Annotated in this window: 46 protein-coding genes, 6 tRNA genes and 1 other annotated feature (1 of these 53 only partly in view); of the genes, 4 read left to right on the top strand and 48 right to left on the bottom strand. The window is 38.1% G+C overall.

Annotation, left to right across the window (positions count from 1 at the left end):
- The 27 genes from GCWU000282_RS00300 to GCWU000282_RS00170 form a co-directional block, all read right to left on the bottom strand.
- Positions 1–890, bottom strand: partial view of a hypothetical protein gene (locus GCWU000282_RS00300; protein ID WP_023352967.1) — the 5' portion only. The gene continues 55 nt to the left of window position 1, outside the view; the window shows 890 of its 945 coding nt (coding positions 1–890); it begins with the start codon at positions 888–890; its stop codon lies off the left edge, out of view.
- Entirely contained in the window at positions 887–1,297 is a 411-nt protein-coding gene (locus GCWU000282_RS00295; protein WP_023352966.1) for a hypothetical protein, read from the bottom strand. The genes GCWU000282_RS00300 and GCWU000282_RS00295 overlap by 4 nt, the downstream gene beginning before the upstream one ends.
- A 14-nt stretch (positions 1,298–1,311) precedes the next feature.
- Positions 1,312–2,055 (bottom strand): ABC transporter ATP-binding protein, encoded by a 744-nt coding sequence (locus GCWU000282_RS00290; RefSeq protein ID WP_023352965.1) that lies wholly within the window; start codon positions 2,053–2,055, stop codon positions 1,312–1,314.
- A gap of 125 nt (positions 2,056–2,180) precedes the next feature.
- Entirely contained in the window at positions 2,181–3,044 is an 864-nt protein-coding gene (gene sdaAA / locus GCWU000282_RS00285; protein ID WP_023352964.1) for an L-serine ammonia-lyase, iron-sulfur-dependent, subunit alpha, read from the bottom strand.
- Positions 3,037–3,687: an L-serine ammonia-lyase, iron-sulfur-dependent subunit beta gene (sdaAB, locus tag GCWU000282_RS00280; protein WP_035038855.1), complete on the bottom strand. Its 651-nt coding sequence runs from the start codon at positions 3,685–3,687 to the stop codon at positions 3,037–3,039. The genes sdaAA and sdaAB overlap by 8 nt, the downstream gene beginning before the upstream one ends.
- A gap of 1 nt (position 3,688) precedes the next feature.
- Complete coding sequence (locus GCWU000282_RS00275) at positions 3,689–4,300, bottom strand: NUDIX hydrolase (protein ID WP_023352962.1); 612 nt, start codon at positions 4,298–4,300, stop codon at positions 3,689–3,691.
- Positions 4,301–4,344: 44 nt separating this feature from the next.
- Complete coding sequence (locus GCWU000282_RS00270) at positions 4,345–4,539, bottom strand: type II toxin-antitoxin system HicA family toxin (protein ID WP_023352961.1); 195 nt, start codon at positions 4,537–4,539, stop codon at positions 4,345–4,347.
- Complete coding sequence (locus tag GCWU000282_RS00265) at positions 4,539–4,757, bottom strand: DUF1902 domain-containing protein (RefSeq protein WP_023352960.1); 219 nt, start codon at positions 4,755–4,757, stop codon at positions 4,539–4,541. Before GCWU000282_RS00265 ends, GCWU000282_RS00270 begins: the two co-directional genes overlap by 1 nt.
- Positions 4,758–5,050: 293 nt before the next feature.
- Positions 5,051–5,800: a phosphotransferase family protein gene (locus tag GCWU000282_RS00260; RefSeq protein ID WP_035038850.1), complete on the bottom strand. Its 750-nt coding sequence runs from the start codon at positions 5,798–5,800 to the stop codon at positions 5,051–5,053.
- A gap of 19 nt (positions 5,801–5,819) precedes the next feature.
- A complete protein-coding gene (adhE, locus tag GCWU000282_RS00255; protein ID WP_023352958.1) occupies positions 5,820–8,441 on the bottom strand; it encodes a bifunctional acetaldehyde-CoA/alcohol dehydrogenase in 2,622 nt (873 codons plus the stop codon).
- Positions 8,442–8,767: 326 nt separating this feature from the next.
- A complete protein-coding gene (locus GCWU000282_RS00250; protein WP_023352957.1) occupies positions 8,768–9,520 on the bottom strand; it encodes an exodeoxyribonuclease III in 753 nt (250 codons plus the stop codon).
- A gap of 96 nt (positions 9,521–9,616) precedes the next feature.
- Positions 9,617–11,164: a ribonuclease Y gene (gene rny, locus GCWU000282_RS00245; RefSeq protein WP_084295328.1), complete on the bottom strand. Its 1,548-nt coding sequence runs from the start codon at positions 11,162–11,164 to the stop codon at positions 9,617–9,619.
- Between the two features lie 122 nt (positions 11,165–11,286).
- Positions 11,287–11,889 (bottom strand): regulatory protein RecX, encoded by a 603-nt coding sequence (locus GCWU000282_RS00240; protein WP_023352955.1) that lies wholly within the window; start codon positions 11,887–11,889, stop codon positions 11,287–11,289.
- 40 nt (positions 11,890–11,929) lie between these two features.
- Complete coding sequence (gene recA / locus GCWU000282_RS00235) at positions 11,930–13,039, bottom strand: recombinase RecA (RefSeq protein ID WP_023352954.1); 1,110 nt, start codon at positions 13,037–13,039, stop codon at positions 11,930–11,932.
- A gap of 90 nt (positions 13,040–13,129) precedes the next feature.
- Complete coding sequence (locus GCWU000282_RS00230) at positions 13,130–14,227, bottom strand: Rpn family recombination-promoting nuclease/putative transposase (RefSeq protein ID WP_023352953.1); 1,098 nt, start codon at positions 14,225–14,227, stop codon at positions 13,130–13,132.
- Between the two features lie 349 nt (positions 14,228–14,576).
- Complete coding sequence (locus GCWU000282_RS00225; RefSeq protein WP_023352952.1) at positions 14,577–19,634, bottom strand: DUF5057 domain-containing protein; 5,058 nt, start codon at positions 19,632–19,634, stop codon at positions 14,577–14,579.
- A 28-nt stretch (positions 19,635–19,662) separates the two neighbouring features.
- Positions 19,663–20,208 carry a PilW family protein gene (locus GCWU000282_RS00220; protein WP_023352951.1) on the bottom strand — a complete coding sequence of 182 codons (546 nt, stop codon included), beginning with the start codon at positions 20,206–20,208 and terminating at the stop codon, positions 19,663–19,665.
- A 16-nt stretch (positions 20,209–20,224) separates the two neighbouring features.
- On the bottom strand, positions 20,225–20,737 hold the full coding sequence (locus GCWU000282_RS00215) for a hypothetical protein (RefSeq protein WP_023352950.1): 513 nt from the start codon (positions 20,735–20,737) through the stop codon (positions 20,225–20,227).
- An 18-nt stretch (positions 20,738–20,755) separates the two neighbouring features.
- A complete protein-coding gene (locus GCWU000282_RS00210) occupies positions 20,756–22,996 on the bottom strand; it encodes a hypothetical protein (RefSeq protein WP_023352949.1) in 2,241 nt (746 codons plus the stop codon).
- Positions 22,993–24,198 (bottom strand): type IV pilus modification PilV family protein, encoded by a 1,206-nt coding sequence (locus GCWU000282_RS00205; RefSeq protein ID WP_023352948.1) that lies wholly within the window; start codon positions 24,196–24,198, stop codon positions 22,993–22,995. The genes GCWU000282_RS00210 and GCWU000282_RS00205 overlap by 4 nt, the downstream gene beginning before the upstream one ends.
- Before the next feature lie 115 nt (positions 24,199–24,313).
- Positions 24,314–25,084 (bottom strand): hypothetical protein, encoded by a 771-nt coding sequence (locus GCWU000282_RS00200; RefSeq protein ID WP_023352947.1) that lies wholly within the window; start codon positions 25,082–25,084, stop codon positions 24,314–24,316.
- Positions 25,084–26,817: a type IV pilus biogenesis protein PilM gene (locus tag GCWU000282_RS00195; protein WP_023352946.1), complete on the bottom strand. Its 1,734-nt coding sequence runs from the start codon at positions 26,815–26,817 to the stop codon at positions 25,084–25,086. The genes GCWU000282_RS00200 and GCWU000282_RS00195 overlap by 1 nt, the downstream gene beginning before the upstream one ends.
- Positions 26,818–26,844: 27 nt before the next feature.
- On the bottom strand, positions 26,845–27,609 hold the full coding sequence (locus GCWU000282_RS00190; RefSeq protein ID WP_035038846.1) for a prepilin peptidase: 765 nt from the start codon (positions 27,607–27,609) through the stop codon (positions 26,845–26,847).
- Between the two features lie 30 nt (positions 27,610–27,639).
- On the bottom strand, positions 27,640–28,083 hold the full coding sequence (locus tag GCWU000282_RS15640) for a type II secretion system protein (protein ID WP_023352944.1): 444 nt from the start codon (positions 28,081–28,083) through the stop codon (positions 27,640–27,642).
- Between the two features lie 226 nt (positions 28,084–28,309).
- Positions 28,310–29,524: a type II secretion system F family protein gene (locus GCWU000282_RS00180; protein ID WP_023352943.1), complete on the bottom strand. Its 1,215-nt coding sequence runs from the start codon at positions 29,522–29,524 to the stop codon at positions 28,310–28,312.
- A gap of 11 nt (positions 29,525–29,535) precedes the next feature.
- Positions 29,536–30,594 carry a type IV pilus twitching motility protein PilT gene (locus tag GCWU000282_RS00175; protein WP_023352942.1) on the bottom strand — a complete coding sequence of 353 codons (1,059 nt, stop codon included), beginning with the start codon at positions 30,592–30,594 and terminating at the stop codon, positions 29,536–29,538.
- Between the two features lie 190 nt (positions 30,595–30,784).
- Complete coding sequence (locus GCWU000282_RS00170; RefSeq protein WP_023352941.1) at positions 30,785–32,485, bottom strand: GspE/PulE family protein; 1,701 nt, start codon at positions 32,483–32,485, stop codon at positions 30,785–30,787.
- A gap of 661 nt (positions 32,486–33,146) precedes the next feature.
- Positions 33,147–33,392, top strand: a binding site (T-box leader).
- Between the two features lie 298 nt (positions 33,393–33,690).
- Here GCWU000282_RS00170 and tyrS point away from each other — a divergent pair.
- The gene (gene tyrS / locus GCWU000282_RS00165) at positions 33,691–34,914 is read left to right on the top strand and encodes a tyrosine--tRNA ligase (RefSeq protein WP_035038843.1); all 1,224 of its coding nucleotides are present in this window, start codon (positions 33,691–33,693) and stop codon (positions 34,912–34,914) included.
- Between the two features lie 181 nt (positions 34,915–35,095).
- Here tyrS and GCWU000282_RS00160 read toward each other — a convergent pair whose 3' ends face one another.
- Positions 35,096–35,971 carry a phosphoribosylaminoimidazolesuccinocarboxamide synthase gene (locus GCWU000282_RS00160; RefSeq protein WP_084295310.1) on the bottom strand — a complete coding sequence of 292 codons (876 nt, stop codon included), beginning with the start codon at positions 35,969–35,971 and terminating at the stop codon, positions 35,096–35,098.
- Between the two features lie 382 nt (positions 35,972–36,353).
- Here GCWU000282_RS00160 and GCWU000282_RS00155 point away from each other — a divergent pair, with 382 nt between their 5' ends.
- The 3 genes from GCWU000282_RS00155 to GCWU000282_RS00145 are packed head-to-tail and all read left to right on the top strand — an operon-like array spanning position 36,354 to position 37,578.
- Positions 36,354–36,923, top strand: a complete 570-nt coding sequence (locus GCWU000282_RS00155; RefSeq protein ID WP_023352937.1) for a restriction endonuclease — start codon at positions 36,354–36,356, stop codon at positions 36,921–36,923.
- Between the two features lie 59 nt (positions 36,924–36,982).
- Positions 36,983–37,249 (top strand): AbrB/MazE/SpoVT family DNA-binding domain-containing protein, encoded by a 267-nt coding sequence (locus GCWU000282_RS00150; RefSeq protein WP_035038840.1) that lies wholly within the window; start codon positions 36,983–36,985, stop codon positions 37,247–37,249.
- Positions 37,243–37,578, top strand: coding sequence for a type II toxin-antitoxin system PemK/MazF family toxin (locus tag GCWU000282_RS00145; protein WP_023352935.1), 336 nt, complete (start codon positions 37,243–37,245; stop codon positions 37,576–37,578). The genes GCWU000282_RS00150 and GCWU000282_RS00145 overlap by 7 nt, the downstream gene beginning before the upstream one ends.
- A gap of 63 nt (positions 37,579–37,641) precedes the next feature.
- Here the strand turns inward: GCWU000282_RS00145 and GCWU000282_RS00140 are convergent, their stop codons facing one another.
- The 20 genes from GCWU000282_RS00140 to GCWU000282_RS16765 all read right to left on the bottom strand — a co-directional run.
- Positions 37,642–38,784, bottom strand: coding sequence for a YkvI family membrane protein (locus GCWU000282_RS00140; RefSeq protein WP_023352934.1), 1,143 nt, complete (start codon positions 38,782–38,784; stop codon positions 37,642–37,644).
- A 208-nt stretch (positions 38,785–38,992) separates the two neighbouring features.
- Positions 38,993–40,312, bottom strand: coding sequence for a sarcosine reductase complex component B subunit beta (gene grdF, locus GCWU000282_RS00130; RefSeq protein ID WP_084295309.1), 1,320 nt, complete (start codon positions 40,310–40,312; stop codon positions 38,993–38,995).
- 23 nt (positions 40,313–40,335) lie between these two features.
- The gene (grdG, locus tag GCWU000282_RS00125; protein WP_023352931.1) at positions 40,336–41,625 is read right to left on the bottom strand and encodes a sarcosine reductase complex component B subunit alpha; all 1,290 of its coding nucleotides are present in this window, start codon (positions 41,623–41,625) and stop codon (positions 40,336–40,338) included.
- Between the two features lie 309 nt (positions 41,626–41,934).
- Positions 41,935–42,636: a TetR/AcrR family transcriptional regulator gene (locus GCWU000282_RS00120; RefSeq protein ID WP_023352930.1), complete on the bottom strand. Its 702-nt coding sequence runs from the start codon at positions 42,634–42,636 to the stop codon at positions 41,935–41,937.
- 15 nt (positions 42,637–42,651) lie between these two features.
- Positions 42,652–43,041 carry a GrdX family protein gene (locus tag GCWU000282_RS00115; RefSeq protein ID WP_035039227.1) on the bottom strand — a complete coding sequence of 130 codons (390 nt, stop codon included), beginning with the start codon at positions 43,039–43,041 and terminating at the stop codon, positions 42,652–42,654.
- Positions 43,042–43,075: 34 nt separating this feature from the next.
- The gene (locus tag GCWU000282_RS00110) at positions 43,076–44,749 is read right to left on the bottom strand and encodes a formate--tetrahydrofolate ligase (protein WP_023352928.1); all 1,674 of its coding nucleotides are present in this window, start codon (positions 44,747–44,749) and stop codon (positions 43,076–43,078) included.
- A 118-nt stretch (positions 44,750–44,867) separates the two neighbouring features.
- Positions 44,868–48,047, bottom strand: a complete 3,180-nt coding sequence (locus GCWU000282_RS00105; protein WP_035038837.1) for a DNA translocase FtsK — start codon at positions 48,045–48,047, stop codon at positions 44,868–44,870.
- A 232-nt stretch (positions 48,048–48,279) separates the two neighbouring features.
- Positions 48,280–49,626: a phosphoglucosamine mutase gene (glmM, locus tag GCWU000282_RS00100; protein WP_023352926.1), complete on the bottom strand. Its 1,347-nt coding sequence runs from the start codon at positions 49,624–49,626 to the stop codon at positions 48,280–48,282.
- A gap of 10 nt (positions 49,627–49,636) precedes the next feature.
- A complete protein-coding gene (locus GCWU000282_RS00095) occupies positions 49,637–50,500 on the bottom strand; it encodes a YitT family protein (protein WP_035039224.1) in 864 nt (287 codons plus the stop codon).
- A 227-nt stretch (positions 50,501–50,727) separates the two neighbouring features.
- Positions 50,728–50,809: transfer RNA gene (locus GCWU000282_RS00090), tRNA-Leu, on the bottom strand.
- A 1-nt stretch (position 50,810) separates the two neighbouring features.
- Positions 50,811–50,885, bottom strand: a tRNA-Gln gene (locus GCWU000282_RS00085).
- Positions 50,886–50,919: 34 nt separating this feature from the next.
- Positions 50,920–50,993, bottom strand: a tRNA-His gene (locus GCWU000282_RS00080).
- Positions 50,994–51,019: 26 nt separating this feature from the next.
- Positions 51,020–51,093, bottom strand: a tRNA-Arg gene (locus tag GCWU000282_RS00075).
- A 29-nt stretch (positions 51,094–51,122) separates the two neighbouring features.
- Positions 51,123–51,193 (bottom strand) — tRNA-Gly (locus tag GCWU000282_RS00070).
- A gap of 47 nt (positions 51,194–51,240) precedes the next feature.
- Positions 51,241–51,315: transfer RNA gene (locus tag GCWU000282_RS00065), tRNA-Pro, on the bottom strand.
- A 117-nt stretch (positions 51,316–51,432) separates the two neighbouring features.
- Positions 51,433–52,116 (bottom strand): ribonuclease H1 domain-containing protein, encoded by a 684-nt coding sequence (locus GCWU000282_RS00060; RefSeq protein WP_023352924.1) that lies wholly within the window; start codon positions 52,114–52,116, stop codon positions 51,433–51,435.
- Between the two features lie 75 nt (positions 52,117–52,191).
- Entirely contained in the window at positions 52,192–53,097 is a 906-nt protein-coding gene (locus GCWU000282_RS00055) for a TIGR01212 family radical SAM protein (protein ID WP_023352923.1), read from the bottom strand.
- Positions 53,087–55,252, bottom strand: a complete 2,166-nt coding sequence (locus GCWU000282_RS00050) for a DEAD/DEAH box helicase (protein WP_023352922.1) — start codon at positions 55,250–55,252, stop codon at positions 53,087–53,089. The genes GCWU000282_RS00055 and GCWU000282_RS00050 overlap by 11 nt, the downstream gene beginning before the upstream one ends.
- Positions 55,249–56,577, bottom strand: a complete 1,329-nt coding sequence (locus GCWU000282_RS00045) for an ATP-binding protein (RefSeq protein WP_023352921.1) — start codon at positions 56,575–56,577, stop codon at positions 55,249–55,251. The genes GCWU000282_RS00050 and GCWU000282_RS00045 overlap by 4 nt, the downstream gene beginning before the upstream one ends.
- Positions 56,577–57,671 (bottom strand): tellurite resistance TerB C-terminal domain-containing protein (locus GCWU000282_RS16765; protein ID WP_035038831.1); only part of this gene is annotated, 1,095 nt, incomplete at its 5' end. The genes GCWU000282_RS00045 and GCWU000282_RS16765, both read right to left, overlap by 1 nt.

The following is a 57,671-nucleotide window of genomic DNA, read 5'->3' as shown; positions in this document are numbered from 1 at the left end:
GTAACTGAAAGCTTAGGTACTGCTGTTACATAGTAAAAATAATCATCATCATCAAACTGTAAATGTTCAACAGAGCTGTAATCCAAAAGATATTTAAAAAATTGTACAGCAAAGGCCAAGGCTCCTGAGATTATGCTTCCCAAGAATATCCAAAGTACACTCACATTTACTTCAAATACCAGGCCGCCTACTATCATTACAATTAAATTAACGATAATTCCCGCTATTATTCCCAGAATATATGAATGAGAAACAGCCAGTCTTCTACATATATAAGTAGCTAAGAAAACAGCTATTGCAGACGCTATCATCAAAAGCATAAGTTTATTTTCAAGCAAAGATTTAATTACAAATACATAAATCTGGAGATTATCCTCTATTTGCATACTTCCCGCAGACATTTTTACTGCTTCTTTTATAATATTAAACAGAACCGAAACCACAATTCCCGGAATCATTGCGAAGATTGCTATCGGACTTCCGACAAGTCCTACCGCTATAGGTACAAGTGCCTCCATGTGGAAAAATGTAAGTACGGGTATGGCTATGATAAGCGAACTGTATCCCGGCGCAAGACGCATAAGAAGAAAGTAAAGTATGGCTATGATTACTATAAAAATAAGTGACAAAAACATCGATGCGGAATATATATGAAATATCATCAGAATTCCAGATAAAAATACTGTTACTCCCATTGGGAAAAATGCTGATATTGCTGACAATAACACCAAAACAGAAATTCCCGTAAGTTTCTCATTATAGCCTAAGTCTCCGTTTATCAATGCAAAAGTAACAAAGGCAGCAATAAATCTTAAAACCGGAATTATCGCCGCATTATATTTTTTAAAAACGCTCTTAATACTGTCTCTTATCAAAAGAAGCTGTATCATTTACTTTCCTCCTCCAGCTCGTTATCATAAATACTTTCAAGCTTCGATAATAATTTATTATATTTCAAAAACTTCTTTCTGCTTTTGCCATACCGATATGTCGAATATAAAAATGTAAACACCAGATATACCACCATAACAACCAGATATACCCCCAATGTCTTTATCCCGATATCTTTATAATTAAGAGTCGTAGCATTTTTTATAAGATATTCGAGATTATATAAAATAATCAAACCTAAAACCAGTGCATAACCTACTGTTACACTGGCTCCTGTTTTTAGTAAATCCCACCTTATACGATCAGCCCTGAAAAAACTGATATCTCTCAGTACAGCCTTTCCTTTTGGGGACTTTTCAAATATAGCCATTTTAGACATCAGACTTACTTTATCTTTAACTATCATGTATTACCTCGTTATTATTTTTCATCAAGTTTCTTCTGATAAAGTTCCGCTATTTCTTCAGAATTTCCATAAGCTACAAGATGTCCTTTTTCTAAAAGAATAGCTTTATTACAAAGTTCCAGTACCTGTTCTATTGAATGAGATACAAAAAGAACCGTAACATCATTTTCAATCATGGATTTGATTTTATTGGTACTTTTCTTTCTAAACTTTGCATCTCCTACCGAAAGCACCTCATCAAGAATAAGTATATCGGGTTCAACTATGGTTGCTATTGCAAAACCAAGCCTGGATTTCATACCTGATGAATAATTTTTTACCGGTACATTTATAAAATCACCAAGTTCGGAAAATTTAACTATTTCATCAAATTTCTCATTTATAAATGCCTTCGAATGACCAAGCATGGCACCGTAAAGATAAATATTTTCAACACCCGTATACTGCTTATTAAAGCCTGCACCAAGCTCCAGGAGAGGTGCAATGCTGCCGGATATTTTTACCCTTCCCTCAGTAGGCTTTAAAACTCCGGATATAACCTTCAGGAGTGTACTTTTACCTGCTCCGTTAAGCCCTACTATACCTACTCTGTCACCTTTTTTAATCTTAAAGGAAATATCCTTAAGTGCCCAAAATTCCTTGTAGTTAAGCTGTCTTTTTATAAGTTTTATGACATAATCCTTAAAATCATCTACTTTTTCGGAACTCATATTAAATTTCATTCCGACATTTTCTACTTCAATCGCAAATTTGCCCATTATCCATCCTTTTATCCAAAAAATCCGCTCTCATATGTTAAGCAAGAATCTCTCAGAGAAATTTACTGTTAAACAATCACATAATCTAAAAAATCATTTTACCACTATTTTTGTCATGTAGCAAGCTACTTCATCGCGTCTCTTATTTTTATTCCTTCCGGAGTAATTGCAAGCCCTCCTCTGGCCGTCTCTTTAAATCTTGGATTCAGGCTGTCACCCACATCTTTCATAGCATCTATTACCTGATCCGGCGGTATTCTGACTGTAATACCGGCAAGAGCCACATCTGCCGCGGAACAGGCATTTACAGCTCCGATTACGTTCCTTTTTACACAGGGAACCTCTACAAGACCTGCAACCGGATCGCATACAAGCCCAAGCAGATTTTGAATAGCAATACCTGAGGCTGTTATCATCTGAGCGGGGCTTCCTCCTTTAAGGTACACCAGTGCTGCCGCACCCATAGCCGCCGCCGTTCCCATTTCTGCCTGACAGCCGCCTTCTGCCCCCGAAATAGAAGCTCTCTTTGCAACCACCTCTCCTACACCCGCTGCCACAAAAAGCGCCCTAACCATTTCTTCGTCAGATATTTTATACTCATCATAAAAAGGTACAAGTACAGCAGGAAGCACTCCGCAGGATCCGGCTGTAGGAGCCGCCACTATCCTCTTCATACAGGCATTTGATTCAGAGGTTTCAATAGCCGCCTGAATTACCCTTCCCATATAATCTCCGCAAACAGTCGTTTCTTTTTTTCTGTATTCCTGCATCTTAAAGCCGTCTCCGCCTACAAGACCGCTTCTTGATTTAAGGTTTGGATCATAGTTTCTTGCACCGTTTAACATGGCCTGCCACATTACCCGCATCTTAGCTTTTTCTTCATCTTCGCTAATCCCTGTATCCGCAGCATCTTCTCTTATTATAAGATCCGGAAAAGCTATATTTTCTTTTTCACATACTGACACAATTTCTTCCAGTGAATCATACATAAGTTACTCTAAGTACTCCTTTCAAGCTTTCAACTTCTTTAATAAGTTCAGGTGACATCTTCTGATCCATTTCCACTATCATAACCGCAGTACCGCCTCTTTTATTCCGATATAGCTGCATATTGGCTATATTGAATCCGCTTCTTGAGAGTGTACCTGCAACAGCAGCCACATGCCCCGGCGCATCTATATTATTTACTATAAGGGTTGGAAGAACTCCCGAAAAATTAACTTCTATACCATCTATTTTGTTTACCTTAATTCTTCCTCCGCCTATGGATGCAGCCTGTACACAGACCTGCCTGCCTTTTTCTCCCGTAACTGTAATCAATGCGGTATTTGGGTGTGCATCCTTTAGCTCATTATTCTTAAATTCAAAATCAAGCCCCATCTCTTTTGCTAATTCAAAGCTGTCCGGGATTCTCATGTCATCAGGCTCAAAGCCCAAGAGTCCTGCCACCAGTGCCTTATCCGTACCATGTCCTCTACCGGTTGCCGCAAATGAGCCTGAAAGCACAATCTCTGCCTTAGCAGGTCTCTCTCCCAGAAGCTTTGCTGTAATAAGTCCTATCCTGCAGGCCCCGGCCGTATGTGAACTTGACGGACCTACCATTATCGGTCCAAGTATTTCAAAAACGCTCAACCTAATCCTCCTTCAAAAAGCCGAAAGGCTCTTCATCCTTTATAAAGTGCATAAGCATATAAGCTGTCATTATGGCTATCTTTTCTTCTCTTAATATCCTTCTGACCTCAGCTTTGTCAGCCAATATAATTTCAATTTCCTCACTGTCTTCCTGATGCTCGGTACTCGGTTCACCTGCGCAATAACCAAATACAGTGGAACAGGATTCATCGGTCATTCCGATTGTTGTGAAAAATGGTCTGTTATAACCCTCAGGTACCTTAATTGGGGTAAATTTCATTCCTGTTTCTTCAAATATCTCCCTTTCGGCAGCTACACTATACTCTTCGCCTTCTTCAACAAGCCCTGCAGGAAACTCATAGATATAGTCATTAATAGGATATCTGTACTGTCTTATAAGCACTACTTTATCCCTATTCTCACCTGCCAGCGCATAAATAATAACACCATCAGGAAGATTCTTTCCGCTGCTGATTTTCAGGTTATCTATGTCTTTTGCTCTTGAGGCAACAAAATACTTACCTTTCCTGCCTGATTTATGTACATTTTCAAGTTCATAAATATTTAAAAACTTATTGTCAGTCTGTTTTTTTATACTTGTTATCTGTCCCATTTTAATCTATTCTCCTGCATACTATGTTTCTTCTACAATATATTTTAAAAATGAAAGTTTATTCCACTTTGTTTCATTATAGCATTGGCTGTATATCTCGATTTTATTTTTCCATCTACTGTTACATTACAGTTGGCTATAGGGCTAAACCATATCTCATGGTCACCTTTTCCTTGTCTGACCAAATAACAGCCATGTTTTTTTAATATTTCTCTAACTTTCTTTTCATACTCTGCCATTATACCAGAACCTCTTCATATCTTTCAGATTTGAAATATATATTAGCTCTATGAATATTTTTTTGATTAAGTTCCAAGAGCTCAGGAATAGCAATTTTTACACGTTCAATTAATGCATCCAGTGAACCTGATTCTAACACCAATCCTTTTACATCTTCGCTTGTCGCAACCCATACACCGGCTTCTTTATCCCATATCAAATTTATAGTGTATTCCATTTTGATACTTCCTTTCTATAATAGTTACCAAAATTATTATATTAAACTCAAATTATTCACCACCATAGGTCACAGACCTCTTATTCTGCATAGTACAGTAGAATAAACATCTTTCGGTCTGTGACCTATGGATGGTTATTACCAAACATCTTCTAAAACACATAATTTCAAACCTTCGGCTTGATTATGTGTTTCTGAAGATGTTTCGTGAATAATTTGAGTTATATTATACCATTTTTTCTTTAAACATAAAAGAGGCAGTGCCAAAAGACACTGCCAAAATTATATAAGATTTACATATAATCTACTACATTTACCCAGCGGCTGAGAAGTCCGATTTCTTCCTTGTTACCCTTCACGGACTGTGAAGCCGCAACAATAGGAAGCCATTTCTGTACATACTGCTTAGCTGTATCGGTTCTTTCACAGAAAAGGTTTAGATACTTGTCAGCAAACTCTTCTTTTCCGCTTAAGTAGAAAAGTAAGTAAGTTCTTGCCACATCAGCGGAAGCGTTTCCCTGGGTAGCATGTGCCCAGTCAACTATATAAACATCATCATTAGGTGTAATAATTATATTACTTGGGTTGAAATCACCATGGCAAAGCTTATCATGACGCTTCATTGAATCAAGCCTTGAATGCAAATCATATCTGGTTGTAGCGTCAAAGCTGGAATCGGATATTTTCTTATAAAACTTATCATACTGTCTGTTAAGCATAGGAGCTTTTCTTGAATGTACATCAGCCTGAATAGCTATAAATCTGTCAAGAAGTTCATCCATCTTCTCAGGGTGATCGTTCATTATCTGCTCAAAAGTCTTACCTTCAATATAATCAAGTACAATTGCAGTCTTTCCATCAATTTCGGTTACTCCGTGTAACTTAGGTATATTAAGACCTGTTTCCATAACTCTTGCCTGATTAAGAGCCTCATTGAGGATATCAGCCATAGAATACTGTGAATCAAATAACTTAATTACCTTATTGCCATCTCTGTAAATTGTTTTTCCGGTACGCTTTACAATAACATTTTCAAGTTTCATAACAAACCTCCCCTTTACATTAAACTGCTTCGTTATTATTGCCATAGTAAGCGTTGAGATACATCTGCTTAATCTCGCTTATAAGCGGATATCTTGGATTGCAGCCTGTACACTGATCATCAAACGCTTTCTCTGTCATATCATCAAGAGTAGCAAGGAAATCTTCTTCCTTAATACCATAGTCCTTGATACTTCTCTTAATGCCAATCTTAACCTGAAGTTCTCTGATTCCCGCAATAAGTTTTTCTACGCTGTCTGCATCATTTTTACCCTTAAAACCGAGAACTTCCGCAACCTCTGCATACTTTCTCTGTGTCTTAGGATACTGATACTGAGGGAAGGTACCCATCTTTGTAGGAACCTCTGAAGAGTTAAAGCGGATAACCTGCTCCATCATAAGTGCGTTTGCTATACCATGTGGTATATGATGGAAAGCACCAAGTTTATGCGCCATAGAGTGCATTACTCCGAGGAAAGCATTTGCAAATGCCATACCTGCCATACAAGCTGCGTGACCAACCTTTTCTCTTGCCTCAGGATCATTTGGTCCATTATCATAAGCCCTTGGAAGATACTCGAAAAGCATCTGTAAGGACTGCTTAGCGATACCGTCTGTAAAATCTGTAGCCATAACTGATACAAGAGCCTCAAGGTTATGTGAAACAGCATCTATACCGGAAGATGATGTAAGTCCCTTAGGAGCATTCATCATCATATCAGCATCTATTATAGCCATATTAGGAAGAAGTGCATAGTCAGCAAGAGGATACTTGTTGCCTGTAACTTCATCCGTAATAACCGCAAAAGGTGTAACCTCAGAACCTGTACCTGCTGAAGTAGGAACTGCTATAAAGTAAGCCTTTTCACCCATCTTAGGGAAGGTGTATACTCTCTTTCTGATGTCCATAAAGCGCATTGCCATATCGTAGAAATCTACTTCAGGATGCTCATAAAGTACCCACATAATCTTAGCGGCATCCATTGCAGAACCACCACCGATAGCTATAATGCAGTCAGGACCAAAGCTTCTCATAAGGTCTGCACCCTTTTTAGCTGAATTAAGTGTAGGATCCGGAGCTACGTCAGAGAAGGTCTGATGTACAATACCTAACTGATCTAACTTATCTGTAACAGGCTTTGTATAGCCATTCTGGAAAAGGAAAGTATCTGTTACGATAAATACCTTTTTCTTGTCCATTACATCTCTTAACTCTTCAAGAGCAACAGGGAGACATCCCTTCTTGAAATAAACCTTTTCAGGGGCTCTAAACCAAAGCATATTTTCTCTCCTCTCAGCTACACTCTTGATATTTAACAACTGCTTGATTCCAACGTTTTCAGAAACAGAGTTGCCTCCCCAAGAACCACAACCAAGTGTAAGAGACGGAGTGAGCATAAAGTTATAAATATCACCTATACCGCCCTGTGAAGCAGGAGTATTTACAAGAACACGGCAGGTCTTCATACGCTCACCAAACTCAGCAATCTTCTCTCTCTCTGTAACAGTATTTACATAAAGAGAAGATGTATGACCGTAACCTCCGTCAGCTACAAGTCTTTCAGCCTTATTAAGTGCATCCGTAAAATCTTTTGACTTATACATAGCAAGTACAGGAGAAAGTTTCTCGTGAGCGAATTCCTCACTAAGCTCTACACTTGTAACCTCTCCGATAAGTATCTTGGTAGCAGGATCTACTTTAACACCTGCAAGCTCAGCTATGGTAGCAGCCTTCTGACCGACTATCTTAGCGTTAAGTGCACCGTTTATAATAATAGTTTTACGAACTTTTTCAATTTCATCCTTCTTAAGGAAGTAGCAACCTCTTCTCTTGAATTCTGCCTTAACCTCATCATAAATCTTGGTATCTACGATAACCGACTGTTCAGAAGCACAAATCATACCGTTATCAAAGGTCTTTGAATGAATGATTGAGTTAACTGCCATAAGAACATCAGCAGACTCATCTATAATAGCAGGGGTATTACCGGCACCTACACCAAGTGCAGGCTTTCCTGATGAATAAGCACTCTTAACCATAGCAGGACCACCTGTTGCAAGGATGCAGTCACATTCCTTCATAACCAAATTGGTCATCTCAAGACTAGGTACATCTATCCAGTCAATGATACCTTCAGGAGCACCGGCCTTAACCGCAGCCTCAAGCACTACTTTAGCAGCTTCTGCCGTACATTTTTTAGCTCTTGGATGCGGACTTATAATGATACCGTTTCTTGTCTTAAGAGCTATAAGTGTCTTAAATATAGCTGTTGAAGTAGGATTGGTGGTAGGAATTACCGCTGCAAGTATGCCAAGAGGCTCTGCAACTCTGGTTACACCAAATTCCTTATCCTCTTCTATAACACCACAGGTCTTAGAATTCTTATATTTATTGTAAATATACTCAGAAGCATAGTGATTTTTAATAACCTTATCTTCAACTATACCCATTCCTGTCTCTTCAACCGCCATATGTGCAAGAGGAAGTCTCTGCTGATTGGCTGCTGTTGCTGCCGCAAAAAAGATTTTATCTACCTGTTCCTGTGAATAAGTAGCAAACTCTTCCTGTGCTGCACGAAGCTTCTTAAGAGCCTTTTCAAGTGATTCAACACTATCAATGATGTTACGAGTCTTATTTTCCATCGAAAATCTCCCTTCAATATACCGGATTACCGGTGGTTTTTTAACCGGATAAGAAAGCTTGTTATTTTTTTAACTAGCTTGTTAAAATTTTATCATACTTTCTTAATTCTGTCAACTATGATTTCTCACAATTATCTGTATAACTTTTTGAGTCTTTAGTATATTTGTACAATCTCCCTCCTTTCTCTATTATTTTTTCCATTGATTATACTATATCATTAATCCCTAATACTTTCCAGCAAAAAATACAGTCATTTTCACTATTTTCTTATATAATAATCCACAAAACATTTATCATTCCAACAGATAATGCTGCTTACTGTTTGTTAATCAAAATCTAACTCGACAGGACAGTGATCACTTCCCAAGATTTCCGAGTGAATTTTTGCATCTTTCAGCCTATCCTTAAAGTCATCGGAAGTTATAAAGTAGTCAATACGCCAACCTGTATTCTTTTCTCTTGCCTTGAACCTATACGACCACCAGGAGTACACATTTTCGAGCTCAGGATAAAAGAATCTGAAAGTATCTATGTAGCCCGCATCTAACAGTTCTGTCATTTTTCCTCTTTCTTCATCTGTAAATCCTGCATTTCTGCGGTTTGTCTTAGGGTTTTTAAGATCAATTTCCTTGTGTGCCACATTTAAGTCGCCACAAAGTATAACCGGTTTACTCTCCTTTAATTTATTAAGGTAAGCTCTGAAATCATCTTCCCAGACCATTCTATAATCAAGACGTTCAAGTTCCTGTTTTGCATTGGGAGTGTAGCATACTACAAAAAAATGATCCTCATATTCAGCTGTAATCACTCTGCCTTCGTGATCATGTTCATCTATACCCATATCATAAGTTACATTAATAGGTTCCTTTTTTGTAAATAATGCCGTTCCCGAATAGCCTTTCTTCTCAGCATAGTTCCAATATTTATGATATCCCGGCAAATCAAGTTCAAGCTGCCCCTCAGACAACTTAATCTCCTGTAAACCGAAAGCATCTGCGTCCACCTTGTTAAAAAAATCCATAAAGCCTTTTGTAAGGCAGGCTCTGAGCCCATTTACATTCCATGAAATATATTTCATTATATTCTCCCTTCATTGTTTCACTGCTAAGTTCCATATACCCTTCCCGGTAAAAAAAAAGCCCCTGCAAAAACAGGGACTAAAATCAATTTTTAATTATTTAGCATAATCAACAGCTCTCGACTCGCGTATAATACTTACCTTTATCTGACCCGGGTACTCTAGCGAAGCTTCGATCTGCTTAGATACTTTGCGTGCCAATAATACCATCTCCGAATCTGCAACCTGGTCAGGAACTACAACAACTCGTACTTCCCTTCCGGCCTGAATAGCAAAAGATTTATCAACACCTTCAAACCCATTGGCTATGTCTTCAAGCTCCTTAAGTCTGTTGGTATAAGTCTCAAGAGTCTCCCTTCTTGCACCCGGGCGAGCCGCCGAAATAGCGTCTGCAGCCTGCACAATACAGGATATAAGTGTAGTAGGCTCAACATCACCATGGTGTGACTCAACAGCATTTATAACCGTAGCTGACTCCTTGTATTTTTTACATAATTCAACACCAATCTGGACATGAGAACCTTCCTGCTCTCTGTCTACTGACTTTCCAATATCATGTAATAAGCCCGCTCTTTTAGCAAGCTTTACATCACAACCGCATTCAGCCGCCAAAATACCTGAAAGCTGCGCAACTTCAACAGAATGTCTGAGTACGTTTTGTCCATAACTGGTTCTGAATTTCATTCTGCCGAGCAGCTTTATAAGTTCAGGATGAATTCCATGGATTCCGCATTCAAGAGCCGCAGCTTCACCTTCTTCTCTTATCTGCACTTCTACTTCCTTCTGAGCCTTTTCAACCATTTCTTCAATTCTGGCCGGATGTATTCTTCCGTCTACAATAAGCTTTTCAAGAGCAATTCTGGCAACCTCACGTCTTACAGGATCAAATCCGGAAAGAACAACCGCCTCAGGAGTATCATCAATTATAAGATCCACACCTGTGAGGGTTTCAAGCGTTCTGATATTTCTCCCTTCTCTGCCTATAATTCTGCCCTTCATTTCATCATTCGGAAGCTGAACAACAGAAATTGTAGCTTCAGCAATATGATCGGCAGCACAGCGCTGAATAGCTGTAACCACTATTTCTTTAGCTTTTTTATCAGCTTCTTCTTTAGCTCTGTTTTCAAGCTCCTTTACCATAACTGCCATTTCATGCTTTACGTCATCTTCAACTGTCTTTAAAATGTAATCTTTTGCCTGATCGGAGGTAAGTCCCGATATCCTTTCAAGTTCAGCAAGCTGCTTTGAATGAAGTTCCTCAACAGCCTTTTTGTCCTTATCAAGCTCTACTTCACGTTCATTAAGTTTACTTTCACGTTTTTCAAGTGCCTCACTTTTTCTATCTGTTGCTTCTTCTTTGGATAAAACTCGTTTTTCGTACTTCTGTAATTCTGCTCTTCTCTCCTTACTTTCTCTTTCAAACTCATTCTTAGCTTTCAGAGATTCCTCTTTGGCTTCGAGCAAGGCTTCACGTTTCTTAGTTTCAGCTTCTAAATTAGCTTTCTCTATAATATCCCTGGCTCTTTCTTCTGCAGTTCCAACCTTAGATTCATAATTTTTAACACGATTAGAAATTGCAATTTTCCAAACAGCAGGAGCAGTAACTACAGCAGTAATCGAGGCAGCAATAGCCGCTGCGATAATTTGTTCCACCGGAGCACCTCCTTATTAAATTTTCATTGTACAATAAATCTATGCTAAATTATCATCACATAATTCAACCGATACATACAACAGTTAAATTTTATACTGTTTAATTAAAAAAGTCAAGTATTTGAAAGGTAATCGCTAAGCCCCTCCCGTATTAATTCTGTGCTAAATCCCTTTCTGTAAAGATATGCATAAATTTTTTTAATTTTATCTTCATCCATATCTTCAGGATTCTTAATTTTCTTTTTCAACAGATTTCGGAGAGCTTCTTCCTCATTGCTTCCGTCAGTAAGTACATTCTCTATTATATTGTGATCTATTCCTTTTGAAAGCAATTCCGTCTTAATCTGACGTATGCTTTTTGTTTTACCCCTATAGTTAAGATAATTTTCTGCATATCTCTCGTCATTTATATAGTTAAACTTTTTAACATAGTTTACAGCATCCTCAATGACATCCGGTAAATAGTTTTTCAAAGACAGTTTTTTTCTCAAATCCGCTTCTGAACAGTCTGCTCTGCTTAATATATCTAAAGCTTTTTTCCTTGCTCTCGGAATAAGAGTTTCTTTAACAAGTCTTTCATATATTTCGTCAGAGAACTCTCTTCCTTCCTTTATGGAGTATTTTCTCAAATCACTTTGGTAAACATAAAACACCGATGTTTCAGTTTTTACCTTATATTTGTATTTATTAAGCTTTTCAATAAAATCTATAAACATTATAATTGTTCCCGTTTTATGATATTGCTACAGCTGTTATTTACTCCATAGAACCTTCTGTCCCGTCAAAATCTTTCTGCTCGTCATCTTCTTCCAAAACAGGTTCTTCAGAACTTACATCTGATGCTTTTTTTGCATGAGTCTCTCTAACTTTTGCCTCAATCTCCTTAAACACCTCAGGATTACTGTCAAGATAAATCTTAACATTTTCTCTTCCCTGACCAATCTTTTCTCCGTTATAGGAGAACCATGCGCCTGATTTTACCACTATATTATCATCTACCGCAATATCCAGTACATCACCTGTACGGCTTATTCCCTGCCCAAACATAATATCAAACTGTGCCTCTTTAAACGGAGGTGCTATTTTATTCTTAACAACCTTAATTTTGGTTCTGTTACCAACAACATCTCCACCCTGCTTGATTGCATCAGCCTTTCTTACATCCATTCTGATAGATGCATAGAACTTAAGAGCACGTCCTCCTGTAGTGGTTTCAGGATTGCCAAACATAACACCTATCTTCTCACGAAGCTGATTAATAAATACAACTATACAGTTAGTTTTGCTTATAACAGAGGTAAGCTTTCTAAGAGCCTGGCTCATAAGACGTGCCTGCAAGCCTACATGTGAATCTCCCATATCTCCGTCTATTTCTGCCTTAGGAACAAGAGCCGCTACAGAATCGACTATAACAATATCCACAGCTCCGCTTCTAACCATAGTCTCTGTAATCTCAAGAGCCTGTTCGCCACTGTCAGGCTGTGAAATATAAAGCTCATCTATATTAACTCCTATAGCCTTGGCATATACCGGATCAAGTGCATGTTCGGCATCTATAAACCCAGCAATACCTCCCGCTTTTTGAACCTCTGCCACCATATGGAGTGCTACTGTGGTTTTACCGCTGGATTCAGGACCATATACTTCTATAATTCTTCCCTTAGGTATACCACCAAGCCCAAGTGCAAGATCAAGACTTAAACAACCGGTAGGAACCACTTCTACGTTCATCTTATCCATACCTGAGCCCAGTTTCATAATAGAGCCTTTACCAAAGTCTTTCTCTATCTGCGCAATCGCAGCCTCTAACGCTTTTCTCTTGTCATTGTCTACATTCATAATCTTCTCTTTAGCTTCCTTTGCCATAATAACCTCGCATGTATTTTTTATTTTTTCAAACAAACGTTCTTGTTTTAAGATTATAAAACATTTGTTCGGTGATGTCAACTCTTTTTATCAGATTCCATATTCTTCACAAAGCCTGTTTCTAAGCTTCGCGTCTTCCAGCACTTCTTTGACTGTATCATTCTTTCCGTCTGATATCAATAAGCTTATAAGTTTCACTATACGGTTCTCACCTTCAGCTTTTCCTTCAACTAATCCTTCTGCTAATCCTCTGGCTTTTCCTTCGGCTAATCCTTTAGCCATTCCTTCAGTCATTCCTTTGGCTAATCCTTCGGTCATTCCTTTGGCTTTTCCTTCGGCTAATCCTTTAGCCATTCCTTCGGTCATTCCTTTGGCCATTCCTTCGGTCATTCCTTTGGCCATTCCTCTCGCCTCCGCTTTTTCTGCCATTCTTGCAAACATTGGTTCAAAAAATTTCTCCATAGTTTTACCTCCATCATTTTCTCTCGGAATGGGCAGTTCTTCGCCTGTCAGCCTCAAAACAAGTTCACTGACTTCCTCCGGATGATTTAATTCAATGCTTCCCGCATCATGATTACTGCCTTTAACCATATAATTAACTAATAGTTTAAAGTCCTTCTTAAACTTATTTATATCATCTTCCGTAAACTTTTTCAAATCTATAAGGTTAATCTTATAATCGCTCACAAACTCATCCAGTCCATCACCTATTTTAAGTCTTTTCTTCAGGGTTGTTTCATACTTCCATTCCTCTTCCCCATAATAAACTACAAAGGTTATTACAGGAAAAATATCTTTTTCATCCTCCTTGCCGATTTCAACTATTTCCGTATTTTTCTTATCCTTTAGATGTTTTCTCTTATCTTCATCTTTCTTTGCCAGTTGAGTCTTATAAGAAGCCCCATCATAGGAAAGCACTCTGAATACCATATCTTTATCCGGTACATCCTGATTTTCTATTCCAATCAGGGAAATAACCACATTCTTTTTCTTCCAAAGCTTGACTACATCCCTATCCTGATACCTGTGTCTGCTATCATCAGCCTTATAGTGACTCCAGCCTGATAAATCAAACAATTCAGATTCTTCTACTATCTGCCTGCCGTTAAATATGATGCCGTTTAGAAAATCTGCAAATACATCATTAAACATAAACAGTTTTTTCTCTAAAATATCCTTCTCCCCCATTTTACTCCTTTCTTAAGAAAACAACAACTACATATAGCATAAATAACGGATTTAATAATTTGAATTTAACTTTTTGAATTAACCAATCAGTCTTAGAAATACATAATAATATTAGAATTTTGTGTACTCATATCATACACAATTAATATTTACAGATGATATTATAATATATTTTTTATCATCTGTAATCGGCAGATTGTATAAAGTTTTTGAAATTTTATATACAAAATAGACAAAAAAATACTCCCTTTACTATATTACAAGTAAAGAGAGCATTCCAACCTCTTATGAGATTAACACAACTAATATTTATTGACAAATTAAGTTATAGAAAACTGATTTCTTTTACTTAATCGAGGTCAAACAAACCACGTTTTTGGATAGTATAGATTGAGCTTCCTTCAGGTGAGAAATCAAACCTTTCCACTCCGGACGAACCCTTATATTCTTTGGTAAATCTGGTTCTTACTACTACCTCTATTTCCAGCTTATTCTTGTCTCCGATTAATTCAGTTGCCGGAACTTCAAAGTAATACACCTCACCCTTTTCCAGGAACTTACGATTCTTATCATTCTTATCTTTTAAGGTTGCAGTCAGCTCCGTACCGTCCGCTTTAAAAGTCTTAAACGCTTTTTCCACAGAACCCACCTTATAATAGAACAGGATTCTTGTCTCATCTTCCTTTATATTTCTTACAAGATTATTATCGTCTCTGGCCACAAAGTACACTCTTACCTTATCTTCTATACTTCCTTTATTCTTTGCATCCGAAGATACATCATAAGAGATATAAGAAGTATTTTTTTCATCCGCATCCGGTTTTCCACTTTCCACAAATCTTACATCAGGAGGAAGCAGAGCTGCCTTATAGGCTGCAACGAGGGTGTTGATATAAAGCTTCATTTCTTCTTCATCTTTAATAGGCTTATGTCCTACACCTGAGTAGGTAATATTACCCTTGGTATAGATGTAATAATTATTTCTTACATCCTTAGGTGAGAGGTTATACCAATTTCCCCTGTTAGCTGCATTTTTTTCTTCAGCTTCACTAAGTCCAAGTGTATACCAAACAATCAGATCACTCTCTCCGTCTCCGTCCGCATCTTCATTCAAATCAAGCTGATATGGCTGAAAATGTGTTCTCTGAACTTTTGCCTTTGGGTTAATCTTAAAAGGATAGGTAGTTATCTGACCACGATTTACCTGATCAGCAGTAGCAGTCTCAAAAGTTCTATAAGCTTGATCTTTATATAAAAAATATTGATGTGTAACAGAACCATTTTTATCTTTTCGAACTCCATCTCCTATATTAATATCAGTCCAACTAATTGCTGAGCCAAAGGTATATCCCTGTACTTCACGCACAATTTTCGTTTTTCCGCTCTTTGGAACATAGGCAATATCCTTATGATGAGTCTTTGCATTTTTCTCGGCAATCTCAAACAACTCCTTAGAAGTTACATTATGGTCAGAATTCTTATTAACTGTAGGATATTTCGATTTCTCAAATGCTATTCCACTATTGTTTTTCTCAGATTCTACTCCGAGCCTTATAGCCCAATTGTTCAGTACACCGTATCTATCAAGACCTACCTGACCTCTGATCATACGGTTGAAGTCATAGCCCCAAGGAGAAGTTCCCCTGTAATTTCCATAAGAAGTACAGTCATGTGTGAAGAGTACCGGTTTACCTGCATTTATAAAGCCCTGTATGGCATCAAGACAGTTATACTCATTAGGTATGGCATAACAGTCTGCAAAACCTAAGACTACCATATTATACTCATTTTTCTCAAAGTAATCTTCAGGTCGCATGCCTTTATATTTACCTTTAAAATCATCATGATCATCTCTGAATTTTTTGTATTCTTTTGCAAATTCCTGAGCAGTAATTGCCTTTATTGTTATATCAAAATCTGATACCTGCTTTCTTAATTTGTTAAATGTTGGATCAGTCTGCATGTTAAAGTTATTCCCTGTATTCCATCTCCAATCACCAACTTTTTTCTTAGTTCCATAATAGCTTGGACCTTCTTTATCACCCATATATCCACCATAAGGTTTTACCCACCTCTTACCACCACTAGGATCAGGTATCTCATTCCAACTATAGTGAGTATTATACTTATATGGCTTATATGGCTTGGAACGTTTTGGGTCATCAGGTCTTTCAGGATCAAAACCAGCAGTCATTATCTGTAATACTTTGATTTTCTGCTTTTTTTCTTCATTCTTAATATAACCGAAGCCTGTTTCTGAGGCAAACCTATTTGTTGTACCACCCACAAGCTCTACTTTTACCTTCCAAGGAATAATACCTATATAGCCATTTGGAAGGGTATACCTTATCTTATAATTGGCGGTATTTGAAGCATTTACATCTCCTTTTTGTTTTACGCCATCTTTAAGCAAATCATATAATCTGGTATCTACAATCTCCTTTGTGGCAGAATATTTACCGTCTGCATTTTTATCAACGAAGAGACTAACCTTAAACTTCACTTTCTCACTCTCAAAGCCTTTGTTTAAGAGCTTAAAATCTATTTCCAAAGTTCTGTCATCTATACGTGTATAATCTGCCGGCTTGCCGTCCATGTCATTTTCATAAGCCCTTCTAGTAACCAATATAGAAGGTTTTGGAAGGTTAATATTATCTATGAGTCCGGTTCTATCCTCACCAATCAGATTATTACCGCCTGTCTCAAAAATAACATTTTTTTTGTCAGGATTAGCCTTTCTAAAGTCAAGAGCAAACTGAGTCAGTTCATACATTCTAGAACTGTTGTCAATTCTGTCCCCATTTACCTTCATACCGGCACCTGTACCGGTCACAAAGTCTTTCGCAAATACTATAGGATAACCAGCTTGTATATACTCTTTCAGTTTTTTCAGTTTTTCTTCGGTTATATCATTTCCTGCAAATCTATATGAAAGAGTTTTAGTGGTAATAACCTTAATATTTTTAATATATTCCTTTATTAGATTACTGTTTGCAGCGGCATCTTCTAGCTCTTTATTATAATTAATCTTTATTCCATCCGCCTTATCATCTGCATCCTTATAGGCCTCAACATTATTAAATATACTATTATTAATTTTATGGTAATCTGTATCCAATAGACCTGCTTTTGATTCAAACAAGTAAGGTTGTGGGGAACCTGTGCCTCCTCCAAGACTTGCCTGATAAGCCTTCTTTTCATCCGGTGTTTCAAACCCCTGCTTATCTTCATTTCCGGTTAATTTAACATTAGCTTCATTAACCCTTGCATAGGTCAAATCACCGATATTACTGTAAATAAGCCCGTTCATGTTAGTATCGTTATAAGCGGTTTGTCCGTTTTTCATGTTAAAATTACTGGTGTTAAGTCCCATATAAATTACATCGTAAGAAGATAAATCTTCATTTCTTCCAATGAACTCTGTGGTAGGTATGGTTTCAGTATTACTGTTTATGTCTTTGCCAAACCATGTTTTAAGTATATCTTTCATCCTGATCTTAGGATCTTTATCTACCACCTTGGCAGGTTCTATGTTAAGAACCTTTATTTCACTATCAGTAGTCTTCGTTCTCTTCATATTAATACTGATAATATACTCAATAACTCTTGCCTTTGATATTTCAAGTTCAAACTTCTCAGTATTTTCTGTAGTTCCTTCAACACCCTTAGCTATAATATTATTTTCTTCGACTATGCTCTCCGCAACTTCTTTAAATCCCTTACCGTCTGCAGCATTGGTAAAGGCTGAGTCACTGGTTTTCTTTCCTATAAAATCAGTTGCAAAGCTGTCAAAGATAAAAGGTGTGTTATCTGCCTTGTCTAAATTAACTACATATACACTTTTACCTACAAAGTGACCGTCATGGTCTTTATCCACACTATCTCTACCCAAAACAAGTGTAGTCATCAATGACTTCATATGTTTTGTACTGTTGTAAGTTGTATTGTTATACTCAATAACAACAGGAAAATTTCTTTTTGTAACTTCAGTCTTTATTTTAGTTAATACAGTATCGGAAATATCATTACTTCCGGTTTTATATGTCTTTAATCCGGTCGGCTTTACAAGTGAACTTGAAGCAGATACATAAAAAAGTCCAACCTGGGATAAGAAACTAGGATCTTTGTCAATTTTTGCATTAATACCGCCGGGAGTAAGGGTAATTACCTTAAACTTCATCCTGTCATTATTATAGTTCTTATCAGAAGCATCCAAATAAATTCCATTGCTAAAATTCTTTAAGAATACACCGTTCTCAAACCAGTTATTGTTCTTAAAACCACCGGTATAGAATACCTTGTTTAACTCCAAATCATAGTCAAGCTTACTTCCGGCAGCTTCGACAAGCTTCATATCACCATGGCCCTTACCCACAAAAACATAGGAATTAGCAGGATTCATTTTATAATGTCCAGTGCCGTCAGCAACTTTTTTATAAGGCTCTGTTTCATCCAGAACACCTTTATATTCAGCATCTTTGGTATCCACCAAATCTTTTACTTCTTCTACTACATAATAAGTATTATTTGTCTTATCTTCTTCCGAAAGTTTGGATTTATCAACCTCTTCAAAAGATAAAAGGGCATAGTCATAATCCTTATCTATGATATAATCCTCAACGTCCTTATTGCTGAACGCAAATTGATAGGATGTTTCAGTTTTGGAACCTTCCTTTTTCTTTCTGTAAATATATCTGTTAGCGGCAAGTATACGCACTTCTTCCTTATTACTGATTTTGTGCAATTCATTTGCCTTGTAAATCTTATCTTTGTTTAAGGCCGTCGCATCAGCTATCTTAAACTTTACTGCATATCTTCCGTTTATTCCGCTTAAAAAAGCATAACCGGCAACATTCTCCTCATAGTTACCGCCGTTCTCTTCAGTATAGCTTGCATTAAGCTTAAAGCTTCCGCCGGGCGAAGGCTCCATCTTATACCCGGAAGCCTTGTTCTTTTCAATCTTTAACGGAGTCGTTAATTCAAAAGAAGAATACTTGTCTTCATCAGCAGAACTTACCCCATCAAGAGAATACAGTTCCTTATATTCATTATAAGTAAGAGGTTTGGTCTTATCAGAAGCAGATATGGTACTGAGCTTGGTCTTAAGATCAGTCATATACTTAATTCTTTTCTCTTTAGTATCTAACTTGGCAATATCTTCTTTCCAATTCTCAGGTTCACTTCCCTCTATAAAGTATCCAAACTTCGCCATTTTCTCGTCAGGCACAAGCTCAACTACTGTAAACGGAGTATCATCTTTGGCACTCTTAATTATATTTCCGATACCGTTAAAAGACGCATTTGTAGCGTCTGCCATAGGGTTACCTAAAAATAATATAGAAGCAACCGCAACCGTTAAAGATGTTGCCGCTACAACTCCAATTAAAGCTTTAGTTTGTTTCTTCATAAAGCTCCTTTCTAAAATCAAACAGTCATTATGGGTATATCTTAGTCAAATCATTACCTGACTTAACTGAATTTCCGTTTCTAAGTGTAATTGTCTCTTTCTTCTCATAAGTATTAGATTTACTCTCAAAGACTATTTTAATACTTATCTTATTTGTACTTTCAGCCTTTGATACATCGGCCCAAAAATCAGCTACATTCTCAGCCATCAACACATCCGCCGATACTATATCAAAATCCCTTGTCCCGGGTCTTCTGTTGAACTTATTATAGTACAGCCTCTTATCCGCATCTTTAAATACTATTTCATATTTTTCATTTTCGTTAAACACTTCAAGCTTTTTTGCAGAATTATTAAAATTCACAGCCTTTTCCGCGGTTATCACCATATCTGATATCTGGTTCACTACTAACTGAGCTTCTTCCTGCAAATCCGTGTTGGTTATAACCGATGCATAGGAATTACTTCCGGCAAGAAGGAAGGAGACTATAGAACCACCGACTATCATAACTATAGCCAGTGAAACTATCAGCTCAATAAGAGAAAACCCCTTATTATTTGATTTTTTCTTCATACTTTTTCTTCCCCCTTTACTCTACACTTACTTTACCGGTTTCAGTGTATATTTTTATTTTTTTCTCAGCAGTACCTCTTCTAACTATTATACACTTTATACCTGCAGGAGTTGTATTCTTAACCGAGCCTGTACTCCTGTTAAAACTAAATTCCATACTTCCGCTTCCTAACAAAATCGGAGAACTCCCTGATAAATCAGTTGAATAAGATATCTCCAAATTATCATTTCCTACATCTTCCGTTACTCTACTCAGTTTATCCGGGTCAGAAGGGTTTTTAGCCTTGACTTTAGTAACAATATCAGCCTTTATGCCTTTTCCCGTATCCTCATATATGTTAATTGTAACCTCATCTTTTCCTAAGTTAGTCGCCCTTACCTTTTCCAACAGGGAAGATATATTATCCGCGCAAGCCTTTGTCCTTCTTCCGTCAAGCAGTCCCGATGAGGTCATCATAAATCCCGCAATTACTCCGAGTATAACAACAATTATTATAGCCTCAAGTAAAGAATATCCTTTATTATTCACTCTTTCCCTCGCCTTTAACTATTTCTTCTTCCAGTTACTGAAGGATATGAGCTTGCCTACATCAACACTTCCATCTGCAAACAAAAGATTTACATTTTCTGTGCTGCTTGCAGAGGCAAGAGCATCTCCCTTCTTAAAAATCTTATAAAGATAGTCATTTCCGCCGGAAGTAAGAGGCTCTCTGAGGAGCTGTCTGATTATACCGCTGCTGTCTGTGCTGATTTCTCCCGCTGACTCTACAGTAATCTTGCCGGCAGCTATTATACTTCCTGTAAAGCGGTTCTTAACTGTTACATTTCCCAAAGCTACTATAAGCCTTACATCACCCGAAGAACTGTCATAGGTATAATCTCCTCTGGTGATTACAGCCTTAAATCCTTTAACCGATACTTCCCTAAGGTTGTTTGCTGACAAATAATTATTCAGTTGCGAAACATCCATAATATTATTAAATACTTCATTTTCTACCTGACCGGCTTCAACTTCCGAAGAAAGACCTGTACGAAGAGCTTTAAACTCATTGGAGTATTCCGCCGACTTATCACCTGTTCCGCTCTTACCCTGTTTTACCGCTAATCCCGGGTTAACTATGCTGTAATTACCGGCAGTTCTTACATTACTTTCAGAAGCACTCTTTATTGACCTGGCATAAAACTTTGTATGCCTATCAAGCTCTTCTTCCTTAGTTTTATCTGCCTTGAAATAATCCTTAAAATACTCTGCAGCCTGCTCCTGCGGAAAGTTAATATAAAAATATACCAAACCTTCACTTGATATACCTGTAATAGGCTGTACAAAGGTCTTGGAATAATTTGATTCCAAATTACCCGCATTTACTCCGTAATCCTCCAAGCTCTTTCCCGTCTTCTTGGATTTAACCTTTGTATTTACAAGTGTATAAATCTTATTCCCGGAAGCATCTTTATCTTCTAATAATTTCTTGTATTCAACATAAGTAAGCGGATTGCGATTAAATTTGGATTCAGATTTGCTGTTGGTTCCTATCCACTCACCCGGCATAAGATAGGCTATCTGATTACCCTTTACTGCGATTGACTCGCCCATCTTGATATCAGTGTTACTTGCAGCCTCAGTGGAACCGTCAGCAGTTTTCGTTGCACGAAGCTTTGGATTACTTGTGCCTATATAAGAATAGCCAGCTAATATAATTTCCTTGGCACCGGTCATATCAAGTTCACTATCCTTACCGTTTACTACAATTGCAGAAGAATTGCCTGCCACATCCTTAGCGCTTCCATAGCCTCTGTAGATACCTGAAATTCTGGCTTTGGAACCATCACCTGTCAAGGTTAAATCATCAGCTACATAGGATACACCTTCAAGTTCTGTACTTCCTCCGTTTAACAGAATATTCTCTGTCCAAAGTCTCTCTCTGGAACCTACTTTAAGACTTGAATTATTTCCAACCAATATTTTGCCGTTGGAAATAAAAGTCTTATCATTAAGTTCTACATTTACATTAGGAGCCAAAAGAAAAGCTGTTTTATCGGCAGAAGCCTTATTTCCTGCATATACATTGCCTGTTACCTTAAGATTTCCGGTACTTACCTCTACACCTGAATCTCCTATTATAGCATATTCAAAGACATCAGGACCTGAAGAAGAAGCAACCGCATCAGGCTTTGGTATATTAACCGTTATATCTGTCAATATCTCAGATACCTGTTCCTCACTGCTTACATATCTGACTCTGATGCCCTGCAGTACCAGCTTATCTCCGTCATCTTTAATTAATCCGTTATCTCCGTTATAGCCGGCCTTCATTGCCGTTACAAGAGCATAAGGATAAGAAGGACTGTCGGTAAGGCTTTTATTAACCAGATTATCAATTTTACTTATATTATAATCATCTGATGCAGTTGCACTAACCTTTGTTTTAAAAGAATCTTTGAAATTCTTTCTAAACTCATTAATCCTGGCATCCTTCTTCTTTTCATCAGCATCAGTTCCGGCAAATACCTTTGTCGTTTTTACATTGTTATGCTTTGAAAAACTCTCAAGATCCTTGACTAAAGCATCCTTATAGGCCAACTCTGCCTTTTCCTGAACTCCTGCCTTTACCTGTTCAAGAACTCCTTCCGCAGAATAAAAGCTTTCCTTTATATCTTCATCAGTAGCTTTCATCTGCACATTACGCAAAGACACCCACAGCGCAATAGCCGCCATTATTCCAACGCCTACGAGCACTAAAACTACCATAAGTATGGTAGATCCTCTGTTATCACTTTTCTTAATCAATTTGATATACCTCCTGTCAGCGTTACAAGTGGTTCTGCACTCACAATATTATCCTCAGTAACATTAGCCTCGAATACTTTAACTTCAATATCATACAGTCTCTCTAAGCTGTTTACTTCATCAGCAGACTTACTTTCCACAAGGTCTTTTTTAATATCCATACTGCTTGCAGAGAGAAGTAATCCGTTACGATAGTATGTATATTTTACCTGTGAATCAGGGATATTCGTATATATCTTAACCGGACTCTTAAGTGTTATATCAAAATCTCCGTCTCTCAATTCAACCGATATCCTCTTACCCGGAGTTAAACCGGAGCCCTGCTTTACCAGATAAAGGTTAAATTTCTTATTCGAATTATTATGTATTACCACCTTTTCATCTCTTCCCGAACTGTTCCAAGGTGCGATGAAAAAATATATACTCCTAAGATCTTCCTTCGGAGAATCGCTAAACTCAGTCTTTAAATCACGTATAATCTTGAACTGTTCAGAAACACCGGCAGCGAAATATTTAAATTCAGTCTTAACAACCGTATTGATTCCGTTGTCTTCAACAGTAATTTCAATTTCCCTGTATATACTGCTCTCAGTTACCTTATTTCTTATCCCGTCCGGATATGCAGAATCACTTTTGATTTTACTTACTATATTTGCTACATCAACAGTAGCGTCCACTACAATATCTTTATTTACGTTTATCGGTACTATCTGATTGATTGCATCAGCCGATATCCCCGGTTTTGATACTGTAATCAGCGCATTTGCCTTAAAACCACCGGGATTTATATCTTTTAAAAAATAATAATATTTATTTTCACTTTTCGGATAAAAATCATACTTTCCCGTAGCAGGGTTCAATCTTATACTATCATTAGAAGCCACTACATACTTGCTTTCAGAAGCATTATATTCAAGTTCAGCAAAGCCCGAATTGCCGAATCTCAACTCCGAAGGGTTAGCCGGATTGGCGCCTTTGGCTATTTCCGCTAAATTATATCCCTTAATCTGCTCCATTATATTTTTGGCAGTTTCTATTGCCATAAGTTTATTCCTTGCTTTTGCATTCAACCTCGACGATGTTACAAAAGCGTGTAAAAGCGGAAGAACAATGACTGCCAGTATAGCAATTGCAACTATAATTTCTATAAGTGAAAAGCCTTTGTTAGGACTGTGTCCGGTCTGATTTTTCTTTTTTTGCATTGTTCACTTCCTCTCTTAATATTTAGATATACGAATCAGAGTCTGCGATTATTATAGTCAAATCACCTACTCTGATAACTCTGCTCTTAGCCTATACTATACATTATTCGGACTACTATTTCTTTCTTTTTTTCTTCTTCTTACCATCATTGGCGGAAGCATCTACAGTTCCGAATATGTTCTTTTTACCATGTTTAATTGTCTTTGTTATAATCTCTTCATAAGGTCTGTCACTTCCTAACAGAAAATATGAATCGTAGACTATATTTCCGTCAAGATTTCCGGTCTTTTCATCAAAACTCAACGATACTGTATTAATGCTCTTTTTATCTGATGACTTAGCTATTTTTTTCAAAAACTTCTTCATACTTTTGTAGCCACCCTTGTAGTCAATATTGGTAGACATATCATAGAGGGTGTACTTGGAAGCTATCCCCGCCGCTGTTGCCACAGCCGTATCGCCAGTAGCTTCCACAGAAGCCGTTTCACTGTTTTCCGACGGTGCAGCCTCAGGCACAGAATCAGCCGAAACCGCTGTTTGAACCTCTACCGGAGCGGTTACCGTAATAGAAGGAACCTCTATCTTTAATTCCTTTTCAAACTTTACTATAGCCATAATCTCATTTTCAGTACGCAGTAAAGACGGAAATTTCGCTATTGCCTTGGTAGTTTTGGATCTTAAATCCGCTGTTTCATTTTTGATTTCTGTTTCCCTGGCAGCCTTTTCCTGAAGGTCTGTAAGCTTTGGATTTAATGAGATGTTTTCAGCCTTTAACTTTTCTGTATCATCCATATATCCTCTTATAGGGAAAAAATACACAAGGCCAAATACAAGTATGCCCAGAAATACTAATAATATCTTTTTGTCTCTATCTGATATTGACATTACTTATTTTCCCCCTTTTTCTCAGTAGATTCTTTTTCATCCGACTTTGATTCCTTAGAAGTTTCCTCAGCCACAGCTTCATTATTTTGCTCAACATCAACATAAGCAAGGTCAACTGTGAAGTTTACTTCAGTTCTTTCATCCTTTTCCTTTGTTTCAGATATAGTTGAAATATTACTTATTGCCACATTATCAAATTCTCTGATGCGTTTTATCATATCTGCCGCAGAATCTTTGCTGCTGACCGTAACATTAAGTGAAATCACTTCATTGTTAGCATTCAGCGATAAAACCCTTATATCTGAAGGCATCTTTCTCTCAAGCTGTTCTATTAAAGCTTTCAGTCCGTTATTATTGGACGTTGTAAGCTTCATAGCAGCGGCAATCCAGTCATACTCCGCCTTTGCAGTCTCATTATCTGTTATAACATTCTCTATATAAGAAAGTTCATTTATCCTGTTATTAATCGACAAATTCTCTTCTTTAGCCTCATTATAAGCAAAGAATGCAATAGCAAACCAAGCTCCGGCTCCCACAATAAGCAATGCAGACAGTATAGCGGGTAAAGCTAATGAACCGCTGCTCATTCTAACTTCTTTGCCTTCTCTCTTAAGGGATAATTCATTTTTCTTCTTGCTAAGAGAAGGAAGCTCACCGCCCTTAAGTGTTACCCCGAGACAGGAATAATATGTTGCTATATGATATTCCGCATCACCCGGATTTTTATCAAGGCTTACTCCTCTGATTATAGGTAACTTTTCTGTGTTTATACCGAATTCCGCACCAAGGAACTCTGTAAATCCTTCTATATCGGCACCGAGACCTATAACACTTACTTTTCTGATCCTGTTCTCCTGGTTTCTGGACTGATAGTAATCTAAGATTCTCGCTATACTTCCCGAAACCATTTTCAGACTTTCCGTAACGTCTTCTTTAAGTCTGTCTTTCACATTTGAAGTACTGATTTCATGTTCTTCATAAACACCATCCCCGTTCTCATCTCTTGCTACGTCAAATAAAAGATTGTGTTTACGAAGTATCTCCAAGCCTTCTATGAAATTAAGATGACCGTACCAGCCATTTTCACAAACAGCGGTAACAGCTTCCGCTACACCGTAGCCAATATGTCTCTGAAGTTCAACCTTATTACCATCCATAATAGTTACTAAAGAAGAACGTCCGTCTATCTTTAATAAAGCCCTTACTCCGTTATTTCCGTCACCGAGTAACAGCTGTTTGGAAGCTGTACCTGTGTAGCCCATACCTTCCAAGGTAAGTCCGGAATCTTTAGCCAACTGTCCGTAAAAGTTTATTATATCATTAGGTATTGCAAGCACATTTAATCTAAGTTTCTTGCTGCCTTCTTCCGTGAATCTCTCTATAATCTCATGTACGAGTACATACTGGGACAGATCAACAGGAAAATATTCCGACGCGTTGGCAGTTATAAGGTCATCTATCCTATTTTCTTTAACAGCAGGTATGGTAACCTCTCTGGTAGCCATACGACTTGAATTAATAACAAAGATAACCTTCTTTGTAGCTATTTTCCTCTTCTTAAGTTCATCCTTCAATATATTTGCAAACTCTTTAGAGTCATTTTTTTCAAACATATTCTCCGGTGTTGAAAATGAAAACGAATCATGTATCCTCGTTTCCTTGCCTTTACCGGACACTTCAAGAACCCTTATAAGGCTTTGCCCAATTTCAATACTAAGTACTCTGTTCGCCATGTTTTTCTCCAAATTAATATTTATTTATCAATTAAAACTATTTAAATACCAGTTTATAAAATTATTTCCCCAAAGCATAGCTATAAACAGCCCTGCCGAAAGATAAGGTCCCATAGCAAGCACCCTGTCCGCTCCCGAAACCTTCATACGAATAATGTGTATAACCGAAGCCAGTATACAACCTATAAAAAATCCCAGCACAACAAGCTGCCAACCAAGCAGAAGTCCTGCCACAGCCATCAGCTTGATATCTCCTCCTCCTATAGCCCTGCCCTTAGTAAGGATATAAATAAGAAAGAGTACACTGCTTACCGCAAAAAAGCCTATAAGGTAGCCCCGTAAATGATTAAAATCCAAGACCACCCTTAGGCATCCAAGTACTAGAATAAAAATATTAATACTGATCGGAATTTCATAAGTTCTCCAATCAATAACTGTAAGCACTAAGAGTGCAGATGTAAATAAAGAAAATATTACAGATTCTACAGTGAATCCGTTTATAAAAAACACAAGTAAGTACAGAAAGCCATTAATCCCCTCAACTATAGGGTATTGAGGTGATATTCGGCTTTTACACTTCCTACATCTTCCTCTAAGGAAGATGTAGGAGAATAAAGGAACAAGCTCGAACCAGCTAAGCTTATGACCGCAAGTCATACAATGTGAAGGTGTGGTCACCACCGTCTCTCCTCTCGGTATACGATAGATGCAGACATTCAAGAAGCTACCTATGGTTATACCGAAGAGGAAGATAACAGTATACATAGCTATAGTTAGCAGTTCGTAACTCATAAAGTTCCTTTCAATAGTTAAATATAATAATTAGTTTTCAGCTTTGCCCTTATAATCAGCTCCAAGTTCAGGATATACCATATTTTTAGCTTCAGCACTCTGTGCATATACCTCTACGTGACCATTAGCAGGATCGTATGCAATAAAAAATCCTTTACTGGAATCTACTTTACTCTTTGGTGCTTCTGAACCAACAAGTTTCTGGTTTTTAGCTAAATTAAACGCTTTCACTCCATCCTTAAATTCCTCAGCACTACCAACAGTAACAGCAGCACCACTTAATACTCTATCTGCTATAAGTGTCTGAACTACTGTTGCAATTTCCTGACCGTTCTTAACGTCTGTTCCATATCTGGATCTGTTTACATATTTAATGAACTGTGGTGCAAGAAGTCCGATAAGGACTGCCATAATAGCAATAACTACGATAAGCTCTACAAGAGAAAAGCCCTTGTTGTTCATTTTCTTCTTCATCTTTCATTCTCCTTTTAATTTGAAATATTATTGGTTTATCTTAAAAACACTCCCTATAAAGTGTTTCTAATTCAATGTTTTTAAACTTCCACCTTTACATCTTCATAATAACACATATTTCCCGTAATGTCAAACATTATTTGAAGATTATTTTCTTTTTTTGCAAAGTTTTCGCAAATATTCATATTTTATAAATTATTCATAATTTATCTTCGCAAGTTCAATGCTATAAATTGTCCAGTGCACCGTACATAGATATCATAGGTCCCATAATTACCGAGATAAGCATTATAACTATACCGGCAAGCACCATCATAATAAAAGGCTCTAAGGCAGCCATCAATGTCTGGGTAGCCATCTCCACCTCTTCATCATAGTAGTCTGCAAGCCTGCTTAACATACCTTCCACATCTCCGGTCTCTTCACCTATCTTAGTCATATAGCCGACCATAGGAGGGAAGAGCTTGCTGTTTTGTATAGGCTCCGACATGGGCACACCCTTTACAACCTCGTCTTTAACTATCTTAAGACATTGCTTATATACGTAATTGTCCATGGTATTGGCTGTAATCTCAAGCGCCTCCACCATAGGAAGACCTGCATATACAAGGGTTGAAAGAGTTCTTGCAAAACTCGAAGCTGCATTTTTAATGTTTATTATGCCAAATACCGGCAACTTCCTTGCAATAGTACCAAAGAAAATCTGTCCCGATATTGTCTTCTTATATACTGCAATAAAAACAATAAAGGCTATTAAGACTGCTATAATAAGGTACCATTTAGCTATAATAAAATCACTTAGTTTTACCGCCAGTACAGTTTGTATAGGAAGTTCAGCTCCCAACTGATCAAACATAGACTTATAAGTAGGTATAATCTGTACCAGCATGACTATGATTACAATAATAGATACCACAATAACTATGGTAGGATAAACCGAAGCTTTCTTTAACATAGCATCAAGTTTTGCCTTTTTCTCAAATCTTTCGGCCATACGGGAGAAGGCTACCTCCAGCTTACCCGAAGCCTCTCCCGCAGCCACCATAGATATCATGATACTCGGGAAGACCTTGGTATGTCTTGACATCGCCTCCGAAAGAGTTTCACCCTTTTGGATATTCGCCCTTACATTTGTTATGGTCTTAGCCATAACTTTATTCTCGGTTGACACTGAAAGCATATCAAGTGCATCTATTACAGTTACACCCGCATTAATCATACTTACCAGCTGTCTGCAAAACACACTCAAGTCTCTGGTCTTTATTGAACTTCCGACACTCAGCTGTATATCTTTTGTTAAAACATTGGCTTCTTCAAGCTTGATTATGGTATAGTCATTATTCTTTACCATAATAGCCGCTTCTTTGATGTTTTCAGCCTGAACGCTTCCTTTTTTTTCCTTACCTTTACTGTCTATCGCAAGGTATGTATAATCTGCCAATTTTCTCCCTCCTAGAATCCTCCGACTCTTCCTTTCATTCTGTCTAAGTCAAAGGAATATCTTAGCGCGGTATCTCCGTCTATTTCTCTTTTAAGATATAATTCAAATATCGCATCATCCATAGTCTGCATTCCGTCTTTCTTTCCTGTCTGAAGTATGGATGGTATCTGATAGGCTTTTCCCTCTCTGATAAGGTTTCTTACAGCGTAGGTTGCTATCATAACCTCAAAAGCCGCAACTCTTCCCCTTCCGTCAGCCTTCGGAAGAAGCTGCTGAGCCAGTATCCCTTCCAAAACTCCCGAGAGCTGTACTCTTATCTGCTGTTGCTGATGCGGAGGAAATACGTCTATCATACGGTCTATAGAGTCTGCAGATGAATTGGTATGCAGGGTGGAGAATACCAAATGTCCTGTTTCCGCAGCTGTTATAGCTATGGCTATGGTCTCCAAATCTCTCATCTCTCCGACCAGAATAACATCCGGATCCTCTCTGAGTGCCGCCCTAAGTGCATTTGCATAAGAAGCGGTATCCGAACCGACTTCTCTCTGGCTGACTATGGACTTCTTATGAGGATGTAAATACTCTATAGGATCTTCCAAAGTTATTATGTTTTTGGCATCCCTTTCGGAAATTACTCCTATAAGGCTGGCAAGTGTAGTAGACTTACCGCTTCCGGTAGCTCCCGTAACAAGTACCAGTCCACGCTTTTTATTGGTAAGGTTTACCACGGAACGCGGTACTCCGAGTTTTTCAGGCGTAGGTGTCTCGAAACTGAGTATACGCAAAGCCACACCATACGTACCTCTTTGTCTGAACACATTGGCACGGATTCTGGACATACCCGGTAATGAAAAGGCAAAGTCCAATTCTCCCACTCTCTTAAGTTCTTCTATTTCTTCAGGTATCATAACAGCCGAAACCGCTTCCCAAATCTCTTCAGGAGTAAGTAATTCTTCCGACTGAGGAATTAATTCTCCATTAATTCTGAACATAAGCGGGCTTCCCGGAGCCAAATGAATATCCGAAGCCTTCTTTTCCTGTGAAACTAGTAAAATTTCTTCTATTGTCATTTATTCCCTCTCGTATTCGTGTAGTATTCGATAATTATATCATTAAACAGTTACAAGGCGGTTACATTTCATTATATTAATTATATCGTCATTTTTTTATATAATATTATAGATAAATTACAAATTTTCTCAAATATATTTTAGCAGGTCGAACATATTACAACTAATATTGATAATTCGGAATAAATATTTAGTTTTCAAAAGTTGTCTTAACCATCTCTGAATAGGATGTTATTCCCTCCAGCACAAGCAAAGTCGCACTTTGTCTTAATGTGTGCATTCCTTCACCCATCGCGGCCTCTTTTAGCTCACTTACGGTAGCATTTCTTGAAATCAACTCCTTAAGAAGCGGTGTGATTTTCATTATTTCATATATACCTATACGTCCTGAATATCCTGTTCTGTCGCAATGATCACAGCCAACCGGCTCAAATATTTCCAAATTCGCATCAGGTCTGATCTTCATCATTTTTTTCTCAAATTCAGTCAGTACATGAGGCCGTTTGCAATACGGGCAAAGCCTTCTTACAAGTCGCTGTGCAATGATTCCCACTAAAGAGTCTGCCAACAGATAGCCTTCAACTCCCATATTTACAAGACGGTTTATACTTCCCGCAGCAGAATTGGTATGAAGCGTACTAACCACAAGGTGACCTGTAATTGACGCCTGAACCGCTATAGACGCTGTTTCTCCGTCTCGAATCTCACCTATCATTATAATATCCGGATCCTGTCGCAGTATTGAACGCAGCGCATTGGCAAAGGTAAGATCCGCTTTTACGTTTACCTGTACCTGATTTATTCCGTCTATGTTTGCCTCTACAGGGTCTTCAACAGTTACTATATTTACATCTATTTTGTTCAGCTCCGAAAGTGCGGTATACAAGGTAGTAGATTTACCGCTTCCCGTAGGTCCGGTAACCAAAAGTATTCCGTTAGGGTTTCTGAGGATATCATCAAAGTCTTTTAACTCTGACGGAGAAAAGCCCAGCTCGCTCTTGTCTCTGGTAAGCGCTTTTTTCTTCGCAAGACGCATTACGCATTTTTCTCCGTAAACCGTAGGAAGCACAGATACTCGGATATCAAATTCCACCTTATCTACCAATATGGAAAATCTTCCGTCCTGCGGTTTTCTTTTCTCAGCTATGTCCATTCCGCTTATAATCTTGAGACGTGCCATAATCGCAGGAAGCAGATGAATTGAGTATGTAAATTTTTCATACAACGAACCGTCTATACGGAAACGTACACGTACCGAATCTTCTTTTGCTTCTATATGAATATCACTGGTTCTCTGTCTTGCGGCCTGTTCTACCATAGAGTTTACGAGCTGTACTACCGGAGAATTCTGCACATCCTGGGAAGTTGCATCGCCCTCCTGAAGCTTGGCAGCTATTCCTTCTCTTTCCTTTGCGTATTCCTGAGCAGCCTTCATAGTCTCTGTATTACCGTAATATCTGTCAAGAGCTAAAAAGATATCATTAGAGGTAGCAACCGCAGGAACTACCTGCAAATTGGTAACTATATTAAAATCATCTATGGCCGTCATATCCATAGGATCCGCCATAGCTACCAAAACCTGATTCATATTATTAGGATTGAAAGCGTACGGAATCATCACATGCCTTCTAAGCACATTTTCACCAATCAGACTCAGTACATTTTCAGGAATCGTAACCGATGTAAGATTCACATATTCAAAGCCGAGCTGGGAAGAAAGTGCCTCAGCTATGGATTGTTCCGTAGCATAGCCCAATTCGACTACCGCTTCTCCTATTTTCTTTTTTTCATCTTTTGCGGTGGCTAAGGCTTCTTCAAGCTGTTCTTGGGTAATAATCTGTTCTTCCAGTAATATGTCACCAATTCTCTTTTTTTCTCTGCGAAACGCCATAATGTCTCCTATTTTTATATAGTATTATTATTAACCCGTAAGGCGGATTCTCGTGATGAAGCCCCTTCTCCGTATACATTCTTTCATCCGATCTCTTAATAAAAACAGATGAAGAACCGTCCGGTTCGTTATCATATACCGCATATCCAAGACTAATTGATATATCAAAAGGGAGTTTCAATCCCAATGAAAAAAGCTGTGTGTTGTTTTTATTTATAAAGGTAAAATAGCCATAATAATCATTAAATTATATATATCTGTTAATAAGTTGAAAGAAACTTCCATGTCACGTTCATAATTTATCTTGATAACTTACGTAGACATAGCAGTCTATACGAAAATGTTTATAATCAAAACACTGTAAACCTCTCTTCATTATACTGATTAATATACGGCTAAACTTATACCTGCATTATTAAGTTAAAAAAAGAAGTATAATAAACAAAAATAATCCTCTTTAAACTGTATTTATATCACTAAATAGTTACAAAATAGTTACATTTTAACGGTTCTATTACGATTTTATAAAAATTTTATAATTATAATTATTTTTTACATTATTAATATCGGCAAAATCTTAATAATCTTTAGCTTATCTTAATAAATTATAAGCATAATTATTTTTTCTTGACAAAAACGTGAAGTTATGTTTTAATTTTCATTACAAACTATGATGAGAAGAAGTAGTTAAGATGTTCACTTACAGAGATTAGCCGGTCGGTGAGAGGCGAAAGAAAGAGTCTTAATGAATACATCTCGGAGTTTCACACTGAAAGCGTTAAGCAATTAGGCTGTGACGGCAGACTTCCGTTAAAGGGTCAGGGTATAGAAGTTTTGTACCCGGTTGAGGCAGATATAATCTGTGAATTAAGGTGGTAACACGAAGCTTAACGCTCTCGTCCTTTGAAGGACGGGGGCTTTTTTATTTAATAGGAAATTTCTTCGAAATTCCGTATTAACCCCCAATTATTCACCCCATAGCCCGCAGACCTCTTATCCTACATATTACTGTTTGATAAATATTTTCGGTCTGTGGCTATAGAGGATATTACTAAACATCCGTAAAATGTCATAATTGGTGTTTTGTGGCTTGATTAGAATATTTCACAAGGTGTTTCGCGAATAATTTGGGTTAAATAATAATCTCGCCGTGGGATCACACTATGGTACCGCTCATTTATTTGAAATATACAAGGAGGAAAAGTATGACTGTTTATGAGGAACTTAAAGCAAGGGGGCTGATTGCCCAGGTAACTAACGAAGAAGAAATCAGCAAGATGGTAAATGAGGGCAAGGCTGTATTTTATATAGGCTTTGATCCTACCGCCGACAGCCTTCATGTAGGACATTTTATGGCACTCTGCCTTATGAAAAGGCTTCAGATGGCCGGCAACAAACCGATAGCTCTTATGGGCGGCGGTACCGGTATGATAGGTGACCCTTCCGGAAGAACCGATATGCGTACTATGATGACAAAGGAAACTATAGAGCATAACTGTAAATGCTTCAAAAAGCAGATGGAAAGATTCATAGATTTTGGTGAAGGCAAGGCTATTATGGTAAATAATGCCGACTGGCTTCTTGACCTTAACTATATTGAATTTTTAAGAGATATAGGTCCGCATTTCTCCGTAAACAGGATGCTTGCCGCAGAGTGCTACAAACAGCGTATGGAGAAGGGGCTCAGCTTCTTAGAGTTTAACTATATGCTTATGCAGGGCTTTGACTTCTATATGTTATATCAGAAATACGGCTGTAATATGGAATTTGGCGGTGATGACCAGTGGAGTAATATGCTCGCAGGTACCGAGCTTATAAGAAGAAAGCTGGGAAAAGATGCTCATGCTATGACTATTACTCTTCTGCTCAATTCAGAGGGCAAGAAGATGGGCAAGACCGCAAACGGCGCTGTATGGCTTGATCCTGAAAAGACCACACCTTATGACTTCTACCAGTACTGGAGAAATGTGGATGACGGTGATGTAATCAAATGCCTCAAGCTTCTTACCTTCCTTCCTATAGAAGAAATACTTGCAATGGAAGCCTGGGAAGGTGCTAAGCTCAATGAAGCAAAGGAGATACTCGCTTTCGAGCTTACCAAGCTGGTACATGGCGAAGAGGAAGCAAATAAGGCTCAGTCTGCCGCCAAGGCTTTGTTTGCAGGCGGAGGAAGTCTTGAAAATATGCCTTCTTTCACTATAAGTATGGAAGATGCCAGAGACGGAGTCTTTGATATAATTACCCTGCTTCACAAGTCGAGGCTTGTGGCTACCCGCTCAGAGGGCAGACGTGCTGTTGAACAAGGAGGTGTAGTTGTAAATGATGAGAAGGTAACTGACTTTGCAGCTACTTTTAAGCCTGAAGAGTTACAAGGCGAAGGTCTTATTGTAAGAAAGGGTAAGAAAAAGTTTTGTAAGGTTACCCTCTAAATAAATGATTTTAGGTCTGCAACTATGTGATGTTATTAACAAACATCCGTAAAATATCGTAATTGTAGTCTTTGGCTTGATTGCGATATTTCACAACATGTTTCGAGAATAATTTGGCATATTTTATAAATGAAGGGACTGAGATAACGTCAGTCCCTTCATATTATATACGGTATCTTATTTATTTTCTGAAATCTTCTCCTGTGAGTAACTTAAACGCTTCCTTATATTTCTCTATGGTTTTTTCTATTACCTCATCAGGAAGCAGATAATCGCTGTCCGGGTTAGCCTTGAGCCAGTCTCTTACAAACTGCTTATCATAAGAAGGCTGTCCTGCTCCTACCTTAAAGCCTTCAAGCGGCCAGAATCTGGAGCTGTCAGGTGTAAGCATCTCATCTCCTATTACAATATTGTCATTTTCATCAAGACCGAACTCGAACTTGGTATCTGCTATTATAATTCCCTTAGAAAGAGCATAATCAGCACATTTTTTATACAGAGCTATGGTAGCTTCTTTAAGCTTTAGGGCATACTCTTCTCCCTTACCCGGAAATTCCTTTTCAAGCACTTCTATACTCTGCTCATAAGAAATATTTTCATCATGAAGCCCTATCTCCGCCTTTGTACTCGGAGTATATATAGGCTCAGGCAGTTTTTCGGATTCACTGAGTCCCTCCGGAAGCTTAATACCGCAAACTGTACCGTTTTCTTTGTAGCTTGCCCAGCCGCTTCCCGTAATGTAGCCACGGACAATACATTCAAGAGGAAGCATACGAAGCTTCTTCACCTTCATACTGTTTCCCGTAAACTCAGGCTTTCTAAAAAACTCAGGCATATCATTTACATCTACACTTAACATATGGTTAGGAAGAATATCCTTTGTAAAATCAAACCAGAATTTTGACATCTGAGTAAGAATGGCACCCTTATCTGATATCTTATTCTTTAATATGTGGTCAAATGCTGATATTCTGTCAGTAGCAACCATAATCAGGCTGTCACCTATATCATAAACTTCTCTTATCTTTCCTTCTTTAACAGGAGTGTATTCCTTCATAATCTTCCTTCCTTTCATAAGCAGGCATTTATAAATCGCTATGATTATACTATATCACTTATAAATAGAAATATCTATATGAACAATTATAATATTTAATCCTAATACTTTTTATCACTTCTAATAAAAGGTAAAAAGCTATATCTACGTATCCGTCACAGTGCTATTTCTCAGAGATTTTTTATTATTTACTGTTAATCTGTTCAATTTTAGTGTATTATATGATGTGGAATGATATACTATAAGTTAATCCAAATTATTCGCAAAACATCCAGCCGCGGTCAAGACCGAAAGCAGTTATCCTACTGTACTATGCGTAACAAGAGGCCTGTAACCCATGACGTGAATAATTGAATATTAATGATTATAAGAGGAACATAAAATGAATAACAACAAACCCACTATTAAATTTGAACTTGCTTTTTTTCTTTTTGCAGCCATCCTACTTGTTTTAATCGGAATCAGGTTTGGAGAGCTATCTCCTTTTAATATAGGAATCTGCGTTCTCCTTCTCATACTTGCTCCTATTTTAACTAAAATACTCGGAAAAAAATATGGGACAGAAGCAACTGCTCAGAATAAGCTGGAAAAGATAGAGGCTATTTCAGAAGAAGAGCTTACCTCAAAAATAATATCTCTATATACAAGTCGCGGCTTTGCCTTAGAACCTTACGAGTCGGAATTTCCCGGAAGTCATTATGTCTGTGTGAGGGAAGGTACCAGAAACGGAGAAGCCTTCACAGAGAGGGGTGCCATACTTGTAATATGCACTGATGAACTTATAGATATAGAAGCTTTTGATAATTTCAGGGTTGAAATGAAGCAAAGAGCCTGTACACAGGGTATGATAATAACAACCTCCAGATTCTCACCCGAGGTTATAGATGCCTCAAAGGAAGCTTTGATTACACTGTGGAACAGGGAAAATCTAAGGGATAATTTGAATCTATAGTTTTGACACTTGACACAAAGGATATACATGGTATATCCTTTTTATATGGAGGTGAATTTATGGAAAATGTTATGCAAGAATATACCACCCTCTCACAATGGGGTAACTCAAAAGCAACCAGAATACCGACAAGTATTTTAAAGTTATTAGACATTGATGTTAATCAGAAGTTTTCTGTTTCTGTCAAAGACAGGTCGATTGTTTTGACACCCGAAAGTCAAAAACCTGACAGTATTCAAGACTTGTTTGCAGGTTGGGAAGATGACGGAGTACGTCATCAGGAAGCTGACTGGGGAGAATCAAAAGGAGAAGAATTGCAATGGTAGTTTCACAAGGCGATATTTTCTATGTGGATTTTAATCCCAGTATCGGGCATGAACAAAAGCACAGGCGGCCTGCCATTGCTCTCAGTCATGATTTAGTGGCCAAGTTTGGTGGTTTAACTATAGTTGCTCCAATCTCAACAACAGAACGGAACTATCCAACCTATCATACTTTAACAAGCACAAAGATAGTAAAGGGTAAGATTATGCTTGATCAGACCATAGCCTTAGACTTAAAAGCACGTGGAGTAACGAAGATTGAAGAATCATTGAATAAAACAGAGCTCAAAGAGATTATAAATAAATACAAGCTCTTGTTTGATTTGATTTAACTAAAACAGCACAATAAAGAAAGCCCTGTCACGATAAATGACAAGGCTTTCTTTTGGTTTCAATTAGGCATTCTTTTTCTTAAGGAAGGTATCTTTGATATTCTTCCATACCATGAATATAATAAGTACTGCTCCTACATAACCATTTAATACGTAAATATAATTTACAAGAATCTTAAACGGAAGGAAAAGTCCTACTACCAAACCAACTACCGCAAGTACTACGGTAAGTATCTTAAACTGGCTTGTACCCTCTTTAGCAAATCTTGAAGCAGGATTGTAAAGAAGAGGTACTGCTGTTGTATAAATACCTGCAAATACCACTATCGCAAATATTGATGAAAATGGTTTCCAAATTTTCATAGCAAGAATGAGGTTTGGAATAGCTGCATTCCATACAAAAACGCTGCCATCTGCACTAGGTGTATTGATATTTGCAATCTGTGCAAAAGAAACAAGGATGATTGCTATACAAATCGCAAGAGTACCACCAATGATACCATAGTTTAAGTTTTTCTTTGTATTCTTTGAACCGAGAGCAGCTGTAAAGCTTGCGAACCAAAGAAGAACGAAACCTGCATATGAAAGACCTGAAGCAAGCCAGGTAGCACCTGCATTTTTAATGGTCTCACCTTCTTTTGCTCCTTCATAGGTACTGTTTGCAATAACATCCAGACCTGCCTGAATCTGACCGCCATCTCTGATAACAGTTATAATACCGATAGCTATACAAAGTACAACTATAATAGGACCAACTATACCGATAGCATCTACAAGTGAGTTAAGTCCACCTAAAACTGTAACGGTTGCAGTAACAACCAAAACTACTGCGCCAACCCAAAGAGGAAGATCATATTCCTGATTAAGAGTTGAAGCTGCACCGCCTACCATTACCCAGAATGACATATAACAGAATATTGTTGAATAGTAATCACAGAAAGTACCTACATATTTTCCGCAGTAATACTTATAAATATCATTCGACTTTTCAAACTTTTCTTCAGCACCGGCTTTTGCAAAGTTAAAATTGTAATAAAGGAAGGCTACAAAAAACACAAGCAAAGCCAAAAGTCCTTTAACACCATACGCTGTATAGTACTGAATAATCTCCTGTCCGGTTGCAAAACCTGAACCTATGGTAAATGCTATAATAGCACCGGCAAGAATTATAACTCTTTTCCAACTTACTGCATTATCCTGTCCCATATATATTACCCCACTATATTATTATTTACATATCTTCATTTTGATACATAGTACCATCAAACCCCATCCACTCCTCAAACTATCACAGCTGGGACTGAAACTGTCTGCAGGCCAAAATACGGATAATCGGATTTGATTAAAAATACTGCCCGGATCCTCACTATAAGCTTTATACATATAAAGATACGGGCAGTTATTGTTGCTTTAATTAGAAGTTATCAGTCTCAAATACAGTCTGCTCTGAAACAGGAGTCTGTAATGTTTTAAGAGCTCTTCTAACCATTTTTTCACGAATCTTCTTAGAATCAGCCTCTCCCTGTGTAGGATCTCCAAGAGGATAAGGAATACCAACACCAGGAATGATTCTGTTAGCACCTATTGTAAGTGAAATAGGAACTACAGTAGCCATATGTACTACAGGGATACCATATCTTTCGATAGCTTTAACCATCGTTGCACCGCAACGTGTACAGGTGCCTCACGTGCTGACAAGAATTACAGCATCTACATGGTCATCAACAAGAATCTTACCAATTTCAGTTCCCATCTTTGCAGCAGAACCTGTAGCTGTACCGGTACCGGTTGTGGTAAAGAAAGTATTGTAAAGCTCGCCGAATTCTCCGGCTGCTTCTAACTCTCTGAGTACATCAAGAGGTACTACAAGGTTAGGATTCTCCATAACGAACTGTCTGTCATATCCACCATGGATAGTTGTGAAATCCTTTGGTGAAAGTGTTTTCATTCCTTCGATTGAATATGCACCAAACTTAGTAGCGTTTGATGACTCGATATGATCAGGGTTACCCTGTGGGACAATACCACCTGAAGTAACAATAGCAATCTTAGCCTTCTTAATATCTGCAACAGGTGCAGCAGGATCTACTCTGTCAAACTTAGGCATAGGAAGATCTGTAGTAAACTCCTCGCCCTTCATCTTCTTAACAAGCATCTTTATAGCTCTTGCAGAACCTCTTTCATCTGCAAAGTAGTTAACTCGAATACCTCTCTCATGATAACCTTCTTCAGCAGGTCCTAAAATCTCTTCTCCTGTAGCAAGTTTCTTGATAAGAGTAGCAATATTACCTACAGACTTCTTCATAGTAGCAGCAGAGTTACCTGTCTTAACTGTGATAATGTCCTTACGGAACATATCAACACCGGGATTTTCTTCATAAGAAGCTGTAATAACCTTGCAGCCGAGTCTTTCTTCAACTGCCTTACAGATAGTACCGCAGGCAACACCGTAACGTCCTGCGTTAAATGATGGTCCTGCTACAAATACATCAGGATTGTATTTCTTAACCATTTCAACTATTGTATCAGTTGCTGTATCAAGATTTTCTCCGAAATAGTTATCACCGCAGATTACTGTTGCAACTATCTCATAGTCATCACCAAGTTCAGCTTTAAGAGCCACACCAGGTCCGATAACCTCTTCTCTTACTTCCGGCTGAAAGTCAGCTTTGTCTTCACCGCCGATGCCGGCAAAGAACTGGTTTATATAATGTACAATTTTATACTTTGCCATCTCATTTCCCTCCTTAAGTTTAATTAATAGCCTCTTGCTGCCAGTTTGTTAAAGCCGTTAGCAATAGTTGATGCAATGATAATCTGAATCTCGGCTTCGAATGAACCGTCAGGATTAACGCAACCTGCCCATCCACCGATCTGATTCTCGATATAATCCATTGTTCCGATTATCTTATCCATCTTAGGGAACTGTAATGTCATATTTCCCTGTCCGCAAGAAGCAAGTGCATTAGCCTCTTCGCAAACGTCCGCAAGAGACTGGCTCTTTCCGTCTTTTCCAGGGAATTCGTCTGTAATAAGAACTACGTCAACGCCCTTTCTCTGAACTTTCTTGCAGTTCATCATAAGGTCTGTATCAGGGTTACCGTAACCCTCTTCTGTTATAAGCACACCGTCAAGTCCCATCCACTCAGCGAGCTTGGCAACCATATCAGAATGTCTTTCCTTATCAGCAAGGAATACGTTCTCATTGGTTAAGATAACGCCCATGAAGTTGATGTCTTTTCCGTGATGCTTGAAGCAGTCTTCAATAACAGGATTGTGGAAATGATGATATGTTGTAACCTTATCACAAGGAGCAACACAGTTACCGGAAACGATAGCACCATCCATAATTTCCTGTGGATACATAAATGTAGGAACGAACTGTTTAGCATCCACTCCGTAGTAATATGTATCGTGAAGAAGTCCCTGTGACTGAAGCATATGCACGTAGCCAACCTTTGGAAGATCAGGATACATAGCAGCCTGCTCAAATATAGGTTTTGTTTCAAAAGTCTCAAGTGTATCAGGCTCTACTTCTCTTCCGGCCTCACCAAGATAGGTAGCAACCTTAAGACCTGCCATACGGCCTGCTTTTTCATATACGTGAGTCTCAAGACCTTCCTGTGGCTCGATAATAACACAGAGGTTAACTGTCTTTGAGAATGGGCAGTAATCAGCAGCAACGCCGCTCATATCGATTACACCTTCCTGGAAACCAACAATCTTACCTACGGTTACTACGCAGCAACCATCAAGAGCGTGAGTTCTTCCTTCACCAACAGTAGGACTAACCTTACCTACAACGCCAGGGAATATATTTCCGCCGCCGCTTACTTTAACTCTTGGCTCAATAACGTCCTTAACAGGTGTGATTCTTGTGCTCTCTCCCGGTCTTGCGATATCAAGTCTGCAGCCCTTAAGCTTGTCATCTTCAAGCACAAGCTTCTCTACTTCTTCTTTGTTGACATAGAGAACATGATCTTTCACATATGTCTTGTCCGCGAACTGGATATCATCAATCTTGATTTTTCCTAGTTCCAATTTCATAAGTAAATCCCTCCTTATTTTTTTGTAATCACGATAATAAATTTATTAAAAAAAATAAATACCATCATATATAAATCTTTATCGCGATAACTTTTTCTTAAAAAAATAATTTTTAAGAGCTAAAGCCATCAAATATGTAATCCTGATAACTTTTTTACACAACAATGATACACAATTTTAATATTTTTTTCAATATTTTTTTTGCAGATTTATATATTTTTGTCATTTTAAACTAAGTGCCCCTTCGGAAACTGCATAATTCCGAAGGGGTACTAATAGGTTTTTGTGCATATTTTACAATAAATAAACTTATTTATTGATTCTGTCTATAACTGACCTGTAGTTTTTATAGCCTTTCATATCCAATGCCAATGCCTTTACTGTCAACTCACAATCATTTACATAATCCCAGACATACTTGTTAATAGTATCTTCATCTGTTATTCCTTTATCTAAAATAGTTTTCAGATATCCCTTATACATCATACAAACTACCCTGTTTAGAATTACAGCATTTTCATAGGTTATAGCATTTTCTCTTATACATAATTTACACATCTCAAAATCTCGTTCATGGAACTCCGGCATCTTAAGCATCGCCTGAAATGAAGTCGAAGATTCATTGATTTCTTCCGGAAACAAATTATAATACTCTCCTATTGCTGCACTGAGAGTAGTCTCATAATTATTGAAAAACAATAAATTGTAAGCTACAGGCTTTCTAAATGCTTCCATACAGTAACAATACCATACTCCGACATACTTTTCCCATACATTCTGCCATATCTTTTCTGCTGCATTAAGTGATAAAATATAGTCTTTTAGTTCCCCAAGCTGTGCATAATAAATGAGTTCATCAAGATTTGAGAAATATCTGTACAGATTGGCGGATGAGCATCCCATTTCTGCTGCCAATTTCCTTATTGAAACTGAATAAATCCCATCCCTCTTTATAAGTTCATTTGCCTTAACTATGTAGTCTTTCCTGCTAAGTCCTTTAAAATAATCCATTTCTGTTTGCTCCTTTTAGCATATCCTCGGTATAACATTTTCTATAACCGAAAGATCTATAGTTTTAAAATCATTTGCAACTTTCTCCGGATAACTCTCAGGACTCTTTGCTATATTCTGCCACTGCCTAAAGGTTTCTACACATTTTTCTATGAGCATAATATCCTCTGTATTATCTTCGCCTTCTTTAGGATAGATGATAACAGAGCGGTATAAGGTCTGGTTCGGTTTCAGACTTGAAGCCTGAGGGTGTGTAAGCAGCTTATGCCCTGTATACACCATATCTCTGGTCTTTATCATTACCTCTTCATAATTTTTGCACATAATACATTTAATTGTGTCTCCGAATTTTGCCACAACCTTATCATTATTGGTAAGCAAGATTGCTTTTTCTATTTCCCACATCTTAAACAACTCCTTATATTTATACTTAAAATCTTTAGAACAGCCCAACTATATCTCCGTTATCATCTACATCTATAGAGAACGCTGCAGGAGTCTTAGGCAGACCCGGCATAGTCATTATACTTCCTGTAAGTGCAACCACAAAGCCTGCTCCGGCAGATACATAAGCCTCTCTTACCGTAACCCTGAATCCCTTAGGTCTTCCTAAAAGACTTGCATTGTCAGAAAGAGAATACTGAGTTTTTGCCATACATACAGGGAAACTGCCAAAACCCAGTTCTTCTATTTTCTTAATAGCCTTGTCTGCCGCAGGAGAAAAATCTGCTCCGTCCGCTCCGTAAATTCTGGTACAGATTGCTTCGATTTTTTCTTTAATAGAAAGCTCGTCACTATATATAGGCGCATAATTTGATTCTTTGGTTTCAATAGTATTAATTACCTTTTTGGCAAGTTCTTCTCCGCCAAGTCCCCCCTTTTCCCAAACTTCCGCAAGTTCAAAGTCACAGCCTCTTTCCTCGCAGAAAGACTTTACAAATCCAAGCTCCGCCTCTGTATCCGATACAAATTTATTAAGGGTAACCACAACCGGAACACCGTATTGCTTCAGATTTTCAATATGCTTTTCAAGATTTACTATACCTTTTTTAAGAGCTTCCATATTTTCATTTCCAAGCTCTTTTTTATCTGCTCCGCCATTGTACTTAAGAGCCCTGATTGTAGCCACAAGCACTACTGCTGCCGGCTTTAACCCGGCCATACGGCATTTAATATCAAAAAACTTCTCTGCTCCGAGATCGGCCCCAAAACCTGCCTCAGTAATTACATAGTCAGCAAGCTTAAGTGCGGTTTTAGTTGCCCTTACCGAGTTACAGCCATGTGCAATATTGGCAAAAGGACCTCCATGCACTATGGCAGGACTGTTTTCAAGAGTCTGAATAAGATTTGGCTTAATTGCATCTTTAAGCAGAGCCGCCATAGAGCCAACTGCATTTAAGTCGCCCGCTGTAACAGGTTTACCTTCAAAATTATAAGCCACTACTATTCTTGCAAGCCTTTCTTTAAGGTCTTTCATATCATCCGCAAGGCAGAGTACAGCCATAATCTCAGAAGCTACGGTAATTACAAAATGATCCTCTCTTACCACTCCGTCAGCGGCCGCTCCAAGCCCCACAACCACATTTCTGAGTATCCTGTCATTCATATCAAGGCAGCGCTTCCACACTATCTGATTGGTATCTATACCAAGTGTATTTCCCTGTTTGATATGGTTGTCAAGAAGGGCAGAAAGCAAGTTGTTTGCAGAAGTAATGGCATGGAAATCTCCCGTAAAGTGAAGATTTAAATCTTCCATCGGTACTACCTGTGCATAACCGCCTCCTGCCGCTCCTCCTTTTATGCCAAAACAAGGTCCGAGTGAAGGCTCTCTGAGGGCTATAACAGCTTTCTTCCCCAGTCTGTTAAATGCCTCTCCGAGACCGACAGTTACTGTTGTCTTTCCTTCGCCCGCAGGGGTCGGATTGATAGCGGTAACAAGAATAAGCTTGCCATCCTCATTATTCTTAATTCTGTCCCAAAGCTCATCTGAAAGTTTTGCTTTGTATTTTCCGTATAATTCAAGCTCATCAGAAGTTATTCCAAGCTTTGCGGCAACTTCTCCGATAGGCTTCATAACAGCTTCTTTTGCAATTTCAATATCTGTTTTATACATATTATCCCCCTTATTGTGGTTATTGTAAGCAAATAATAGCAATACTTCTTATAAATGTTAGTCACTGCTTATAATAACTAACAAACAGTTTCTTTGTCAAACATTATTAAGAAATTATTTATTCTCCATGCCTTGCTGCTATAAAGTCCTCGAAGTCCTCTTTACTCATAAGTATCTTACGCGGTTTGGTTCCGTCTTCCTCGCCGACAACCCCCGCCTCCGCAAGCTGATCCATAATGCGCGCAGCCCTGTTAAATCCTATTCTGTAAACTCTTTGGAGCATTCCTATAGATGCCTTATCCTTATCTATAATCAGCCTTCCTGCCTGATCAAAGTATTCGTCATAAGCATCATCTTCTGAAGATGCGGAATTTCCTTCTTTAACATTTTCCGTCTGTGTAACCGCATTGACCTGCTCTGTAATATCAGATGCCTTGTGCGCCGGATCATTATTGGATTTGATAAATTCCACAACAGCGAATACTTCACTGTCTGAAATAAAAGCTCCCTGCACTCTCACAGGTTTTGGATAGCCTGATGGGAAGAAGAGCATATCTCCCTTTCCTAACAGTTTTTCTGCACCCGCTCCGTCAAGTATGGTTCTTGAATCTACCTGAGAAGATACTGCAAATGCTACCCTTGAAGGCACATTGGCTTTTATAAGCCCTGTAATTACATTTACACTCGGACGCTGGGTTGCTATTACCAGATGTATACCTGCTGCCCTTGCAAGCTGTGCCAGACGGCAAATTGATTCTTCCACTTCCTTGGAAGAAACCATCATAAGATCCGCAAGCTCGTCCACTATAATAACTATCTGAGGCATCCATTCAGGTGATTCTTTTGCAACCTTTTTGTTAAAGCCTTTTATCTCTCTTACTCCCTTTTCCGCAAAAAGGTCATAGCGCCTTTTCATTTCCACAACCGCCCAGTTAAGAGCCGCCGCAGCCTTCTTCGGATCAGTCACCACCGGAAGCATAAGGTGAGGTATACCGTTATATACTGAAAGTTCCACCACCTTTGGATCAACCATTATAAGTTTAACTTCATTTGGCTTAGCCTTGTAAAGTATGCTCATAATCAAGGTATTGATACATACGGACTTACCGGAGCCCGTTGCTCCCGCTATAAGAAGGTGAGGCATCTTGGCTATATCCGATATCATGGTCTGTCCGCCTATATCCTTACCTACCGCAAAAACCAGCTTTGACTGATGCTCATCAAAAGCCTTATTCTCAATTAAATCTCTGAAATGCACCATAAGATTTTTCTTATTAGGCACTTCTATACCTACCGCTGCCTTACCCGGAATCGGAGCTTCTATACGTATGTCTGCCGCAGCCAGATTAAGCTTAATGTCATCTGTAAGCGCTGTTATCCTGCTTACCTTAACCCCCTGCTCCGGCTGCAGCTCATACCTCGTTACCGTAGGCCCGCAGCTTACATCAGTTACCTTTACATTTACTCCGAAAGCTGCTAAGGTTTCCTGAAGTTTTCTTGCTGTCTCATGCAACTCCTCATCACTTATTCCCTCTTCATCACCACTTGCTTTGCTAAGCAGAGATTTAGGCGGGAATATATAAGGTTTTGGTGGTTCAGGCGGATTAACTAAAGGTATCTCAGGTATAAGCGGTTCAATATCATCATATTTCTTATTATGAGCTCCCATATTATCCCGTCTTTCAGATATACCTGTTATATCCGTAGAAGTCTGCACTCCTAGGGTGACACTGTCTCCGAAGGATGATTCAAGAGCCTTATTACCGATGATGGTCTTCTTTTCAAGCAGTCTTTCTTTTTCAATTTCAAGAATTGATTTCTGAGACTTGTCTTCTTCGATCTCCTCGCCATTATCATCTTCATCAGAAAAATCCTCATCGAATTCTTCTTCATCCAAGAGATCCTCATATTCATTGATATCATCATCAAACGAAATATCTTCTGCCTGCTCATTTTCAATAACAGTCTTATAATTTTCCGTTTCCGGGAAATAATCGCCTTCATAATTTTCGCTTTCAGACTGCCGTAAATTTTCCTTTGGCTCCGGATTTTCTTCTGAAACCACATCATTTGAAATACTATCAGATATTATTTCATCGGAATTATTATTATTTTCTTCATTTCCTATATTTTTTTCATTACCGAATTTACTTTCAATTTCTTTCAAGTAAAATGGTTCTTCTTCCTTTTCACCGTCTTTTATATCATCATTAGCCCTATGTATAAGAAAAGACAGCTGTTCCTTTTCAGCCTTGCTTATCTCTTTTAATTCAACCTCTTTGTTTATATCTTTTATTGCATCAAGCGGAATATTATCCCGCGTTTCTTCTTCAGCCTTTACTTCAATCTTATCAGCTTCATTCCGGTTATCGTCATCATCCTTTACTATGTTCTCAACATTTGGTCCGGACTTCACTCTATTTTCAATATTAGCCTTAATTCTTTCCTGAATAAGCTCTTCTGACAAGGCTCTCTTTCTGTCCATTTCCTCCTGCCTGAGTCTTTCATCCTCCAGAGCTCTGGCTTCTCTTAACTTCTCTCTCTCTATCCTTCTTATTTCTCTTAACTCTCTTCTTCTGGCTATCTTTTCATCTGCCTTAGCCCTTGCATCAAGCATAGCCTCATTTTTATATTCGGCTAAGGTCTCTTTTGTTTCATTAACCCTGTCATTTATTGCAGAAGTTATCATTTTCCCTGTTAAATATATAACAAGAATAATAATAATCGCTGCAAGTATAATATAAGCTCCAACCTGTGCAAGTCCGACATTTAATACTTTTGCCAAAGCCCCGCCAAGGAAGCCGCCACCGTTTTTATTTTCGGCGGACATAGTATACAACGAATTCCAGGCAGTATTTCTTAAATCTCCGTAAGAAATCAGTTCAAATATTCCTCCGAAGGCTAAGAGTAAGGCTGCTGCCGCCAATACTTTATTTCTGATTTTTCTGCTGCCTACATTGGCTAACAAAAATATAGATGCAAAAAAAACATAGATTGGAAAAATCCATGTAATCACACCTATCATTCCAAATATAATTCTGTTCAATCCTTCTCCGACCGGTCCGACCAGATGAAAATTGGATAATAAAAGCACTATCGAAACTACGGATATCAATATAAAAATTAATTCATATTTATTTTCGTTCCAAAAACCTCCCCTGTCTTCAACTACCTGTCTTTTATTACTGCTTTTTTTAGATGCGGTTTTTTTCCTTGTTGCCCTTTGGGATGATTTTGTTTTATTTGTACTTCCTTTATTATTTCTGCTTGCTGTTTTTTTTCTTTTATTCCCTGCCATTTCAACCTCTCTGTTTAAACATAAAAAGCGTGTGCCCGCACACACTTTGCGCGCGAGCGGTGCCGCAAGGCAAACTTCCCTACCGAAAGCTGCGCATCCCTCGGAGAGATTTTTGTTTAATATGAAATTTCGAAAAAATTTCCTATTAAACAAGAAACAGTTACCACCGCTAGGGGCATAACTGTTTCAATGATATATCAATTTTAAAGTTTTTTCAATGGTATAGAATTTTTTACTCTAAAACATAGCCCTTTGCCTTAATTACTTCAATAATTCTATCAGCAGTTTCCTTACATTTTTCATCTGATTTGGCTTCCACCATAACCCTTATAAGAGGCTCAGTACCGCTTTTTCTCAAAAGCACCCTGCCATCCCCGTTAAGTCCGGCTTCTGCCTCCTCATTAGCCTTAAGTACGTCACCGTCATTCATAACAAGCTCTTTATCCGAAACCCTGAGATTTATAAGCAACTGCGGATAAACCTTAAAGCCTTCAGCCAGTTCGGATATTTTACGTTTGCTGTCAATCATAGCATCCATAAGCTTCAAAGAAGTTAAAACGCCATCTCCCGTTGTTGCATATTTACTGAAAATAATATGTCCCGACTGTTCGCCTCCGAGGGAGTAGTCGTTTGCCACCATATTTTCACTTACGTATTTATCGCCTACATCAGTCTTTTCATAATCTATTCCAAGCTTGTCAAAAGCCTTATACAGCCCCATATTGGACATTACAGTCGTTACAACAGTATCAGAGTTTAATTCACCCTTATTTTTAAGATAGTTACCGCAGATATAAAGGATGGCATCCCCGTCTATAAGATTGCCGTTTTCATCAACTGCCATACATCTGTCAGCATCTCCGTCATAAGCAAAACCTATATCAAGCTTATTGGCTTTTACAAAGTCCTGAAGTTTTTCTATATGTGTAGAACCGCAGTCTGTATTTATATTGGTTCCGTCAGGCTCAGCATTTATAACATAAGTTTTAGCTCCCAAAGCATTAAATACCGCAGTTGCAATCTGGTGGGCAGAACCGTTGGCACAGTCAAGACCGACTCTTATACCCTTAAATGATTTGGTTGGAAGGGATATCAGATAGCCAAGATATCTGTTTCTTCCCAATACATAGTCTACAGTCCTTCCGATATTTTCACCCGTTGCAAGCGGAAGATCATCCGCTTCCCTGTCAATATACTCTTCTATCAGGTTCTCAACTTCCGCTTCAAGTTTATATCCATTTCCGTTTATAATTTTAATACCGTTATCATAGAATGGATTGTGGCTTGCAGAGATCATAATTCCACAGTCAAATTCCTCTGTTCTTGCCACATAAGACACACTTGGGGTGCTGGTTACGTGCAGAAGATAAGCATCTGCTCCGCTTGCAGTAAGTCCTGCCGCAAGTGCATATTCAAACATATAACTAGACCTTCTTGTATCCTTACCGATTACAATCTTAGCCTTATGATCCTTACCGTAATAATGTCCCAAAAATCTTCCGACCTTAAAAGCATGGTTTACAGTCAAACCAACATTTGCTTCACCTCTGAAGCCGTCCGTACCAAAATATTTTCCCATCAATTCCCTCCTATATTCTCATAAATCCTTTGCCGACAATTTCACTGGTACTTGTAATTATAATAAAAGCTGTGGGTTCTGTTTCCCTGAGAAAATTTCTTAAAAGAACTGCCTGCCTCCTGTTGACAACAGTGAGTATCATAAATTTATGCTGTCCCGTATATGCTCCCTTTGCATCCACAACAGTCGCAGAACGGTTAAGTTCTTTTCCGATAAAGTCTATAATTGGTTTCGTATCGTTACATACAATATTAATATACTTACATAGGTTAATATTCTCAATAACATTGTCAATCACAAGAGCTTTTACGCCAAGACCAAGCATAGACATAAGTCCTGTCCTTACACCGTATATAGGGAAGGTAAGTGCTGCCAATATACAGTCTGCCGACATAAGCGCATTGCCTATATTCATAGATGTATATTTCTTAAGAAGAACCGCCAATATGTCAGTTCCTCCCGATGAAGCACCTATATTAAATAAAATAGCACTTCCCACCGCAGGAAGGAAAATAGCATACACAAGCTCCATTATAGTTTCATTTGTAACCGGACCTTTTAATGGCACAAGATACTCAAGTCCCTGCAAAGAAAACGACATCAGAAGTGAACAATATACTGTCTTTATACCAAACTCTTTTCCTAAAAATATAAATCCGATTATCAACAACAAAATGTTGAAGATAACAACTATATTACCTTTTGTTAAAAAGCCTATAGTATATTTAGATAAAATAACAGCTATACCTGTGGCTCCTCCGAAAGAAAAGTTGTTAGGAAATTTAAAAAAGTAAATTCCTATTACCATAATCTCAATACCTATGGTCATCAGCCAAAATTCTTTCAGACTAAACTTTTTCACAAAACTCTTCATTACAAGCTCTCCCATTTGCAAGCAATTCTCTTGATATAGATAAACGTATCATAAAAAAGTGTGTGCTTGCACACACTTCGCGCGCGAGCGGTGCCGTAAGGCAAACTTCTCTGCCGCGAGCTGCGCATCCCTCGGAGAGCTTTTTACATAATAGGAAATTTCTCCGAAATTTCCTATTATGTAAAAAAACCGAACTTCATGCAACTTGCAATAAAGTTCGGTCAGTCTGCGGATAACAGGAGTTGAACCTGCACGGGGGTTCCCACCAGAACCTAAATCTGGCGCGTCTGCCAATTCCGCCATATCCGCATGGCTGGGCTAGCCGGATTCGAACCGTCGATGCGGGAGTCAAAGTCCCGTGCCTTAACCGCTTGGCTATAGCCCAAAAAATACAAAGACTTTCGCCTTTGCATTAGGAGGGTGGGTAGAGGGACTCGAACCCTCGGTATCCAGAACCACAATCTGGCGCGTTAACCAACTACACTATACCCACCATATATATTATCCGACTAGCATAAGTGTACCGAAAGGGATTCGAACCCCCGACACACGGCTTAGAAGGCCGTTGCTCTATCCAACTGAGCTATCGGTACAAACCCATTTTAGCAATAGCCAAAATGAAAGCGGGTGATGGGAATCGAACCCACGTATCCAGCTTGGAAGGCTGGTGTTCTACCATTGAACCACACCCGCAAGAAAAAAATATTTATTTATGCTTATTTACAAAACTTAGAAACAAGTCGGGGTGACAGGATTCGAACCTGCGACCCCTTGATCCCAAATCAAGTACTCTAGCCAAACTGAGCCACACCCCGAAATTTCTTAAGTGTTTTGCAATCAAGCAAGGAATAGTATACATGAATTAACTCATTATGTCAATACTTTTTTAATATTTTTATTGTTTTTCTTTAATATATTTTTCATTATTTTGTCTATACAATTCCAACTGCCTTTTTGGCGAGGTTATCGGCTATATCATTGTATGTATCTCCAGAATGACCTTTTACCTTAACAAAGTATACCCTAAGCCTGTCCTTTATACTGTCATAGAATTCTTTATATGCTACGGTTCCTGCTTTATTTGTCTTCCACTCTCCCAGACACCAGCTTGCTATCCCCTGATAGTCATGATAAATGCTTATTGACTTATATCCATTATCCAGAGCATAACGCATGGCAAGCTCGGAAGCCTTAATCTCTCCCGCCACATTACGCATAGAAGCAAGTTCTTCATCTTCATAAGCTTCTGAGATTTCGGCAATAACCTCTCCGTCTTTAAGAATCACACAGCCACAGCCAAAGACTTTACCCTTAAGAAAGCTTCCATCTACATAGGCAGTTATTTCACTGACACATTCTTCCTCTTCATCTATAATGCCCTTTCTTTTGTTTCCTTCTTTCTTTTCTAAGCAGCTTGCCACTGTCCTTTCATTTGTCCCGGCTTCATAAAAAGAAGCCTCCCCTGCCTTCATAAAGTCTTCCGCATCTTTCTTTTCTTCAAACCCCTTAAATACAGCTCCTTTATAGCCTGTAACCTGAGCCTTGCAGTCCTCCCAGTTAGTGTATATACCGGGGATTTTCCCGATTCTTACCGCATAATAATTCTTTTTTGCCATCATTACTCTCCACAACAATTTATTCTAAACAGGTTTGCTTCTTCTATTCATAGTGCATCCCAGTATCATATTATACTATCTTTCTGCTGCCCTTATCGCTTTATTTATAGTATTTAATACCACTTTCTTATCTGCGCTCCACATAGGCTCTACAAGAAGCCTCTTATCTCCGTCTCCCGTCATCCTGTGTATTAAGGTGGTTTCATGAAGAATTTTAAGACAGTTCACAAGGATTTCGGTGTATTCTTCAAGGCTTAATATCTTAAAAGGCTTTGCCTTATATTCTTTTTCAAGCCTCGTATTTTTTAATATATGAAGCAAATGCAGCTTAATCCCGTCTAATTCAGGCTTAAGTGAGGCCAGATATTTTACGGTTTCATACATATCTTCAGCACTCTCATTCGGCAAACCCAAAATCACATGTACTATAACTTCAATCCCCCTTTTTTTCAGCTCATAATAAGTTTTTTCAAACACCTTTAATTCATAACCCCTGTTGAAAGCCTTAGCTGTAACTTCATTTATTGTCTGTAAACCAAGCTCAATCCAGACAGGTTTTATATTATTCAGTTCTTCAAGTAAATCAAGCATCTCTTCTTCAAGGCAGTCAGGTCTGGTGCCTATAGAAAGAGCTGCAATCTCCTTTCTTTGTATCGCAGTTCTGAATATTGGCTCCAGCCTGTCTACATCTCCGTAGGTATTTGTAAATGACTGAAAATAGGCTATATACTTCTTGTCTTCTTCTCTTATGTCTTTGGTAAACTTGTGCTTTACTTTTTCTTTAGCCTCTTCTATCTGCAAATCTATGTCTTTTACCTTAGAGGCAAATTCTCCCGAACCGCCTTCCGAACAAAAGCTGCAGCCTCCCCTGCCTGCCTTTCCGTCTCTGTTTGGACAGGAACAGCCTGTTGACAGGGATAGTCTATATACCTTTGTACCAAACCTTTCTTTACAATAGTCTGATAAAGTTCTAATTTGCATAAGGATATTTCCTCATTTCCTCCTTCATTTCCTCTATGTCCGTATATCTGTCAATATACTGCTTTTTAAGCAGATTGTCCGGAATAAAATCATTGTATTTCCCCACAGGCTTGGCACTTGCAGGTACTATATAATCAGCTTCCGTAACCTCATTTTTTCTTATATAAGCAAGTGTATTTACAAGTTCTTCTTTTGTTACATTTTTGACAATTAAAAATGGCCAATAATTTTCTACAAACTTTCTTTCAGGAAGTAATTTATTTAAAATAAAATCAACCGAATTTAAGGCTCTTGTTCCTAACCACAGTGCCACTCCGAAGGTATCGGGTGATATCTCAAAAATTTCTTTTTTGGCAAGCCCTGCTCCCTTTATTATAAGTCTTATCTCAGAAAGCCTTGTTTTTGCTCCTTCCCCCAAGTAAGGATAATCAGCATCTGAGATAATTATTTCCTTCATCTTTTTAAGCACCATGGTATGCTCAATTACCTCTCCTGTTCCGTCCCATACCGTAGGCGGCTTTCCCTTGGCTTTTTCTACGTAAATTGTCTTATTTTCCTTGTCTGTTTCCGTAACAAGCCAGGTCTTTCCTCCGAGCACAAAGGTGGTATCCGGCTGCATCAGCCTTGTAAGCGTGCCTATCTCATGTGAACCTTCTCTTACAGAATATTCCACATCCGACTCGAATACCGAATAAAAATCATAGTGATTTACTATCTTCTCTCCCTCTAAACCTATTATCAGACCACCTGTTTCTGTCTTTTCTATTTGCCCTGTTTTAAGCATAAAACAGAGCAATTCTCTATAATCTTCCTTTGAAATATGTGAAAATACATATTCACTTAATAGATTTTGTGCCAAAAGATCAGGCTTTATTTCCCCTCTACCATACAAATAACTCATAGTCTGATGATATAGGATGCCGAACGGATAATTCTCAGGAAGTACAGGCTCTATACGGTTTTCCCTGTATAACTCAATTAATGCTATACATTTTACAAAACTCCAATTAACAAGTTTGTAAAATTCAGAGGATTCACTCTGCTTATCTTCATCAAACAAAAAGCACATCTCAGAAACACCGCTTCTGCGCCCGCTTCTTCCAAGTCTTTGCGAAAGGCTTGCAACAGACTTCGGACAACCAACCTGAACTATTCTTTCCAGGTCCCCAAGGTCTATACCCAGTTCAAGAGTAACTGTAGCTCCTGCCACAAGGGGCATATTGGACAGCCTCATCTGTTCCTCCACATATTCTCTGTCAGAAGCCGATATGCTGCCATGATGTACCATAAATACATCAGGTTCACCTTTTTTTGACGCTATGTCTTTTAAATTAACAATATTTCTTTCCACCTCTGCTCTTGAATTGGAAAATATAATACTTTTTTTGCCTCTTGTCAGGTTATACAGGCTTTCAAAAAACAGATTTTCATTTTTATGTTTTTCATCCTGTAAGGGAAATTCATAAAAATGCTCTGCCATTACCATTGCTTTTCGCTTTTTGATACCTGTTTCAGGTGTAACGCATAATCTGCCTGTTCCACCGCTTAACCATTTTTCAGTACCTTCTATATCTCCTAAGGTTGCAGAAAGCCCTATCCTTCTCGGAACTATACCGGTAAGCTTTGACAGTCTTTCAAGCAGGGATATCAGCTGTGTGCCCCTCTCTTCGCCTATGAAATTATGTACCTCGTCAATAATAATATATCTTAAATCCGAAAATAGTTTAACCGCCTGCTCTTTTCTCTTCATTATCATAGCTTCGAGAGATTCGGGCGTAGTTTGAAGTATTCCCGAAGGATTTTTGAGCAGCCTGTTCTTCATATTAACCGAAACATCCCCATGCCATTTTGTTACAGGAATGTAAGCTTCTTCAAGCAATTCTTCTATACGTGAAAACTGGTCATTAATAAGAGCCTTAAGCGGAGCAATATACAAAACTCCCACACTTTTGGAAGGCTTATTATAAAGTTTTGTAATCACAGGTAAAAAGGCGGCCTCAGTTTTTCCTGAAGCAGTCGGTGTGGCTATAAGAAGATTATGGTCAGTATTAAAAATGATATCACAGGCTGCAACCTGAATTTCTCTTAACTCTTCCCAGCCGTTTCTGTATATATAGTCTTGTACAAACGGAGCAAGTTTTTCAAATGTACTCATATTTCAAACCCTTTAAACTCGCTTTTTATTTCTTCTTCATTCTCCGACACTTCAGCATACTTAAAATTATCTCCTCCAAGTATACTTTCAAGTGTTTTATCAGGATTTTGTATCAGAATATTAAGTATCTCTATAAAATCCCTTATTATCTCACGAGGTGTTATATTCTGCCCTGCTCCTACCCTTCCCAGTTCAGTTTTTATAAAATACTGTAGGGTTTCGGAACTGAGCTTTGTTTCATACTTGTACACCTGAGCATGGATTTTTTCAAGCTTACAGATAAGAAAATACAACTCCTCCGGGGTAAGAGGCTTCAACCTGATTATTGGAGATAATAAATCTCTAGTATTCCCGTCTGCAAATCTGCTGCTCTCAAGTCTTGACCTAAGTGCCTCATAACTGAATATACCACGTCTTGTATCCTCTACGCACTGAGGGGTTCCACACATAATCACACCCAGATGTTTTGCTTTTCCCTGCATTATATCATTATATATTGTTAAAATTTTCTCATAATTATTCTGTCTTGATATGGAGTGCGGAATTTTAAAAAGATTGACCAGTTCATCAATCATCATTATCATCCCCTTGTAGCCTGCCTTAACTACAAACATAGAAAATAACTTGATATACTCATACCAGTCATCATCATTTATAATAACACCGACTCCGAGCTCATTTTTTGCTTCTGTTTTGGTAGAATACTCCCCCCTAAGCCACTTTAACACCTTACTTTTAAGGTCATCATCTTCATTAACAACTGCTCTCCAGTACAAGGAAATTATCCTTGCAAAATCAAAGCCATGGACTATGCTTTCAAGTTCATTTACTATCTGATGTATCTTTATTTCAACAAGACTGTTAAGCTTTTCACTGTCTGCAGTAATTGAATTTTCGGTCATCACCTCGGTTTTAAGAGCATTTACCCATTTACTGAGTAACAGGCTCAATGCTCCTCCATCAGGAGAGGTAAGAGTGGATAAATTTTTCATAAGTTCTTTGTAGGTAGCAAGTCCGTCACCCTTATTGCCCACAAGTCTGCGTTCAGGTGAAAGGTCTGCATCTACCACTACAAAGCCTCTTTCCATGGCATAATTACGTATAGTCTGTAAAAGGAAGCTTTTTCCCGCGCCATACTTACCGACTACAAAGCGAAATGAAGCCCCACCCTCTGAAATCATCTCTATATCATTTAATAATGCATCTATCTCATCTTTTCTGCCCACTGTTATATAGCCAAGTCCGGTACGTGGCACTACTCCGCCCTTAAGTGAATTTAGCAAAGTATTTGCTATCCGCATCGGAATCTTATCTGTCACACTCATTATCTTCCTCCAAGCACTTCTTTTACTTCGTCAAAATACTCCTCATATATATGAGGTTCACCTGAAATATACTCAATCAGATTGTCTCCTGTTATTTCAAGTGATTTTTCATTTATTTCTTCTACCAACAGCTCATAATTGCTCCCTAAACCCTCTTCTTTTACAAGATTTAAGAGCAGAGCCTGACCTTCATTTGACAAAAGTCTGAAAACCTTTGCAAAACCGGATAGTTCTGTAGCGACTTCATCAGTTTTTCTCTCTTCAACCTTTTCATCCACTGACTTTGCCATATCATTTGATTTATTTTCATTAAAACTTTCAGCTTCGGCCGGTTCTTCCTCTAGAATAAGCTTCTTAGCTGTTTCTATATGAGCTATTTCAATCTCTTTAAGCTTACTCATATCTATCTCAACAGACTTAATAATTTCTATTTTACCGTTTTTAATAACTATATTAGACTGCTTAAGATATTTAGATATTGACTGTATAATAATATCCTCAAAGTTGTCCTCATACAAAGTCTCAAGCATTTTCCGCTTCCATATACTTAAATCAGAAAAATCTCCGCTTACAGAATACCACCTGTAATTTCTTGTATTCTCAAAGAAACATTTTTCTACGGCTTTAATTGCAGGTGGCTGTAAACTCTTTTTACTTCCAAAAAGCTTCCTTAAATTAACTTCCATAAGCTTAAGTATATATCCTACAACAACTCTGTACTTTGATATATCAGGAGATTCTATTCTGTATTTTCTACCATTATATTTAAATGTTTCTATCTCATCAAGTTCAACTACAGTGTCATAGCAGTAAACCGGCGAATGAATTGTCCCTCTGAAAAAAGAATGTATTTCATCCCTTTTTTTAGCCAAAAAAAGTTTTCTAAAATCAGTTCCTGATTCCTTAAAATACTTTGAAATCTCATTAAGTACAAAGCAGGCACATTTTTCAATTATCTCTTTATTTCCTGATTTATAAAATTGTCCCTCAGTTATTTTAAAAGAAGAAAATAACTCAACTGCTCTTAAATTTTCCCATTTAAATGTCAATGCAGAAGAAAATTGTCGTATATCAAACTCATGATAAGTAAACAG

The sequence above is a fragment of the Catonella morbi ATCC 51271 genome, assembly GCF_000160035.2.
Classification (GTDB): domain Bacteria; phylum Bacillota; class Clostridia; order Lachnospirales; family Lachnospiraceae; genus Catonella; species Catonella morbi.
Note: the sequence above shows the minus strand (reverse complement) of the source record. Positions and strands in the feature narration are given on the sequence as shown.

Bases quoted from the DNA above. Each gene is read 5' to 3' on its own strand.
- GCWU000282_RS00170 (WP_023352941.1), bottom strand. From the start codon at position 32,485: ATGGCGTTTCGCAGAGAAAAAAAGAGAATTGGTGACATATTACTGGAA.
- GCWU000282_RS00150 (WP_035038840.1), top strand. From the start codon at position 36,983: ATGGAAAATGTTATGCAAGAATATACCACCCTCTCACAATGGGGTAAC.
- GCWU000282_RS00200 (WP_023352947.1), bottom strand. From the start codon at position 25,084: ATGTCAATATCAGATAGAGACAAAAAGATATTATTAGTATTTCTGGGC.
- GCWU000282_RS00250 (WP_023352957.1), bottom strand. From the start codon at position 9,520: ATGAAATATATTTCATGGAATGTAAATGGGCTCAGAGCCTGCCTTACA.
- recA (WP_023352954.1), bottom strand. From the start codon at position 13,039: ATGGCAAAGGAAGCTAAAGAGAAGATTATGAATGTAGACAATGACAAG.
- GCWU000282_RS00260 (WP_035038850.1), bottom strand. From the start codon at position 5,800: ATGAAACTTGAAAATGTTATTGTAAAGCGTACCGGAAAAACAATTTAC.
- GCWU000282_RS00120 (WP_023352930.1), bottom strand. From the start codon at position 42,636: ATGGATTATTTTAAAGGACTTAGCAGGAAAGACTACATAGTTAAGGCA.
- GCWU000282_RS00045 (WP_023352921.1), bottom strand. From the start codon at position 56,577: ATGAGTGTGACAGATAAGATTCCGATGCGGATAGCAAATACTTTGCTA.
- GCWU000282_RS00140 (WP_023352934.1), bottom strand. From the start codon at position 38,784: ATGGGACAGGATAATGCAGTAAGTTGGAAAAGAGTTATAATTCTTGCC.
- GCWU000282_RS00110 (WP_023352928.1), bottom strand. From the start codon at position 44,749: ATGTATAAAACAGATATTGAAATTGCAAAAGAAGCTGTTATGAAGCCT.
- GCWU000282_RS00265 (WP_023352960.1), bottom strand. From the start codon at position 4,757: ATGGAATACACTATAAATTTGATATGGGATAAAGAAGCCGGTGTATGG.
- GCWU000282_RS00295 (WP_023352966.1), bottom strand. From the start codon at position 1,297: ATGATAGTTAAAGATAAAGTAAGTCTGATGTCTAAAATGGCTATATTT.
- GCWU000282_RS00190 (WP_035038846.1), bottom strand. From the start codon at position 27,609: ATGAGTTACGAACTGCTAACTATAGCTATGTATACTGTTATCTTCCTC.
- GCWU000282_RS00060 (WP_023352924.1), bottom strand. From the start codon at position 52,116: ATGGCAAAAAAGAATTATTATGCGGTAAGAATCGGGAAAATCCCCGGT.
- GCWU000282_RS00105 (WP_035038837.1), bottom strand. From the start codon at position 48,047: ATGGCAGGGAATAAAAGAAAAAAAACAGCAAGCAGAAATAATAAAGGA.
- GCWU000282_RS00220 (WP_023352951.1), bottom strand. From the start codon at position 20,208: ATGAAGAAAAAATCAAATAATAAGGGGTTTTCTCTTATTGAGCTGATA.
- GCWU000282_RS00270 (WP_023352961.1), bottom strand. From the start codon at position 4,539: ATGGCAGAGTATGAAAAGAAAGTTAGAGAAATATTAAAAAAACATGGC.
- GCWU000282_RS00050 (WP_023352922.1), bottom strand. From the start codon at position 55,252: ATGAGTACATTTGAAAAACTTGCTCCGTTTGTACAAGACTATATATAC.
- GCWU000282_RS00225 (WP_023352952.1), bottom strand. From the start codon at position 19,634: ATGAAGAAACAAACTAAAGCTTTAATTGGAGTTGTAGCGGCAACATCT.
- GCWU000282_RS15640 (WP_023352944.1), bottom strand. From the start codon at position 28,083: ATGAAGAAGAAAATGAACAACAAGGGCTTTTCTCTTGTAGAGCTTATC.
- GCWU000282_RS00155 (WP_023352937.1), top strand. From the start codon at position 36,354: ATGAATAACAACAAACCCACTATTAAATTTGAACTTGCTTTTTTTCTT.
- sdaAA (WP_023352964.1), bottom strand. From the start codon at position 3,044: ATGTATGATTCACTGGAAGAAATTGTGTCAGTATGTGAAAAAGAAAAT.
- GCWU000282_RS00115 (WP_035039227.1), bottom strand. From the start codon at position 43,041: ATGTGGGAAATAGAAAAAGCAATCTTGCTTACCAATAATGATAAGGTT.
- GCWU000282_RS00205 (WP_023352948.1), bottom strand. From the start codon at position 24,198: ATGCAAAAAAAGAAAAATCAGACCGGACACAGTCCTAACAAAGGCTTT.
- GCWU000282_RS00175 (WP_023352942.1), bottom strand. From the start codon at position 30,594: ATGACAATAGAAGAAATTTTACTAGTTTCACAGGAAAAGAAGGCTTCG.
- GCWU000282_RS00160 (WP_084295310.1), bottom strand. From the start codon at position 35,971: ATGAAGGAATACACTCCTGTTAAAGAAGGAAAGATAAGAGAAGTTTAT.
- GCWU000282_RS00290 (WP_023352965.1), bottom strand. From the start codon at position 2,055: ATGGGCAAATTTGCGATTGAAGTAGAAAATGTCGGAATGAAATTTAAT.
- grdG (WP_023352931.1), bottom strand. From the start codon at position 41,625: ATGAAATTGGAACTAGGAAAAATCAAGATTGATGATATCCAGTTCGCG.
- adhE (WP_023352958.1), bottom strand. From the start codon at position 8,441: ATGGAAAATAAGACTCGTAACATCATTGATAGTGTTGAATCACTTGAA.
- GCWU000282_RS00240 (WP_023352955.1), bottom strand. From the start codon at position 11,889: ATGTTTATAGATTTTATTGAAAAGCTTAATAAATACAAATATAAGGTA.
- GCWU000282_RS00055 (WP_023352923.1), bottom strand. From the start codon at position 53,097: ATGCAAATTAGAACTTTATCAGACTATTGTAAAGAAAGGTTTGGTACA.
- GCWU000282_RS00230 (WP_023352953.1), bottom strand. From the start codon at position 14,227: ATGGGGGAGAAGGATATTTTAGAGAAAAAACTGTTTATGTTTAATGAT.
- GCWU000282_RS00275 (WP_023352962.1), bottom strand. From the start codon at position 4,300: ATGGGACAGATAACAAGTATAAAAAAACAGACTGACAATAAGTTTTTA.
- GCWU000282_RS00195 (WP_023352946.1), bottom strand. From the start codon at position 26,817: ATGGCGAACAGAGTACTTAGTATTGAAATTGGGCAAAGCCTTATAAGG.
- tyrS (WP_035038843.1), top strand. From the start codon at position 33,691: ATGACTGTTTATGAGGAACTTAAAGCAAGGGGGCTGATTGCCCAGGTA.
- glmM (WP_023352926.1), bottom strand. From the start codon at position 49,626: ATGGGAAAATATTTTGGTACGGACGGCTTCAGAGGTGAAGCAAATGTT.
- GCWU000282_RS00095 (WP_035039224.1), bottom strand. From the start codon at position 50,500: ATGAAGAGTTTTGTGAAAAAGTTTAGTCTGAAAGAATTTTGGCTGATG.
- GCWU000282_RS00145 (WP_023352935.1), top strand. From the start codon at position 37,243: ATGGTAGTTTCACAAGGCGATATTTTCTATGTGGATTTTAATCCCAGT.